This window comes from Roseixanthobacter glucoisosaccharinicivorans (genome assembly GCF_043195095.2).
Taxonomy (GTDB): Bacteria; Pseudomonadota; Alphaproteobacteria; order Rhizobiales; family Xanthobacteraceae; genus NCEH01.
Window position 1 is genome coordinate 1,365,706 of the sequence record NZ_CM195538.1, and the last position, 54,982, is coordinate 1,420,687.

General features: G+C 66.1%; 57 protein-coding genes (2 of these 57 running past the window's edge). 29 read left to right on the forward strand and 28 right to left on the reverse strand.

Annotated elements, in window-relative coordinates; genetic code table 11:
* The 3 genes from trxB to V5F78_RS06010 form a co-directional block, all read left to right on the forward strand.
* Positions 1–856, forward strand: the 3' portion of a protein-coding gene (gene trxB, locus V5F78_RS06000; protein WP_394069114.1) for a thioredoxin-disulfide reductase. The gene continues 119 nt to the left of window position 1, outside the view; only the last 856 of its 975 coding nucleotides appear in the window; its start codon lies beyond the left edge, outside the window; its stop codon occupies positions 854–856.
* A gap of 18 nt (positions 857–874) precedes the next feature.
* Positions 875–1,765: a LysR family transcriptional regulator gene (locus V5F78_RS06005; RefSeq protein WP_394069116.1), complete on the forward strand. Its 891-nt coding sequence runs from the start codon at positions 875–877 to the stop codon at positions 1,763–1,765.
* Between the two features lie 451 nt (positions 1,766–2,216).
* On the forward strand, positions 2,217–2,351 hold the full coding sequence (locus tag V5F78_RS06010) for a hypothetical protein (protein ID WP_394069117.1): 135 nt from the start codon (positions 2,217–2,219) through the stop codon (positions 2,349–2,351).
* A 199-nt stretch (positions 2,352–2,550) separates the two neighbouring features.
* On the opposite strand, the gene V5F78_RS06015 is transcribed toward V5F78_RS06010, so the two are convergent.
* Positions 2,551–3,033 (reverse strand): Ros/MucR family transcriptional regulator, encoded by a 483-nt coding sequence (locus tag V5F78_RS06015; protein WP_394069119.1) that lies wholly within the window; start codon positions 3,031–3,033, stop codon positions 2,551–2,553.
* A 574-nt stretch (positions 3,034–3,607) separates the two neighbouring features.
* On the opposite strand from V5F78_RS06015, the gene V5F78_RS06020 reads away from it, so the two are divergent.
* Complete coding sequence (locus tag V5F78_RS06020) at positions 3,608–4,720, forward strand: linear amide C-N hydrolase (protein ID WP_394069121.1); 1,113 nt, start codon at positions 3,608–3,610, stop codon at positions 4,718–4,720.
* 78 nt (positions 4,721–4,798) lie between these two features.
* Here the strand turns inward: V5F78_RS06020 and V5F78_RS06025 are convergent, their stop codons facing one another.
* The 3 genes from V5F78_RS06025 to V5F78_RS06035 form a co-directional block, all read right to left on the reverse strand.
* On the reverse strand, positions 4,799–5,608 hold the full coding sequence (locus V5F78_RS06025; RefSeq protein WP_394069123.1) for an enoyl-CoA hydratase: 810 nt from the start codon (positions 5,606–5,608) through the stop codon (positions 4,799–4,801).
* The gene (locus V5F78_RS06030; protein WP_394069125.1) at positions 5,605–6,876 is read right to left on the reverse strand and encodes a CaiB/BaiF CoA transferase family protein; all 1,272 of its coding nucleotides are present in this window, start codon (positions 6,874–6,876) and stop codon (positions 5,605–5,607) included. Before V5F78_RS06030 ends, V5F78_RS06025 begins: the two co-directional genes overlap by 4 nt.
* 87 nt (positions 6,877–6,963) lie before the next feature.
* Entirely contained in the window at positions 6,964–7,725 is a 762-nt protein-coding gene (locus V5F78_RS06035) for a GntR family transcriptional regulator (protein ID WP_394069127.1), read from the reverse strand.
* A gap of 301 nt (positions 7,726–8,026) precedes the next feature.
* Here V5F78_RS06035 and V5F78_RS06040 point away from each other — a divergent pair, with 301 nt between their 5' ends.
* The gene (locus tag V5F78_RS06040; RefSeq protein ID WP_394069129.1) at positions 8,027–8,377 is read left to right on the forward strand and encodes an ArsC family reductase; all 351 of its coding nucleotides are present in this window, start codon (positions 8,027–8,029) and stop codon (positions 8,375–8,377) included.
* 33 nt (positions 8,378–8,410) lie between these two features.
* On the opposite strand, the gene rnhA is transcribed toward V5F78_RS06040, so the two are convergent.
* The 3 genes from rnhA to ispH are packed head-to-tail and all read right to left on the reverse strand — an operon-like array spanning position 8,411 to position 10,806.
* A complete protein-coding gene (gene rnhA / locus V5F78_RS06045; RefSeq protein WP_394069131.1) occupies positions 8,411–8,878 on the reverse strand; it encodes a ribonuclease HI in 468 nt (155 codons plus the stop codon).
* A complete protein-coding gene (locus tag V5F78_RS06050; RefSeq protein WP_394069133.1) occupies positions 8,875–9,840 on the reverse strand; it encodes a homoserine kinase in 966 nt (321 codons plus the stop codon). Before V5F78_RS06050 ends, rnhA begins: the two co-directional genes overlap by 4 nt.
* 3 nt (positions 9,841–9,843) lie before the next feature.
* On the reverse strand, positions 9,844–10,806 hold the full coding sequence (gene ispH / locus V5F78_RS06055) for a 4-hydroxy-3-methylbut-2-enyl diphosphate reductase (protein ID WP_394069135.1): 963 nt from the start codon (positions 10,804–10,806) through the stop codon (positions 9,844–9,846).
* Positions 10,807–11,060: 254 nt separating this feature from the next.
* On the opposite strand from ispH, the gene V5F78_RS06060 reads away from it, so the two are divergent.
* Positions 11,061–11,756, forward strand: a complete 696-nt coding sequence (locus V5F78_RS06060) for a DUF1013 domain-containing protein (RefSeq protein WP_394069136.1) — start codon at positions 11,061–11,063, stop codon at positions 11,754–11,756.
* 122 nt (positions 11,757–11,878) lie between these two features.
* Here the strand turns inward: V5F78_RS06060 and V5F78_RS06065 are convergent, their stop codons facing one another.
* A complete protein-coding gene (locus tag V5F78_RS06065) occupies positions 11,879–12,715 on the reverse strand; it encodes a universal stress protein (protein ID WP_394069138.1) in 837 nt (278 codons plus the stop codon).
* 335 nt (positions 12,716–13,050) lie between these two features.
* On the opposite strand from V5F78_RS06065, the gene V5F78_RS06070 reads away from it, so the two are divergent.
* Positions 13,051–14,064 (forward strand): glycosyltransferase family 2 protein, encoded by a 1,014-nt coding sequence (locus V5F78_RS06070; RefSeq protein ID WP_394069559.1) that lies wholly within the window; start codon positions 13,051–13,053, stop codon positions 14,062–14,064.
* Positions 14,061–14,885, forward strand: coding sequence for a ChbG/HpnK family deacetylase (locus V5F78_RS06075; RefSeq protein WP_394069140.1), 825 nt, complete (start codon positions 14,061–14,063; stop codon positions 14,883–14,885). The genes V5F78_RS06070 and V5F78_RS06075 overlap by 4 nt, the downstream gene beginning before the upstream one ends.
* Positions 14,886–14,920: 35 nt before the next feature.
* Here the strand turns inward: V5F78_RS06075 and V5F78_RS06080 are convergent, their stop codons facing one another.
* The 4 genes from V5F78_RS06080 to V5F78_RS06095 form a co-directional block, all read right to left on the reverse strand.
* Positions 14,921–16,246, reverse strand: a complete 1,326-nt coding sequence (locus tag V5F78_RS06080) for a chloride channel protein (protein ID WP_394069142.1) — start codon at positions 16,244–16,246, stop codon at positions 14,921–14,923.
* A 155-nt stretch (positions 16,247–16,401) separates the two neighbouring features.
* A complete protein-coding gene (locus V5F78_RS06085; RefSeq protein ID WP_394069143.1) occupies positions 16,402–16,707 on the reverse strand; it encodes a hypothetical protein in 306 nt (101 codons plus the stop codon).
* A gap of 247 nt (positions 16,708–16,954) precedes the next feature.
* On the reverse strand, positions 16,955–18,697 hold the full coding sequence (locus V5F78_RS06090) for an ABC transporter ATP-binding protein/permease (RefSeq protein WP_394069145.1): 1,743 nt from the start codon (positions 18,695–18,697) through the stop codon (positions 16,955–16,957).
* A gap of 138 nt (positions 18,698–18,835) precedes the next feature.
* Positions 18,836–20,461: an acyl-CoA synthetase gene (locus V5F78_RS06095; protein ID WP_394069147.1), complete on the reverse strand. Its 1,626-nt coding sequence runs from the start codon at positions 20,459–20,461 to the stop codon at positions 18,836–18,838.
* 177 nt (positions 20,462–20,638) lie between these two features.
* Here V5F78_RS06095 and V5F78_RS06100 point away from each other — a divergent pair, with 177 nt between their 5' ends.
* A complete protein-coding gene (locus V5F78_RS06100) occupies positions 20,639–22,558 on the forward strand; it encodes a propionyl-CoA synthetase (RefSeq protein WP_394069149.1) in 1,920 nt (639 codons plus the stop codon).
* A 100-nt stretch (positions 22,559–22,658) separates the two neighbouring features.
* On the opposite strand, the gene V5F78_RS06105 is transcribed toward V5F78_RS06100, so the two are convergent.
* A complete protein-coding gene (locus V5F78_RS06105) occupies positions 22,659–23,048 on the reverse strand; it encodes a hypothetical protein (RefSeq protein WP_394069151.1) in 390 nt (129 codons plus the stop codon).
* A gap of 76 nt (positions 23,049–23,124) precedes the next feature.
* Between V5F78_RS06105 and V5F78_RS06110 the strand changes: the two genes are divergently transcribed.
* Positions 23,125–24,036: an MBL fold metallo-hydrolase gene (locus tag V5F78_RS06110; protein WP_394069153.1), complete on the forward strand. Its 912-nt coding sequence runs from the start codon at positions 23,125–23,127 to the stop codon at positions 24,034–24,036.
* On the opposite strand, the gene V5F78_RS06115 is transcribed toward V5F78_RS06110, so the two are convergent.
* On the reverse strand, positions 24,018–24,383 hold the full coding sequence (locus tag V5F78_RS06115) for a hypothetical protein (RefSeq protein WP_394069155.1): 366 nt from the start codon (positions 24,381–24,383) through the stop codon (positions 24,018–24,020). The genes V5F78_RS06110 and V5F78_RS06115 overlap by 19 nt on opposite strands.
* An 80-nt stretch (positions 24,384–24,463) precedes the next feature.
* Between V5F78_RS06115 and V5F78_RS06120 the strand changes: the two genes are divergently transcribed.
* Positions 24,464–25,141, forward strand: coding sequence for an SOS response-associated peptidase (locus V5F78_RS06120; RefSeq protein ID WP_394069157.1), 678 nt, complete (start codon positions 24,464–24,466; stop codon positions 25,139–25,141).
* A gap of 42 nt (positions 25,142–25,183) precedes the next feature.
* Here the strand turns inward: V5F78_RS06120 and V5F78_RS06125 are convergent, their stop codons facing one another.
* Together V5F78_RS06125 and V5F78_RS06130 are read right to left on the reverse strand one after the other, a co-directional pair.
* On the reverse strand, positions 25,184–25,969 hold the full coding sequence (locus V5F78_RS06125) for a DUF1499 domain-containing protein (protein ID WP_394069159.1): 786 nt from the start codon (positions 25,967–25,969) through the stop codon (positions 25,184–25,186).
* 91 nt (positions 25,970–26,060) lie between these two features.
* On the reverse strand, positions 26,061–26,765 hold the full coding sequence (locus V5F78_RS06130) for an HAD family hydrolase (RefSeq protein WP_394069161.1): 705 nt from the start codon (positions 26,763–26,765) through the stop codon (positions 26,061–26,063).
* A 176-nt stretch (positions 26,766–26,941) separates the two neighbouring features.
* Between V5F78_RS06130 and V5F78_RS06135 the strand changes: the two genes are divergently transcribed.
* On the forward strand, positions 26,942–28,354 hold the full coding sequence (locus V5F78_RS06135; RefSeq protein WP_394069163.1) for an extensin family protein: 1,413 nt from the start codon (positions 26,942–26,944) through the stop codon (positions 28,352–28,354).
* A gap of 294 nt (positions 28,355–28,648) precedes the next feature.
* Here V5F78_RS06135 and V5F78_RS06140 read toward each other — a convergent pair whose 3' ends face one another.
* The gene (locus V5F78_RS06140) at positions 28,649–29,251 is read right to left on the reverse strand and encodes a L,D-transpeptidase (RefSeq protein WP_348844824.1); all 603 of its coding nucleotides are present in this window, start codon (positions 29,249–29,251) and stop codon (positions 28,649–28,651) included.
* A gap of 312 nt (positions 29,252–29,563) precedes the next feature.
* On the opposite strand from V5F78_RS06140, the gene V5F78_RS06145 reads away from it, so the two are divergent.
* Positions 29,564–29,788: a hypothetical protein gene (locus V5F78_RS06145; RefSeq protein ID WP_394069164.1), complete on the forward strand. Its 225-nt coding sequence runs from the start codon at positions 29,564–29,566 to the stop codon at positions 29,786–29,788.
* A gap of 107 nt (positions 29,789–29,895) precedes the next feature.
* On the forward strand, positions 29,896–30,870 hold the full coding sequence (locus V5F78_RS06150; RefSeq protein ID WP_394069166.1) for a magnesium transporter CorA family protein: 975 nt from the start codon (positions 29,896–29,898) through the stop codon (positions 30,868–30,870).
* A 12-nt stretch (positions 30,871–30,882) separates the two neighbouring features.
* On the opposite strand, the gene V5F78_RS06155 is transcribed toward V5F78_RS06150, so the two are convergent.
* Both V5F78_RS06155 and pdxH read right to left on the reverse strand, forming a co-directional pair.
* On the reverse strand, positions 30,883–31,629 hold the full coding sequence (locus tag V5F78_RS06155) for an SDR family NAD(P)-dependent oxidoreductase (RefSeq protein ID WP_394069168.1): 747 nt from the start codon (positions 31,627–31,629) through the stop codon (positions 30,883–30,885).
* Positions 31,630–31,747: 118 nt separating this feature from the next.
* Complete coding sequence (gene pdxH, locus V5F78_RS06160) at positions 31,748–32,386, reverse strand: pyridoxamine 5'-phosphate oxidase (protein WP_394069169.1); 639 nt, start codon at positions 32,384–32,386, stop codon at positions 31,748–31,750.
* 17 nt (positions 32,387–32,403) lie between these two features.
* On the opposite strand from pdxH, the gene V5F78_RS06165 reads away from it, so the two are divergent.
* From V5F78_RS06165 to copM, 3 genes are all read left to right on the forward strand, one after another.
* Entirely contained in the window at positions 32,404–32,910 is a 507-nt protein-coding gene (locus V5F78_RS06165; protein WP_394069171.1) for an RT0821/Lpp0805 family surface protein, read from the forward strand.
* Positions 32,911–32,992: 82 nt separating this feature from the next.
* Entirely contained in the window at positions 32,993–33,943 is a 951-nt protein-coding gene (locus V5F78_RS06170) for a DnaJ C-terminal domain-containing protein (RefSeq protein ID WP_394069173.1), read from the forward strand.
* A 293-nt stretch (positions 33,944–34,236) separates the two neighbouring features.
* Positions 34,237–34,575, forward strand: coding sequence for a CopM family metallochaperone (copM, locus tag V5F78_RS06175; protein ID WP_394069561.1), 339 nt, complete (start codon positions 34,237–34,239; stop codon positions 34,573–34,575).
* Between the two features lie 90 nt (positions 34,576–34,665).
* Here the strand turns inward: copM and ctrA are convergent, their stop codons facing one another.
* A complete protein-coding gene (ctrA, locus tag V5F78_RS06180) occupies positions 34,666–35,367 on the reverse strand; it encodes a response regulator transcription factor CtrA (protein ID WP_394069175.1) in 702 nt (233 codons plus the stop codon).
* A gap of 455 nt (positions 35,368–35,822) precedes the next feature.
* Between ctrA and V5F78_RS06185 the strand changes: the two genes are divergently transcribed.
* The 8 genes from V5F78_RS06185 (at position 35,823) to V5F78_RS06220 (ending at position 43,054) form a co-directional block, all read left to right on the forward strand.
* On the forward strand, positions 35,823–36,218 hold the full coding sequence (locus tag V5F78_RS06185; RefSeq protein ID WP_394069177.1) for a flagellar export protein FliJ: 396 nt from the start codon (positions 35,823–35,825) through the stop codon (positions 36,216–36,218).
* 270 nt (positions 36,219–36,488) lie between these two features.
* The gene (locus tag V5F78_RS06190; RefSeq protein ID WP_394069179.1) at positions 36,489–37,097 is read left to right on the forward strand and encodes a sigma factor-like helix-turn-helix DNA-binding protein; all 609 of its coding nucleotides are present in this window, start codon (positions 36,489–36,491) and stop codon (positions 37,095–37,097) included.
* Entirely contained in the window at positions 37,094–38,164 is a 1,071-nt protein-coding gene (locus V5F78_RS06195) for an anti-sigma factor (RefSeq protein WP_394069181.1), read from the forward strand. Before V5F78_RS06190 ends, V5F78_RS06195 begins: the two co-directional genes overlap by 4 nt.
* Positions 38,165–38,249: 85 nt before the next feature.
* Positions 38,250–39,347 (forward strand): sulfate/molybdate ABC transporter ATP-binding protein, encoded by a 1,098-nt coding sequence (locus V5F78_RS06200; protein WP_394069183.1) that lies wholly within the window; start codon positions 38,250–38,252, stop codon positions 39,345–39,347.
* 161 nt (positions 39,348–39,508) lie between these two features.
* The gene (gene speB, locus V5F78_RS06205; protein ID WP_394069185.1) at positions 39,509–40,492 is read left to right on the forward strand and encodes an agmatinase; all 984 of its coding nucleotides are present in this window, start codon (positions 39,509–39,511) and stop codon (positions 40,490–40,492) included.
* A 12-nt stretch (positions 40,493–40,504) separates the two neighbouring features.
* Positions 40,505–41,572, forward strand: a complete 1,068-nt coding sequence (locus V5F78_RS06210; RefSeq protein WP_394069187.1) for a calcium:cation antiporter — start codon at positions 40,505–40,507, stop codon at positions 41,570–41,572.
* 96 nt (positions 41,573–41,668) lie between these two features.
* On the forward strand, positions 41,669–42,079 hold the full coding sequence (locus V5F78_RS06215) for an NADH:ubiquinone oxidoreductase subunit NDUFA12 (protein ID WP_394069563.1): 411 nt from the start codon (positions 41,669–41,671) through the stop codon (positions 42,077–42,079).
* A 258-nt stretch (positions 42,080–42,337) separates the two neighbouring features.
* A complete protein-coding gene (locus V5F78_RS06220; protein ID WP_394069188.1) occupies positions 42,338–43,054 on the forward strand; it encodes a DUF2155 domain-containing protein in 717 nt (238 codons plus the stop codon).
* On the opposite strand, the gene aat is transcribed toward V5F78_RS06220, so the two are convergent.
* Complete coding sequence (gene aat, locus V5F78_RS06225; RefSeq protein ID WP_394069190.1) at positions 42,985–43,662, reverse strand: leucyl/phenylalanyl-tRNA--protein transferase; 678 nt, start codon at positions 43,660–43,662, stop codon at positions 42,985–42,987. The two genes, V5F78_RS06220 and aat, sit on opposite strands and share 70 nt — an antisense overlap.
* A 255-nt stretch (positions 43,663–43,917) precedes the next feature.
* Between aat and V5F78_RS06230 the strand changes: the two genes are divergently transcribed.
* The 3 genes from V5F78_RS06230 to V5F78_RS06240 are packed head-to-tail and all read left to right on the forward strand — an operon-like array spanning position 43,918 to position 47,536.
* Complete coding sequence (locus V5F78_RS06230; RefSeq protein ID WP_394069192.1) at positions 43,918–45,660, forward strand: ABC transporter permease; 1,743 nt, start codon at positions 43,918–43,920, stop codon at positions 45,658–45,660.
* A 46-nt stretch (positions 45,661–45,706) separates the two neighbouring features.
* Positions 45,707–47,008, forward strand: coding sequence for an ABC transporter ATP-binding protein (locus V5F78_RS06235; RefSeq protein ID WP_394069564.1), 1,302 nt, complete (start codon positions 45,707–45,709; stop codon positions 47,006–47,008).
* 51 nt (positions 47,009–47,059) lie between these two features.
* Positions 47,060–47,536, forward strand: a complete 477-nt coding sequence (locus tag V5F78_RS06240; RefSeq protein ID WP_394069193.1) for a DUF1810 domain-containing protein — start codon at positions 47,060–47,062, stop codon at positions 47,534–47,536.
* Positions 47,537–47,545: 9 nt separating this feature from the next.
* Here the strand turns inward: V5F78_RS06240 and accC are convergent, their stop codons facing one another.
* The 5 genes from accC to V5F78_RS06265 all read right to left on the reverse strand — a co-directional run bounded on the left by accC (position 47,546) and on the right by V5F78_RS06265 (position 52,447).
* Positions 47,546–48,910, reverse strand: a complete 1,365-nt coding sequence (gene accC / locus V5F78_RS06245) for an acetyl-CoA carboxylase biotin carboxylase subunit (protein WP_394069195.1) — start codon at positions 48,908–48,910, stop codon at positions 47,546–47,548.
* A gap of 166 nt (positions 48,911–49,076) precedes the next feature.
* A complete protein-coding gene (gene accB, locus V5F78_RS06250) occupies positions 49,077–49,550 on the reverse strand; it encodes an acetyl-CoA carboxylase biotin carboxyl carrier protein (protein WP_394069566.1) in 474 nt (157 codons plus the stop codon).
* Positions 49,551–49,614: 64 nt separating this feature from the next.
* The gene (aroQ, locus tag V5F78_RS06255) at positions 49,615–50,058 is read right to left on the reverse strand and encodes a type II 3-dehydroquinate dehydratase (protein WP_394014991.1); all 444 of its coding nucleotides are present in this window, start codon (positions 50,056–50,058) and stop codon (positions 49,615–49,617) included.
* Positions 50,059–50,220: 162 nt separating this feature from the next.
* A complete protein-coding gene (locus tag V5F78_RS06260; protein ID WP_394069197.1) occupies positions 50,221–50,985 on the reverse strand; it encodes a DsbA family protein in 765 nt (254 codons plus the stop codon).
* A 25-nt stretch (positions 50,986–51,010) separates the two neighbouring features.
* The gene (locus V5F78_RS06265) at positions 51,011–52,447 is read right to left on the reverse strand and encodes a M48 family metalloprotease (RefSeq protein WP_394069199.1); all 1,437 of its coding nucleotides are present in this window, start codon (positions 52,445–52,447) and stop codon (positions 51,011–51,013) included.
* 280 nt (positions 52,448–52,727) lie between these two features.
* On the opposite strand from V5F78_RS06265, the gene V5F78_RS06270 reads away from it, so the two are divergent.
* Complete coding sequence (locus V5F78_RS06270; RefSeq protein WP_394069201.1) at positions 52,728–53,903, forward strand: pyridoxal phosphate-dependent aminotransferase; 1,176 nt, start codon at positions 52,728–52,730, stop codon at positions 53,901–53,903.
* On the opposite strand, the gene rsmD is transcribed toward V5F78_RS06270, so the two are convergent.
* Both rsmD and V5F78_RS06280 read right to left on the reverse strand, forming a co-directional pair.
* Positions 53,904–54,452, reverse strand: coding sequence for a 16S rRNA (guanine(966)-N(2))-methyltransferase RsmD (gene rsmD / locus V5F78_RS06275; RefSeq protein WP_394069203.1), 549 nt, complete (start codon positions 54,450–54,452; stop codon positions 53,904–53,906).
* Positions 54,453–54,737: 285 nt separating this feature from the next.
* Positions 54,738–54,982, reverse strand: partial view of a pseudouridine synthase gene (locus tag V5F78_RS06280; protein ID WP_394069205.1) — the end only. Its footprint extends 1,993 nt past the window's final position; only the last 245 of its 2,238 coding nucleotides appear in the window; the start codon falls outside the window, past its right edge; its stop codon occupies positions 54,738–54,740.

Consider the following 54,982-nt stretch of genomic DNA (forward strand, 5'->3'; position numbering starts at 1 on the left):
GGGCATCCAGCCCGGCGGCCAGCTCACGATCACCACCGACGTGGAGAATTATCCGGGCTTCGCCGACGTCATCCAGGGTCCCTGGCTGATGGATCAGATGCGCGCCCAGGCCGAACACGTCGGCACGCGAATCGTTTCCGACCACGTTTCCAGCCTCGACCTGTCGCATCGCCCGTTCCGTCTCGTGACCGAGTCGGGCGCGGTCTATGTGGCGGAGACGGTGATCCTCGCCACCGGCGCGCAGGCGCGCTGGCTCGGTATCGCCTCGGAGGAGATCTATCGCGGCCTCGGCGTGTCCGCCTGTGCCACCTGCGACGGCTTCTTCTATCGCGGCAAGGAAGTCGTGGTGGTGGGCGGCGGCAATACCGCGGTGGAAGAGGCGCTCTTCCTCACCAATTTCGCCTCCAAGGTCACCCTCGTGCATCGCCGGGACCGGCTGCGGGCGGAGCGTATCCTCCAGGATCGCCTGTTCGCCCATCCCAAGGTGAACGTGGTGTGGAACGCCGCCCTCGAAGAGATCGTGGGGGAGGAGGATCCCTCCCGTGTCACGGCGGTGAAGCTGCGCGACGTGAACACCGGCAAGGTCGCCGAACTGCGCACCGACGGCGTGTTCATCGCCATCGGCCATGCGCCGGCCACCGGCCTCGTGGACGGGCAGGTGAAGCTGAAGGAGAGCGGCTATGTGTGGACCGCTCCCGATTCCACCGCGACCTCGGTGCCCGGCGTTTATGCCGCCGGCGACGTGGCGGACGATGTTTATCGCCAGGCGGTGACGGCCGCCGGGCGCGGCTGCATGGCGGCCCTGGAAGCAGAGCGCTTCCTTGCGCTCAACGAGGTCTCGGCGGCGGCAGAGTAGCAGCGTAAGGGCGCAAGCATGGACTGGGACAAGCTTAAGGTTTTCCACGTCGCTGCCGAAGCGGGCTCCTTCACCCATGCGGGTGAGACCCTCGGTTTGTCCCAATCCGCCGTGAGCCGGCAGGTCTCGGCTTTGGAGCAGGAGCTGAAAGTGCCCCTGTTCCATCGCCATGCGCGCGGCCTCATCCTGACCGAGCAGGGCGAGCTGCTCTATCGCACCGCGCACGAGGTGTTCCTGAAGCTGGAATCAGCGCGCGCGCAGCTCACCGACAGCCGGGAAAAGCCCAATGGCGACCTGCGGGTGACGACCACGGTCGGCCTCGGCACCCACTGGCTGACCGCCCGGGTGGGCGAGTTCGTCGATCTCTATCCCGACATCCGCATCCAGCTGATCCTCACCGACGAGGAACTGGACCTTGCCATGCGCGAGGCCGATGTCGCCATCCGCATGCGGCAGCCGGTTCAGCCGGATCTGGTGCAGCGCAAACTGTTCACCGTGCATTTCCACGCCTATGCCTCGGCGGATTATCTCAAGCGACACGGCCACCCGCGCACGCTCGATGAGCTGGACAAGCATCGCATCCTGCTGCTTGGCGGGCCGATTCCGAGCTATTTCCAAGGTTTGAACTGGCTGGAGCATGCCGGGCGCGAGGGCGGGGCGCCGCGCGTGCCGGCCTTCGAGGTCAACAGCGTTCTGGGCCTCAAGCGGGCGGTGGAGCGGGGCGTGGGCATCGGCACCTTGCCGGACTATCTCTCCGACGATGCCACCTCACTGGTGCAATTGTTCACCGACCGGGAAACGCCTCAGCTTGAGGCTTATTTCACCTATGCCCAGGAAATGCGCTCGGTGGCCCGCATCCAGGTGTTCCGGGATTTCCTGATCTCCAAGGCGCAGCGCTGGAATTACTGATTTGTGACGTTTCGGGCCGGTGCACGCGGCTTGGGCGCGCATTAGCCCAGCGTCAGGCACATGCCTGACATGCGATCATTTTGCATTGCAATCTGCCCAAGGAAGGGGCAATTTGTCCTTGCACTGCTTGCATCCTGTGCGGTGCAGCAGCTGTTCCCCTCTGGAAGGTTCGCCGCTCTGCGGCGATACTTGCCGGGCCTCTCGCGAGGTCCGGCACTTTTCTTTTCAGGGCCTCTTCCACGCATGTGGTGACGTCGGGAACCGTGGGCGCGCGGCGCGGGTTTCTTCCGGTCAAGACGCGGAAGGACATTCCATGCATCTCCTGGAGCGCGGCCCAACACATGAGTGCGGCTCCGACCCGCAGGCAGGGCCATTTCCCGGCACTCCAGACCCGGTCCGTCCGCCGCGGCCCCCTGGCCCTCCCATAGATCCCATTGGCGATCCCGAGGATGTGCCCGAGCCCGGACCGGATCTGCCGCCCCTGCCGGACGATGATCCGCGCCGCGAGCCTCGACGCGATCCCTTCCCCGAGCCTGAGCCGGTGGACGATCCAGCGCCGCTGCGCGACGATCCGATGCAGACGTGAATATGCAGCTCCGTGCACGGTGCGCGCTCTGGCGTCGAACCGGATGAGCTTTCAGAGAGGCGATCGGCGTTATATGGAGTCAGTATAAATAGCGCTGCGGACGCGAAAATCGCACACCCGGATTGCGCAATGTTCGGCCGGCAAATAAAAAGACGGCGCGGGCTGTGATGCCCGCGCCGTCTTTTTCAAGGATACGACTTCAGCTTTTCTTGGCCGGCGCGCGGCGCTTGGCGGCCGGCTTCGCGGCGACGGGGGCAGCGGCGGCAGTCTTGCGCAGCTGGCCGAGGCCAGAGGCCTTTGCCAATTCCGAACGGGCGGCAGCATAGTTCGGAGCAACCATGGGATAATCGCTCGGCAGGCCCCACTTCGCGCGGTACTCTTCGGGCGTCAGGTCGTAACGCGTGCGCAGATGGCGCTTCAGCGACTTGAACTGCTTTCCGTCTTCCAGGCAGATGATGTAATCGGGAGTCACCGATTTACGGACGCTGACGGCAGGAGTCAGCGGCACCACTTCCGGTTCCTTGGCGGTCTGCGTGAGGTTGGAGATGGAGGTGTGGACGGTCTCGATCAGGCTCGCGATCTCGCTTGCCGCCACCGAATTATTGCTGACGTAGGCCGCCACGATCTCTGCAGCGAGCTCCACATATATTGCATTCAAGGCGGGGTTGGATTCGTCGGTCAATGAAGTCGTCCTTATTCTTGAGTGATGCTTTATTGCCTCATCTCATTGACAACCGCAAGTCTTCGTCGATTTTCGCGTTAAAATGGCAACGCCGGGTTTATGCGTGCCTGCTCGAAGAGGAGCGGTTCCGGAGGTACCGCGAAGACGCAGGTGGAAGGCCCGTTCGCAGAGACTTCGCGTCAGGTAATCTTCGTGTTTCCGCTCCCGGTGGGCTCGCCACAACCCTTTATTCCATCGATATTTCTCTCGCCCGATCACACGCCGCGCGCGCGTGCGCGCAGCAGAACGGGCGACGAAATCCCTGTCGCACAAGCGGGTGCGGTTCTACCAGTTGACGCTTCTCTTCGCACCTTTCGAGCATCGAATTCTGCGGCATCTGTGTATCAATACGATTGACTAAACGTAAATGTGAAGCCGGCACGAGGCCGAAAAGAGAATCACCCGGCCGCCTGTTGCGAACATTTCCAAGCTTGCGGATTTTGGGAAGAAATAGCGCGGCGCGTCCCCTGGGCAGCAACAATGTGGAAGCTTATGCTCTGGCAGCGGCCAGAAGGCCGCACCAGGGAGGCTCAATATGCTTTTACGCCTGACACGGTCGATGGCCGCCGCGTTTGCTCTGACAGCGGCGGCAGTGTTGCCGATACAGCAGGCGAATGCCTGCACATCCTTCCTGCTGCATTCCAATGACGGCGGCTTCGTCTATGGCCGCACCATGGAATTCGGGCTGCCCATGCAATCGCAATTCATGGTGGTGCCGCGCAAGCTCGCCCTCGCCGGCACCGCGCCGGACGGCACCGCCAATGCCGGCCTGCCGTGGACGACGAAATATGGCGCCGTCGGGCTCAATGGCCTTGGCCTGCCGATTCTGGTGGACGGTCTCAACGAGGCGGGGCTTGCCGGCGGCATGCTCTATCTGCCGGGCCTTGCAGAATATCAGGAGGTTGCACCTGCCGATGCGAAGACGTCCATCGCATCTTACGAACTTCTGCTCTATCTTCTGACCAATTTCGCGACTGTTGAGGAAGTCAAGGTTGGGCTGCCGAAGATAAAGGTCAACAAGTCGCTGCAATCTGTCCTGAAAATGCCGGCGCCACTGCATGTCACTCTGCACGATGCCGCCGGAAAAAGCCTTGTGATTGAATATATCGGCGGCGTGCTTCACATGCACGACAACCCGATTGGTGTGCTCACCAATGCGCCGAGCTTCGAGTGGCATATCGCCAATCTCGGCAATTATCTGAACCTTTCGGCCTATGATCCCAAGCCCGTGACGATCGGCGGGCTCACGATCGCGCCGCCGAGCACGGGTTCGGGAGCGACGGGCCTGCCGGGCGATGTGTCGTCGCCCGCGCGCTTCGTTCGGGCGTTCCAATATACCCGCGCTGCGCCTCCGCTCGCGAAGACTTCGGATGCCGTGGATCTTGCGTTCCACCTGCTCAATACGTTCGATATCGCGCCGGGCGTCGTGCGTACGGCGGCGGACAGCCAGGCCGGCGGCGGCGTTGCCGGGGTCGAAACCACGGAATGGAGCGCCGTGTCCGATCTGAAGACGAAGCGCTTCTACCTGCGCACCTATCAGAACAGCCAGACGCAAGTGCTCGACTTGAACAAGGCCGATCTCGACGCCAAGGCGATGAAGACTTTCTCCATCGAAACGCCGCCGACCACGCTCGACGTCCTTCGCTGACCAGCGTCTCCGCAAAAAAAAACATGCCCGGCACACGGCCGGGCATGTTTGCTTTCGTCGAGGCAGGTCGCGCGAGGGCTAGACGCCGCGCCAGGCCGGCGGGCGCTTGGACGTGAACGCGTCCACCCCCTCCTTGAAATCGGCGCTGCCATAGGCGGCGCGCACCAGGTCGCCGTCCTCCGGGGCGAGATCGTCGCCGAGGCGCCGCAGCGCCTCCTTCGTCACCCGCATGGTGACGGGCGCCTGGGCGGCGATGCGCGCGCAAAATTGCTCAAGATGGGCGTCCAGGGCGTCGGGCGCGACCACGCTCACATAGCCGGTGGGAAGGCTTTCGGCGGGCAGCAGTTCGGCCGAAAGCAGCATGCGCTTCAGGGTGGGCAGTCCCAGCGCCTGGGTCAGGCGACGCAGGTTCGCCGCCGATAGACAGTTTCCAAGCGTGCGGGCGATGGGGATTCCGAACCGCGCGCCGGGCGTCGCCACGCGGAAATCGCAGACGTTGGAAATCACCATGCCGCCGCCCACCGCAAGGCCTTCAACCACGGCGATGGTGGGCATGGGCAGGCGCTCCAACGCGCCGATGAACCCCTCCATCTTCGCCTCATAGGCGATGCCGTCTTCACCGTCGACGAAGGCGCGGAACTGGTCGATGGCGGTTCCGGCGACGAAGGCCTTGCCCCCGGCGCCCCGCAGCACGGCGACGCGCACCGTGTCGGCCCGGGTGGCGAGCAGGGCACATGCCTGCGCCATCTCCTCATACATGCGCCAAGTCATGGCATTGTGCGCGTGGGGCCGGTCGAAGGTGAGACGGGCGATCGGCCCGTCGATCTCCAGCCGCACGGTGCCGGTATCGGCGGCGGACGGGGCCGTGGCGGTCAGGGTATTTGTCATGGCGCGAAGGCTCCTCCGGTGCGCAGGGCGTCCACGGCTTCGCCGACCACGCCCAATTCGCCGAGAATAGCCTCAGTGTGCTCGCCAAGCAGCGGGGGATGCAGCCGCACCCGCTGGGGCGTGCCCTGGAGCTTCACCGCAAAGCCGATATTGGGCACGGTTCCCTCGATGGGGTGAGGCACTTCCATCCGCATGTTGCGATGCTGCCCGTGGGCGCTCTCGAAGGCCTGAGGATAGGAATACATGGGGCCGGCGGGAATGCCCACCGCCAGCAGGCGCTCCACCCAGTCCTCCGAGGTACGAGTGACGAACACTTTCTCCAGTTCCTCGATCAGCGCTTCGCGATTGGCGAGGCGGGCGGAAATATCGTGGAAGCGTGGATCCTCGATCAGTTCGGGCCGGCCGAGATGCTCGCACAACGCCCGATAGAGCTTCTGGTTGGTGGCGCCCATGACGAAATAGCCGTCCTTGGAGCGCACCGCCTGATAGGGCGCGCTCATGCGGTTGGCGGTGCCGAGCGGGGTGGGCTCCTTTCCGGTGCCCCAATATTCGCTGGTGTCCCATACCGAGAAGGCGAGCGCCGCTTCAAAGAGCGAGGCGTCGATATATTGCCCTTCGCCGGTGTGGGTGCGGCCAATATAGGCGCCGAGCACCGCATAGACCGCAAACAGGCCGCAGCCGATGTCGGCCACCGGAACGCCCGCCTTCACCGGCGGGCCACCGGGATGGCCGGTGACGCTCATCACCCCCGACATGGCCTGCGCCATCAGGTCGAAGCCCGGACGCATGGCCCACGGGCCGGTCTGGCCGAAGCCGGAGATGGAGGCATAGACCAGGCGCGGGTTGATGGCCTTCAGGCTCTCATAATCGCACTTGAGCTTTTTCATCACGCCAGGGCGATAATTCTCGATGAGAATGTCGGCGGTCTCGACCAGCTTGTAGAACAGTTCGCGCCCGGCACCGCTCTTCAGATTGAGGGCGATGGAGCGCTTGTTCCGGTTCATGTTGAGGAAGCCCATGCTGTCGGGCCCCTTCATCTTGAAGCCCATGGCGCTGCGGGTCTGGTCGCCCGTGCCGGGGGGTTCCACCTTGATGACGTCGGCGCCGAGATCGCCCAGCAGCATGCTCGCATAGGGACCGGCCATGACCTGACTGACGTCCAATACGCGTACGCCTTCCAGCGGCAGGGGGCGGCGGGCCGCTTGCCCCTCCCCTGCGGGGCGGTCGGCGGAGTCCCGCGGGGGTACGGGCCGATGGGTTGCGCTCATGATGGGTCTCCTCCTTTATAATCAATAATTACGAATATCTTTGCGGACGGCCCCGACGACGCGATCCAAGGCCCAGGATCTCTGCTTTCACACCTTGCGCGGCCGGCCAACGGCGCGTCGTGCGGTTAGGGCGCCCGCGGCGTTCTTCGAGGCGCCCGCTGTCGTGCGTGCAGCGTCCGCCGCGTGCGCGCGGGCAATGAATTCGCGGGCGATGCCGACGGTGGTGCCGGTCACATGCTCTTCCAGCAACTTGGACAAAGCGTGCCCGTCGCGCGCTTCCAGCGCCGCGATCATCCGCTCGTGCTCCTCCACCGCCTGCCGCCAGTGCGCCGGGCTCTTGCGCATCACGAACCGGCACGCGTGGATGCGGGTGAGCACCTGGTGATAGAAGGAGGCGAGCGTCGCATTGCCCGCCAGCTCGAACGTGGCATCGTGGATCAGGCGATTTTGCTTGAGATAGGCGGGCTCGTCGCCGGCCTGGTAATAGGCCATCATCTGATCATGCAGCGCCCGCACCTTGGCGATCTGCGCATCGGTGGCATTGCGGCAGGCGAGTGTGCCGGCCAACGCTTCCAGCGATGCCATGATCGGGAACAGCTCCTCCACCTGTTCCTCAGTGATGCGCGCGACGATGGCGCCGCGATGGGGCAGGATTTGCAGCACGCCTTCCGCCGCGAGCACCTTCAGCGCCTCGCGGATCGGTGTGCGGGAGACGCCGAAATGCGCGCACAACTGCTCCTCGGGCACTTTCTCGCCGGGCCTGAGTTCGCCTTGCAGGATCATGTCCCGCAACGGCGCCACGAGCGTTTCGTGCAGCGAGTGGCGGACGATGTGCGCGGGGGTCGTCATGACAGGGGCATCCGGCGGCGGGTGAGCCAAGCATCCATTTGGTAGCATGGATTTCTGATCGACTGCCTTCGCTTCGCAGGGCGCGGACGTGCCGCAAGCATCCAAATCCGCGCGCGCCGCGAGGGAAAACTAATGATTTCCCAAATTCGCATCAATAATTAAAAATGCAATTTAATTAATTTGGCTCAGCGCGCCGGCGGGTGGCTGGAGGAGGAGCGAGTGTCGGCGCGACACCCGAACCCGGTGCAGGTGCGGGGGACGAAATGCTATAGCCCACGCCGACCAGAAGCGGGGCGGGACCATGGCAACGGCGACGATCTATGGCATCAAGAATTGCGACACCATGAAAAAGGCGCGGGCCTGGCTCGATGCCCATGGGATCGCTTATGTTTTTCATGATTATAAGACCCAGGGCATCGACCGCCCCATGCTGGACGCCTGGGTGCGCGTGCTCGGGTGGCAGGTGCTGCTGAACCGCGCGGGCACGACATTCCGCAAGCTGCCGGACGCCGAGAAGACCGACCTGGACGAAGACAAGGCGGTGGCGCTGATGCTGGCCCAGCCCTCCATGATCAAGCGGCCGGTGCTGGATCTCGGCGGCCCGCTGATCGTGGGCTTCAAGGACGGGGAATACGCAGCCGCGCTTGGGTAAGGGCTCTATCCCCCGCGCTCCAAGGGCGAGCCCCTAGACCACCCCGACCCGCGCCATCCCGCCGGGCTTGAACGGCGCCATGCCGTCGCGGGCGAGCTGGTCGGCGCGCTCGTTCAGTTCATTGCCGGCGTGGCCCTTGACCCAATGCCAGGCGATCTCGTGGCGGCCGAGGGCGGCGTCGAGGCGCTCCCAGAGATCCTGGTTCTTCACCGGCTTTTTGTCGGCGGTCCGCCAGCCGTTGCGGCGCCAGCCGGCCACCCATTTGGTGATGCCGTTGCGCAGATATTCGCTGTCGGTGTGAAGATCCACCGCGCTCGGCTTCTTCAGCGCCTCCAGGGCGCTGATGGCGGCCATCAGCTCCATGCGGTTGTTGGTGGTGTGCGCCTCGCCGCCGGAGAGTTCCTTCTCGTGCGGCCCGGAGCGCAGAACCGCCCCCCAACCACCGGGGCCGGGATTGCCGGAGCAGGCGCCGTCGGTCCAGATCTCGATGCGCGCGCTCATGCGGCCAGTCCATAGTCGCGCGCGGTGTGCACCGCGCGATGGAAGCGCAGCTTGCGCAGATATTCCAGCGGGTCCTTGGGGCGCACCAGGGCGCCCTCGGGTACGTTCAGCCAGTCCACGAGACGCGTCAGCAGAAAGCGCAAGGCCGCACCGCGCGCGAGGCGGGGCAGGGCCTCCACCTCCCCAGTGGTCAGCGCGCGCACCGCCTGGTAGCCGGCGAGAAGCGCCCGGCCCTTGGTGGCGTTGAAGGCACCATCCTGCTCGAAGCACCAAGCATTCAGGCACACCGCCACGTCATAGGCATAAAGATCGGTGCAGGCGAAATAGAAGTCGATGATGCCGGAGAGCCGATCGTCGAGAAAGAAAGCGTTGTCCGGGAACAGGTCGGCATGGATGACGCCGGCCGGCAGGCCGTGTGGCCATGCGCTCTCCAGTTCGGCCAGCTCGGCGCCGATGGTGTCCGCGAGGCCCGGCACGACCTCATCGGCGCGCGCGCGGGCGGCCTCGAATAGCGGGCGCCAGCCGGCGACGGAAAGCGCATTCGGCCGCTTCAACGCGAAATCGGCGCCGGCAAGGTGCAGCTTCGCGAGCGCCTCGCCCAATTGCCCGCAATGGGCGGCGGTCGGACGGCGCACCGAGACCCCGCGCAGGAAGGTGACGATCGCTGCCGGCCGGCCAGCAAGCTCGCCCAGCATGGCGCCGTCGCGCCCGGGCACCGGCTCGGGGCAGGACAGGCCGCGCGCGGCGAGATGCTGCATCAGGCCGATGAAGAACGGCAGGTCCGCCGGGTCCACCCGCTTTTCGTACAAGGTGAGAATGAACGTGCCGCGACTGGTCTGCAGTAGGAAGTTCGAGTTCTCCACGCCCTCGGCGATGCCGTGGAAGGATTCCAGCGTGCCGATATCGTAGCGCTCGAGGAATTCGGCAAGGCTCGTGGCCGAAACGTCGGTATAGACAGCCACGCTCTATTCCGCCGCGTCGGGGCGCAGGGCGCGGGGCAGGGGAAAGAAGACGTCTTCCTGGGCGGCGGTCACGGTCTCGACATGCAAGGTGTAGCGCTCCGCGAACGCATCGAGGATTTCTTCCACCAGGACCTCGGGGGCCGAGGCACCGGCGGTCACGCCGAGGCTGGAGATGCCTTCAAAGCGCGGCCAGTCGATGTCGGCGGCGCGCTGCACCAGCACGGCGACGTCGCAGCCCTCGCGCGCGGCGGTCTCGCGCAGGCGCTGGGAATTGGAGGAATTGGGCGCGCCCACCACCACCATGGCATCCACCTTGGGCGCCACCGTCTTCACCGCTTCCTGGCGGTTGGTGGTGGCGTAGCAGATGTCTTCCTTGTGGGGCGCGACCGTCGCCGGGAAACGCGACGTCAGGATCGCGACGATCTCCGCCGTGTCGTCGATGGAAAGGGTGGTCTGCGTCACATAGGCGAGATTGTTCGGATCGCGCGGGGTGAAGGCCCGCGCATCCTCGGCGGTCTCGATCAGCGTGACGACGCCCGGCTCGAACTGACCCATGGTGCCCACCACTTCCGGGTGGCCCCTGTGGCCGATCAGCAGGATGTCGCGGCCCTTCTTGTGGTGCACCTGGGCTTCGCGATGCACCTTGGTGACCAGCGGGCAGGTGGCGTCTATGGAGAAGAAATTGCGCGCTGCGGCATCTTCCGGCACCGATTTGGCGACCCCATGGGCGGAGAAGATCACCGGCGCGCTGGTGGGCGGAATCTCGTCCAACTCGCGCACGAAGATCGCGCCCTTGTTCTTAAGCCCTTCCACCACATACTTATTATGCACGATCTCATGGCGCACATAGACCGGCGCGCCATGGATCTCGAGCGCCCGTTCCACCGCGTCGATGGCGCGCACGACGCCGGCGCAGAAACCGCGCGGGGCGCAGAGCAGGACACGGAGCGGGGGCTTTTCTTCCATGATTCATATGTTCCAGGGTTCAGACGGTGAAAAGCCTCGCCCGCACCCCGCCTGTCAAGCGGCGCGGTCGGCGCGGGACGATTCGCACCGGGCCGCAGGGGACCATTTGCATAAGAACGCACAGGCGCTTATGTTAAAGGCATCCCGGACATCGTGAGACATCCGCGGTTCGCTCCCGACCCGGAGCGACCTCGCGCAGATTTGCGCCCCAGGTGTCGCGAATGTCCACCTAAGAGAAGCTTCAGAGGCAGCCCATGTCACCCAACACCCCCCTGATGCCGAAAGCGACGGCCGTTTGGCTGGTGGAGAATACCGCGCTCACGTTCGAGCAGATCGGCGATTTTTGCAAACTTCACCCGCTGGAAGTGAAGGGCATCGCCGACGGCGAGGTCGCGCAGGGAATCAAGGGGCTCGATCCCATCTCCAACGGCCAGCTCACGCGCGAGGAAATCGACCTTGCGGAGAAGAACGAGAGCCGCCGGCTGAAGTTGCAGGAATCCAAGGTCCGCCTGCCGGAGCAGAAGCGCCGCAAGGGGCCGCGCTACACCCCGGTCTCGCGCCGCCACGACCGCCCGAACGCTATCCTGTGGCTGATCCGCAACCATGCCGAACTGAAGGATGCGCAGATCATCCGCCTCGTCGGCACGACCAAGGCGACGATTCAGCAGATCAAGGAACGCACCCACTGGAATTCGGCGGCGCTCACCCCGATGGACCCGGTGACGCTCGGCCTGTGCAGCCAGATCGACCTGGACATGGAAGTCCAGCGCGCCGCCAAGGATCGGCCCGCCTCCCCCGCCGGCGAGGACAAGGGCGCAACCCTTCTGCCCGCCGACGTCACGACCCGCCAGGACGAGTACGAGAGCGATCACGCGCCGGCCGGCCGCCGGGAATCGCTGGATCTGGAAACCGTGTTCGCCAAGCTCGGCGGTTCCAAGAAGGGTGAGTGAGCCGCGCCGCGCTCTGGCGCGGTGCTCGGCCCCTGAACAGAAACGGCGCCCCCTGAGGCGCCGTTTTCGTTTCAGCGGGGCTGCGTGCCGCGGCCGTTCATTGCCGCGCGTGGCCTTGGGCCTCAATGGGCCATCAGCACCGGCACGGTCATGGTGTCGAGGATCTCGCGGGTGACGCCGCCCATCACCAGCTCCTTCAGCCGGGAATGGCCATAGCCGCCCATGATGACGAAATCCGCGCCCTGGTCGGACACTTCGTTGAGGATCGTGTCGGCGATCTGCTGGCCAGCGCCGATGTGCAGCTTGTGCACGTCTGCCTTCAGCCCGTGGCGGGCGAGGTGGCGCGCAACCTCGGCGCAGCCTTCGGCGCTTTCTTCATCCTCGTTGCCGCGGATCACCGAGAGCACCTCGATGGTCTTGGCCAGATGCAGGAGGGGCATGCCTTCGTTGAGGGCGCGCGCGGCGGCGCGGCTGCCATCCCACGCGATCACCGCGCGGCCGGTGCCGAGCGGCTGGGTCTGCACATAGGGCACCAGCAGCACGGCGCGCCCGCTGTCCATCAGCACGGTCTCGGCGATCACCTCCTCCGGGCCGGGACGGTCGGGATCGGGCTGGGCGACCACTGTGAGGTCGAACAGGCGGGCCATGCTCGCGAATCGATTTGCCGCAATACCGAGCGAGGCGCTGAGCGTGCGGGTTTCATAGACGATCCCTGCCGCTGCGGCTTCCTGTCCGAAACGCACCGCCGCCTTCTGCGCGGCTTCCTCGTTTTCCTTGATCTGCGCATCAATGAAATCGGTCGGAAGCGCCCCCATATAGAAGGGCGGCACTTCCATTTCATAGGTCACCGCGAGGCCGGTCAGGTTCGCGGACAGGCGGGCGGCGAGTTGGATCGCAAATTCGCCGGCCGCGTCACGCGCGCCGCCGTTGGTGAGATTAACGAGAATGTCCCGGATCATCGGAAATGGCCTCTCCTAGCCGTGTCGGCGACACGACCTTAGCTCGTGCCGACGACATTTAATTCAGCTTAAGTATTGGCCACAATTCCTTCATTGACCCGCCGCAAATTTCGACCGCGGGTCGGATATCAACATCTGAAATGGAAAACGCGGCCGCCGGGGGGAGGCGACCGCGTCTATGGACGGCGTCGGGGGAAGCACGCCGTCCACCGCGTAAACGCGATACCGGAACTGCGGTTCCCCTAGGTTCTAAAAAAATGTCGAGTCTCTCGCCTATCCCCACGATCCCGGCTAAACGGGTGAAAATAGCCAGCGGCGCCAAGGGCGGCTTTCCCATGACACCCGACCTCAGCATCGTCGTTCCGGTCTACAACGAGGCGGACGGCCTGCCGACCTTCCATGCCAAGCTCAGCGCCTGCGCCCAGGCGGTGGCCCGCGCGCGCGGCATGCGGATCGAGATCGTCTATGTGGACGACGGCAGCCGGGACGCCTGCGCCACCGTGGCCGGAGAATTGCCGGCGCTGGGCGTCGATGTGCAGGTGGTGGCGCTCTCGCGCAATTTCGGCAAGGAAGCCGCTCTGCTCGCCGGGCTCGACCATGCGCGCGGTGATGCGCTCTTGTTCATGGACGGCGACGGCCAGCATCCCCCCGAAATGATCGAAACCTTCGTCGGCCTCTGGAAGGATCAGGGCTATGACGTGCCCTATGCGGTCAAGGCCGACCGTATGGACGAGGCGGCCTCCCGGCGCTGGTTCGTCAAGGTGTTCTACAAACTGCTGAATTTCGGCGCCTCCACGCGCATTCCAGAGGATGCGGCGGATTTTCGCCTGCTCTCGCCGCGCGCCACGGCGGCCCTGCGCCGCCTGCCGGAGCGCAACCGCTTCTTCAAGGGTCTGTCGAGCTGGATCGGCTTTCGCCAGATCGCCGTGCCCTACCGGCCCGCGGGGCGCACCCACGGGTCCAGCAGCTGGAGTTTCTTCCGCCTGCTGAGTCTGTCCATGGAGGCGCTGACCTCCTTCTCGCCCGCCCCCCTGCGGCTCGCCGGCTTGGTGGGCGCCGGGCTTGCCGGCATCGCCTTCCTGTATGGCGTGTGGATCGTGATCGAGCGCCTGTTCTGGGGCATTCCCGTTCCGGGCTATCCCTCGCTCGTGGTCGGCCTGATGGTGATTGGCGGCGTGCAATTGCTGGTGATCGGGGTGATGGGCGAGTACATCGCGCGCATCCTGTCCGAGATCAAAGCGCGCCCGGTCTATTTCGTTGCCGACCATGCGCTGCGCCATGATGAGGAGCCGGCGGCGCCCGCCGCGGATTATGCCGATGTCGGCGCGCGCCCGATGATCCTGCCGTGAAATCCATCTGGATCTGCGCGGACGATTATGCCCTTGCGCCGGGTGTGTCGGCGGCCATCCGCGCGCTCCTGGCCACGGCCCGGTTGAACGCCACTTCGGTGATGACCGTGTTTCCCGGCCTCGCCGAGGAGGCCGCGCGCCTTGAGGAGAGTGTGCAGGTAAAGCCGGCCCAAGCCTCCGCCAGCATCGGCCTGCATGTCACGTTCACCGGCGGATTTACCCCGCTCGCCGCCGATCCGCTCGGCGGGGCGGCGTTTGCGCCCTTGCAGGCGGTGGTCAGGCGTGCGCTCACCGGCCGATTGGATCGGGCTGCGGTCCGCGCCGAGGTGGAAGCCCAGTTCCAGGCCTTCCATGCCGCCTTCGGCCGGCCGCCAGACCATGTGGACGGCCATCAGCATGTGCACCTTCTTCCCGGCATCCGTGGCGCGGTTTTGGAAGCAGCGGCGCGCCATGCACCCGGCGCCCTGGTGCGCGACTGCACGCCGGCCGCGCGGGCGCGCCTCGGCTTCGATGCCAAGGCGCGGCTGCTCGGCCTGTTTGCCACCGGGCTGAAGGCGCAGGCGCAGGCGCAGGGCTTGCCGACCAACAGCGGTTTTGCCGGCGCCTATGATTTCGGGCCGCAGCACGATTTCGCGGCGCTGCTGGCCCATTTCATCGCGGGGCTTCCCGATGGGGGCCTCGTCATGGTGCACCCCGGCCATCCCGACGCGGTGCTCGCAAGCCGCGATCCCGTTACCGATCAGCGTGCACGCGAATATGCTGCCCTGGCGGACGATGGTTTTCCCGCGCTGCTCGCCAGGGCGGACGCGCGGCTGGCGTGAGCCTCGCCGAAGGTCGCGTCCTTCCCCGCGGCGGGTCAGGAAGCCGGAGGGCGAGCCGCCGGGGGCGTGACCGGCTTGGGATCATAGGCATAAGACAGCGCGTGATAGAGCGGCTCTGGCGCGAGCAGGCGGGAGAGGCCCGCGGCCAGCAGCGCCGTTGCGAGAAGCGGCACCACCAGATGCACCTCGTTGGTCATCTCCATCACGATGACGAAGGCGGTCAGCGGCGCCTGAACCACGCCCGCGAAATAGGCCACCATGCCCAGCATGGCGAGCGCGCGCACGTCGATGTGGGGCAGAATCCCCGAAAGCGCCGCGCCGAAGCCGGCCCCCACGGAGAGCGAGGGTGAAAACAGTCCGCCGGGAATTCCGGCGGCGGAGGACAGCATCGTTGTCACGAGCTTGATCGGCGCATACCACCAGGGATGGGTGATGCCCTGTTCGAGCAGCTCGCGGGTGGGCGCATAGCCCGAGCCGCCGGCAAAGCCGTCCGTCGTCACGGCGAGCACCGCCACGACGAGGCCGATCAGGCCTCCATAGAGCCAGGGCGTGCGCTTCAGGCGGCCGATCATTCCGCTATTGGCGAATGAGAGGGCGACCAGGCCGCGCGAGAAAATGGCGCCTGCGATGCCGCCCATGATCGCGCATGCGGCGACCGCCGTCCATCCGATCTGCTGGGGAAAGGCCTCGCCCGGAATGGCGCCGAAATAAGAATATTGGCCCACCAGCACCAAGCTCACCAGGCCGGATATGACCACGGCGTAGGAGATCATGCCCGAGAGGCGCTTGTCGTAGGATTTGGCCATCTCCTCGATGGCGAACATGATGCCGGCGAGCGGCGTGTTGAAGGCACCCGCGATGCCGGCGGCGGCGCCGGCGAGGATCAGGCCGTTGGCGCGCCCGATGCCGACGAAGCCGGCGAGAATCACCATGATCGCGCAGCCGAGTTGCACGGTCGGCCCCTCGCGGCCGATGGAGGCGCCCACGGCAAGGCCGGCGATGGTAAGGGCGACCTTGCCCAGCGTCACCTTCACGCTCAGCAGCCTCGCGCGATGGGCGGGATCATTCGACCGGCGCGCGGAAATGGCTTGTGGGATTCCGCTGCCCTGGGCGCCGTCGAAATAGCGGGCGGTGAGATGGGCGAACAGGCCGAAGCCGACCGGCGTTATGATCAGCAGTGCGTAGGGCACCTGATGCGAGATGGCGACATACAGCTCCTGCCCGCGATCAGCGGCGGCGGCGAACAGGACCGAGGCAAGCCCAACCCCCACCGCGCCCAGGAGAAACACGCATCGGCGCTTCCAGAAGATCCGCGACGTGAGAGCGACCCGCACCCGCCGCAAATCCCGCTTGAAGATCATGGTTCTCGCCCTCACGCCCAGCCTTCCCAGGCGTTACGGGCTGGCGGCGCCACCGTCAATGCGCATGAAGGGCAAAAGACTCGGAATGCGACCGTTCGGCCCACCGGCCGGTGATGTCGCTTGATGACAGACCGTCGCAGCCGGGCGGACGCTTCCTATTTGGAGGCAGACTTGCGCTGAAGGGAAGGCTTCAGGGAGACCGGCGCTTCGACCATCTCCGCGCTCAGGCGCGCCACCGCGCGGCAGAATATGGACATCACCAGCGCAGCAATGGCGCACATGATGAGCTTGAACAGAAGGTCAAAGCCGGACATGGCCGCCTGAGGAAGATCGAAACCGTAAATCAGATACAAGAAAAGCGAGTAAGCCGTAGACGCAATCATCGAGCACGTCAAAATCGCCGCGCAAGCGACGAAGAAAAACATGGACAATACGTTCATCAACTCCTGAACTTTGCGCATAAGACTTCCCCGTTAGCGGAGCTTCGTGAAACGGGTCAACTTGCGTCCGACTAAAATCATGATCCAAACACCCGATGGTTCCGCATTTATAGCAAACCCTAAGGGCAAGTTAAAGAGTGCCGGCCAAGTTATCGAATGCGTGAATAAGTCGGTTATTCAGGTGAACGTCGTGTCCCGCTACCTTTCCATTTGTTGCGACGCACTGTGAAAAACGATTGAGCGCACCGATCCTGTGCGACGTGTCGCCTCATGCCGCCGCCGGAGTCAATTGCGATGCCGCCAGTGTGCGCGGCGATTGCGCGCCCTCCAGCGCCAGAGCCGTGTCATGCAGCGCCACCAGGGTCGAGCGATGGCCGATGGAGAGCAGCACCACCTTTGGCAGGCGCTGCGCGATCAAGGCATAGAGCCGCGCTTCCAGGGGCTCGTCCAAGGCCGCGGTGGCCTCGTCCAGCAGCAGCACGTCGGGACGCACCAGCAGGACGCGGGCGATCGAGAGGCGCTGCTGTTCGCCGAGCGAGAGCACATGCGGCCAGGCCGCCGCCTCGTCGAGCCGCATCGCGAGCGCGGGAAGCCCCACGGCCGTCAGCACCTCCTCGAGCAGAGCGCGCTCATAAGTGTCGGGCTCGGCGGGATAGGAGAGGGCGGCATCCAGGCGGCCGGCGGGAATATAGGGCCGCTGCGGCAGAATCATCAGCCGCGCCTGTGCGGGCAGGGCGATTTCCCCTTCGCCGAACGGCCAGATCCCGGCGATCGCGCGCAGCAAGGTGGTCTTGCCGGCACCTGACGGCCCGGTCACCAGCACCCGCTCGCCCGGATGGGCGGAGATGCCTTGCGCGTGCAGCAAGGCGCTGCCGTTGGGCAGGCGCACGTCCAGATTGGCGAGCCGCACCTCGCTCCCCCCGCTCTCAACATGGCGGAAAGCCGGAGCATCGGCATCGCGCTTCACCGCCGCCATGGAGGCTTCAAAGCCCGTGAGCCGGTTCACCACCGCGGTCCATTCGGCGAGGGTGGAATAAGAGGAGATGAAGAAGGAAAACGAACTCTGTACCGACGAGAAGGCGGAGGCCGTCTGCATCATCGGCCCGAGCAGGATGGCGCCGGAAAAATAAGCCGGTGACACCACCACATAGGGAAAGATGGTGGAGATCTGGTTGTAGCCGGCGGAGAACCAGGTCAGGCGCTTTTGCGCGCTCATAAGGGCGAAGAAATTCTCGCGGATACGGGAAAAACGGCCGGTCAGGCGCCGCTCTTCCGCCGGCTCGCCGCGCAGAAGCGCGATCTGCTCGGCATTCTCGCGCACCCGCACCAGGTCCACGCGGAAGTCGGCTTCGTAGCGCTGCTGGTCGAAATTGAGTCGCACCAGCGGCTTGCCGATGAGATGCGCGAGCCAGGTGCCGACGCCGGCATAAATCAACGCGGCCCAGAACAAATAGCCGGGAATGAAGAGGTCGGTGCCGAAAAGCTTGAGGTCATAGGAACCGGACAGGCCCCACAGGATGACGCTGAACGAGGCCAGCGACACGATGGTGCCCAGCAGCCCGATGCCGACGCCGATGGTCTGGCTGACGAACATGTTCACGTCTTCGGCGATGCGCTGGTCGGGATTATCCGCCGAATCGCCGGATAGCCGCAGCCGGTAATGGGTTTCGTCCGCCAGCCAATGGTCGAGATAGCGCTTGGTCAGCCAGCGCCGCCAGCGAATCTGGAGCCATTGCTTGAGATAGATCTGATACACGGCGACGATGATCGCGCCGGCCGCAATGGCGCAGAACACCAGCAATTGCTTCTGAAACGCCGGAAAATTCTTTTCCTGGATCGCGTTGTAGAAGGCGCTGTTCCATTCGTTCAGCAGCACCGTGGCATAGACCCAGCCGAGTTCCAGGGCGATCACCGCCGCCAGCAGGCCGAGGGCGCTCCAGCGCTCCTCGCTGCGGAAATAGGGCAGGGCAAGACGGCGAATATCGCCGAGCAGACGGAAAAGGGAGCGCATCGCGGTCCTGGCGTTGGTGACTTTCGCGCACCATACGCCCAGGGGACGTGAAAAAACGATGGCCGCCATATTACCGCTTGGTCAGGTTTGGAACGGAACGTCATCGCGTTCCAAACCCGTCCGTACCCGCCGGCCCGCTCAAACCTCCTTGGCCATCTCCCGCAGCTTGAACTTCTGGATCTTGCCGGTGGAGGTCTTGGGGATCTCGTCGAAAATGATGTGGCGCGGGCATTTGTAGCTGGCAAGATGGGTCCGGCAATGGGCGATCAGCTCCTCCGCCGTGACGCTCGCGCCCTCCCGCAATTCCACGAAGGCGACCGGGGTTTCGCCCCATTTGTCATCCGCGCGGGCCACCACGGCGGCGGCGCTGACGGCCGGATGCTTGTAGAGCGCGTCTTCAACTTCAATTGATGAGATGTTCTCGCCACCGGAAATGATGATGTCCTTGGAGCGGTCCTTGAGCTGCACATAGCCATCGGGATGCTTCACCCCAAGGTCGCCGGAATGGAACCAGCCGCCGGAGAATGCCTTGTCAGTGGCGGAAGGGTTTTTCAGATACCCCTTCATCACCACGTTGCCGCGGAACATGACTTCGCCCAGCGTCTCGCCATCGGCCGGCACCGGAACCATGGTATCGGGGTCCATCACGTCCAGCGCCTCCAGCGCGCCGTAGCGCACACCCTGGCGCGATTTCTTCGCCGCCCGCTCGGGGGCCGGCAGATCGTTCCATTCCTCGTGCCACTCGTTGACCACGGCCGGGCCGTACACTTCGGTGAGGCCATAGACGTGGGTCACGTTGAAGCCGGCCTCCTGCATGGCCGCGAGCACGGCGGCCGGCGGCGGGGCGGCGGCGGTGATGAATTCCACCACGTGCGGCAGGGGCCGCTTGTCGCTGTCCGGGGCATTGAGCAGCGTCGACATGACGATGGGCGCGCCGCACATATGGGTAACGCCATAGTCCGCGAATGCATCGAAAATCGGCTTCGCCCGCACCTGCCGCAGGCAGACGTGCGTGCCGGCGGCGAGCGAAACTGACCAGGGAAAGCACCAGCCGTTGCAGTGGAACATGGGCAGCGTCCACAAATAGACCGGATGCCGCCCCATGGCGCAGGTCACCACATTGCCCACCGCCAGCAGATGCGCGCCGCGATGGTGATAGACCACGCCCTTCGGGTCGCCCGTGGTGCCCGAGGTATAGTTCAGCGCGATGGCATTCCATTCATCGCTGGGCATGGCCCAATTGTATTCGGGATCGCCGGTGGCAAGGAAATCCTCATATTCCATCTCGCCGATGCGGGCGCCGGCGCCGGTGAATTCGGGATCGTCATAGTCGATGACGATCGGCTTGTTGGTGGAGAGCGCCAGCGCCGCCTTGATGACGGGCGAGAATTCGCGGTCGGTGATCAGCACCTTCGCTTCGCCATGCTCCAGCGTGAAGGCGAGGATCGCCGCGTCGAGCCGGGTATTGAGCGAATTGAGCACAGCGCCGCACATGGGCACGCCATAATGGGCTTCCAGCATGGCGGGCACGTTGGGAAGCATCACAGCGACCGTATCATTGGGGCCGACCCCGCGCTTCTCCAGCGCCGAGGCGAGCCGCCGTGCGCGGGCATAGAAATCGCGATAATTGCGCCGCAGGCTGCCATGGATGATCGCCGTGTGTTCGGGGAACACGCGCGCCGCCCGTTCCAGGAAGCCAAGTGGGGTCAGCGGCTGGAAATTGGCTGGCGTCCGGTCGAGATCGCGATCATAAATGCTCACCATGGCGCTTCCCCATTTTTTGGGCCGTAACGGCGGGCCGAACCTAGCTGAGCCGTTCGGGCCGGCGCAATCACCCCGTGTGGTCGACAAAGGTCTTACGCAGTAGAGCGGACTTGCGTTGTGAAATCCCCCGCGCATCATGCGCGGCAATCAGAACACGTCTATCGGGAGGAACGTGCCATGCTCGACCTGGGCTCAAGCCGCTATGGCGAGGTTTATGCCCGCTGGCAGCACGATCCACAGGCCTTCTGGGCGGAAGCGGCGCGCGACATTGCCTGGATCGCCCCCCCGCGCACCGTGTTCGATCCCGACCTTGGCCCCTATGGGCGCTGGTTCGTGGGCGGGGTGTGCAACACCTGCTTCAATGCGGTGGATCGCCATGTGGATGCCGGCCGCGGCCCCCAGGTGGCCCTGATCCACGATAGTCCGGTCACCGGCATCAAGCGCGAAATCACCTATTCCGCCTTGCTGGCGGAAGTGCGCACCCTCGGTGCGGTGCTGCGCGACATGGGCGTCGGCAAGGGCGACCGGGTTGTCATCTACATGCCCATGGTGCCCGAGGCGGTGATCGCCATGCTGGCGTGCGCGCGCATCGGCGCCGTTCATTCGGTGGTGTTCGGCGGCTTCGCGGCCAAGGAGCTGGCGGTACGCATCGACGATGCGGCCCCCAAAGTGATCCTTGCCGCCTCGTGCGGCATCGAGCCCAATCGCGTGGTGCCCTACAAGCCGCTTCTGGATGCGGCCATCGCAATGGCGAACGTGAAGCCCTCGGGCTGCCTGATCCTGCAGCGGCCGCAGCTCGCGGCGGACATGGTGGAAGGCCGCGATCTCGACTGGGCCGAGCAGCGGGCAGCGACCGCAGCCGCCGGGCGGGGCGTGGATTGCACCCCCATGGGCGCCACCGATCCGCTGTATATCCTCTACACCTCGGGCACCACCGGCGTTCCCAAGGGCGTGGTGCGCGACACCGGCGGCCATATGGTGGCGCTGCGCTGGACCATGGATAATCTCTATGGCCTCAAGCCCGGCGATGTGTTCTGGACCGCCTCCGACATCGGCTGGGTGGTCGGCCATTCCTACATCGTCTATGGCCCGCTGCTGATGGGCTGCACTTCCGTGATCTACGAGGGCAAGCCCGTGGGCACGCCGGACCCCGGCGCCTTCTGGCGCGTGGTGGCGGAGCACAAGGTCGCTGCGCTGTTCACCGCGCCTACCGCACTGCGCGCCATTAAGAAGGAAGATCCGGACGCGACATTCCTGGAGCGCTACGACACCTCCACGCTGCGCACCCTGTTCCTCGCCGGCGAGCGGGCCGATCCCGATACGGTGGCCTGGGCCGGGGACAAGCTGAAGGTGCCGGTGGTCGACCATTGGTGGCAGACCGAGACCGGATGGGGCATCGCCGGCAATCCGGTCGGTCTTGGCCTTCTGCCCATCAAGCCCGGCTCGCCCACGGTGCCGCTGCCCGGCTACGACATTCATATCGTGGACGAAGCGGCAAAGCCGGTGCCGAACGGCACCATGGGCTCGATCGTCCTCAAGCTGCCGCTGCCTCCGGGCTGCCTGCCCACCTTGTGGCAGCAGGACGAGCGGTTCCGCGAAAGCTATCTGGCGGAGTTTCCGGGCTATTACAAAACCTCGGATGCCGGCTACCTCGACGACGACGGCTATGTGTTCGTGATGGGCCGCACCGACGACATCATCAATGTCGCCGGCCACCGCCTCTCCACCGGCGGGATGGAGGAGGTGCTTTCCTCCCATCCCGATGTGGCGGAATGTGCTGTGATCGGCGTCAAGGATGCCCTGAAGGGCGAGATCCCGTGCGGCTTCGTAGTGCTGAAGGCCGGCGAGCGGCGGGCGCCGGAGATCATCGAGAAGGAATTGGTCGGGCTGGTGCGCGATCGCATCGGCCCCGTGGCCGCCTTCAAGCTGGCGGTGACCGTGGCGCGGCTGCCCAAGACACGGTCCGGCAAGATCCTGCGCGGGACCATGAAGAAGATCGCCGACGCTGACGTATGGACCGCACCCGCCACCATCGACGATCCGGTGGTGCTGGAGGAGATCGGCGCCGTGCTGAAACAGCGCGGCTACGGGGTGTAACGGAGTACCTGCAGAGCGTTCCGGCGCGGCCTCGCCGCCGCGCCTTTCGTTCATATGTGCTGGTCATTCCGTGCGCTGGCGTGTTGCCTTGCTCAGGTAGTCAGCGGCGCCCACCGTTGTCGATCGAGGGATCAATGCAGGTGTAGCCGACGAAACACTGCTTCACGTCTCGCGTCGGCACAAAGGCGGGCTTGGTCACCTCGGAATAACTGCAGAACGAACGGTCGCGCACATAGCGATCATAGGTGAGGCCGCCGGTTGCGAGCACCGTGCCGCCCGCCTTGGTGACGAAGCTGAGCGCCTGCGCACAGGTCATGGCCACGCTGGAAGGTCCGCCGGGATAGGCGCTCTGCGCCATCGCGCCGCTGGACTCCATGGAAACACCAGCCATCCCCAAGCCCACCACGGCCAAGCCGACCGCCAGCACCCTGCGGGCGCCGCGATGGGCCCGCGCATTTGCGTTGCCGGTCAAGCTGCGGAAGATTGTCATGCGACTCGTCCTTGCAATCCCCAACTCCGGCGCGACATTACTCCGCCACGCGCCCGCCAGCCTGCGAAAAATATCCATGAGCGATGACATTGCGTTTAACCGGCGCTTCGACGTGCCGCCCGGCCAGGTGGAAGAGGTGGCGCCCAATGTGCGTCGCATCGTGGCGCCCAATCCCTCGCCCTTCACTTTCACCGGCACCTGCACCTACATCGTCGGGCACGGCAATGTGGCGATCCTCGACCCCGGTCCTGACGATGCCGCCCATATCGCGGCCGTGCTGGACGCGGTGCGCGGCGAAAACGTGAGCCATATCGTCATCACGCACACCCACCGCGACCATTCCCCCGCCACTCCCGCGGTGCAGGCGGCGACCGGAGCGCGTACCGTTGGGGAGGGGCCGCACCGCCCCGCGCGTCCGCTGTTCATCGGCGAGATCAATCCCATGGATGCGAGCGCGGATACCGATTTCGTTCCCGAAATCGTGCTCGCCGACGGGGACGTGCTCACCGGCAGCGGCTGGACGTTGGAAGCCATCACGACACCCGGCCATTGCGCCAACCATCTCGCCTTCGCCTTGCATGAGGACGAATTGCTGTTTTCCGGCGATCACGTGATGGGCTGGGCGACCTCCATCGTCGCGCCGCCCGATGGCTCCATGGGCGATTATGTGCACTCGCTGGAAAAGCTCGCCTTGCGCAGCGAGCGGCTCTATCTGCCGGGCCACGGCCCGGCGGTGAACGATGCGCCTGCCTTCGTGCGCGATTATCTCAACCATCGCCATGCCCGCGAGGCGGCGATTCTGCGCGGGTTGGAGCGCACCTCCACCATTCCAGAGCTGGTGCGCGGCATCTATATTGGGCTCGATCCCCGTCTGTTCGGTGCCGCCTCGCTCACCGTGCTCGCCCATCTGGAGCATCTGGTAGAGAAGCGACAGGTCGAGACCGAGGGCGCGCCCTCCATCACCGGGGATTATCGGATCGCGCGCTGAGAGGTGGCCGGCGTTTCGGCATCGGCATGGCGGTGCGCCATGCCTTCCGGGCTCGATGCGGACGGGCGCACATGCAGATTGTAGCTGCCGGTGCGCTCGGGAGGAGCAGCTGCCTGTGGATCGAGGACACCGCTCGCCGCCTCGTCATATCCCCGGCGGCTGGAGAAGAAGAGCAACGCCATCAGTCCGCAGCCGAGGATCAAGGTGAAGACCACGCCGAGCACCATGGGAATATAATCGGTCGCCTCCATGGGCGCGTCCGCGCCGGCCTCCCAGCCCACCACCATCCACCACAGGGCGAGCCCGAGTATCCCGAACACGGGCAACATGAGCAGCATGCGCTTCATGGGCATTTCTCCTGTGGGCTGGTCCGCGAAGGCCGCGTGCCGGCCTTCTCCCGCGCGGCGCGGTGCGGCACGGTGCATCCATGTGCGGACGCTTCATCCAAAGCTACGGGCCAGTCTATTACATGGAGCGCTTTGGCCTTGAGTCAAAGGACATCCCCCTGCCCAATGCTCCGGCACGCTTCAACGCCGCGCCGACGCAGGATCTGCTGGTCATCCGGCGCAATCCCGAAACAGCGCGCGCGGAGATCGGCCTGCTGCGCTGGGGGCTGGTGCCCTCCTTTGCCAAGGACATGAAAGGCGCGAGCGCGCTCATCAATGCCCGCAGCGAGACCGTGGCGGAGAAGCAGAGCTTTCGCGCCGCGTGGAGAAAGCCGCGCCGCTGCGTCATCCCCATCGACGGCTTCTATGAATGGCAGCGCACGGCCGCCGGCCGACAGCCCTTTCTCATCACCCTGCGCAGCCGCGAGCCCATGGCGCTCGCCGGACTCTGGGAAGGGTGGAAGGATCCGGCCTCGGGCGAATGGGTGCGCACCTTCACCATCCTCACCTGCGCCGCGAATGGGCTGCTGGCGCCGCTGCACGACCGCATGCCGGTGATCCTCGAGCCGGGAGAGATCACCCGCTGGCTGCAGGATCCTGCCCCGTTCGATCTTCTGAAGCCGTATCCCGCCGAAGCGATGCAGATGTGGGCGGTGTCCAGCCGTGTCAATTCGGTGCGCAACGAGGGGGAGGATCTGGCGCTTCCGGTCGCGGTCTGATCCCGCGTGCGCGCGGATCCTGCGCCGCCCGGGTCGAGCGGCCTATTGGCGTTTCTTGCGGCGCTCAGCGGAAATATCGGCCAGCAGGCTGGAGATGCGCCAGGAATTCTCGCCCAGGTCATGCACGCCGAAACGGGACATGGAGCGGATGTCGATGCGGGCGCCCCGCGCCGTCGGCCGCACGCGGATCACCACGTCGTTGCGCAGGCCGAGCAGAGGGGTCATGGCCACCGCCTCGATCTGGCCATCGCGCAGGCCGCCGCGCGGCGGCACGGCGTCCAGCACCCGCCAGCGCCGCTTCTGCACCAAGGCGAGCATGGTGTTGAAGGCTTCCTCCGGCGTTGCGTCGAGATCGATGGGCTTGATGCCCGGATAGGCGGAACGCTGCATCGCCGCCGCATCCTCGCCCGGATACACCGCCGGATTGGCCGCGCGCGGCCGCGCGAAGCCCATGGCGCGGAAATAGGGCGGATCTTCCATGTCGGTGGACAGATCGGTGAGCGGCGGCAGCATCACGCCGCGGGCCAGCACGGCGGCCGGCACCGCCAGCACGAACAGCGCGATCGCCAGTGCACCGATGGCCTTGCCGAGGCCGCGCCAGCCGCTCTCCCAGATGGAGATGCAGGCGGCAACCGCCACCAGCGCACCCACCCCCGCAAGTGCGAGGCCGGCGCCCACGGTGGCCATGGCGGGTTCGAAATCGAGCAGGTTGGCGCGATAGAGCCCGGAGGCCAGCGCGACGACCGGAATCGCGAACAGCGCGAGCCGAAGGCTCCAGGATGCGAGGGCGGAAGATCGCTCCTCCACATAGAGCTGGCGCTTGATCATGGCTGTCGCGTCGGTGTTCCGCGAGGTGCCGTGCGGCGCCCCTTCAAGTCGATCTATGCCCGCTTTTCACGTGCGTTTCCAGCGGTGGCTGTCATTCGGCGAGAAGGTGCGCCGGCAAATCGGCGATGGAATCCACCACCAGATCGGCCTCGCCATAGAGATGCTCCACCGGCGCCGGCCCGGTGCGAACCAGAATGAAGCGGGCCCCGGCACTGCGCGCGGCGGTCAGATCGTGCGCGCTGTCCCCCACCACGGCCATGGCATGGGGATCCAGCGCGAGGCTTTTCGCCAAGGCACTCACCATGCCGGGACCGGGCTTGGAGCCGAAACCGGAATCATAGCCGTGAACCGCCTCCAGATAGGGCATGAGGCCGAGCGCTTCAGCCTGGGTACGGGCGTTGGATTCCGCGTCATTGGTGACGATGGCGAGCTTCAGCCCGCCCTGGTGCAGGCGCTGAAGCACATGGTCCGGCGCTCCGATCGCGGTGAGATGGATGAGGCCGGCCTCACGGAACAGGCGATCAATAAGATGCAGGAATTCGTCATCCGCCGGCCGCGCCAGGGTCTGTGCCCAGAGCGGCCCATAATGGGCCGAGGAGCCGGCGACCAATGGCGAGGAGGGCAGGAAGCGTTCCTCGTCCGGAAGATATTCGCTGACCGCCTCCAAGCGTGCCAGGGCGGTGGCATTGCCAGCCGCAAGGGTGCGCATCACGAAGCCGGCCGACGGACCCCAGGTCCGGTCGAAATCCACCAATGTGCCGTCCTTATCGAATAAAACCGCCTTCAGGTCTCGCATGGACCCTCCGCACAAGGAGAAAAGATGGAAAGCGCGCGATGCGGCGCGAACAGTTTGTTGTGTTGTGGAAGCCGCAGCGCAGAAACACAAGGCGCACAGCCAGCTTCACCTTGGCTGCGCACGGATCGTGTGGATAGGCGTTCACTTCATGCGGCCATCTGCCTATGATCGCACCGATGAGACTGCGATCCCCGCCTATCTGGTCGCCACCCGCGCGGTGGACCGCCACGCTCCATCGCCCTGCGCGGAAACGCCCGCCCGAGGCGCACGCGGGCCTGTGGCCCGCGCTTCTGCTCGCGGCCGCCATCTCTGCGCTGATGCCCGGCGCTACGCAGGCCGCAACCGCGCCGCGCCCGCCCGCTTCGCTGCCGATCGCAAAGCCGCGCATTCCCATCGCCAAGGTGCCGTTACCGGTGCCCCGTCCAAACTCGCTCGATGCGGAGATCGAGGCGGACGATGCGGCTGAAGCGAAATCGCAAGCCGCCGAAGCCCCGCCAGCCCCTGCGACCTTTGCCTTTCCCCTCTTTGCCGCGCTTGCGCCCGCGCCCGCATTCGCCCCGCCTCCGCCTGCCGAGGCCGCCGAGACCGCGCCGTCCACTCCGCCTGAGACGGCGACCTTGCCGCGCCTCGCCAATGTGCCCACGCCCCGGCCGCGTGAACCCCTGCCTGGCGAGGAGCAAGCCGAGCCGGAGGCCGAGGACACGCCGGCCCCGGCGCTGGTGGCTCCGCCACCGCCGAGCGGATCGGCCGCACCCGGCGCGCCGCCGGCCGCCGGGGCGCCCGCAGAGGTGGTCGCGCCCGGCACCTTGCCCGCCTTATGCGCGGCCCTGGTAGAGCAGAAGGCCCTGGTCGCGACCCCCGCGCCGCCGGTCGCGGTCAAGGCCGGGTGCGCGCTACCGGCACCGGTTCACGTCACGGCGGTGCGGCTGGCGGACGGCAATCTCGTGACCCTGTCGCCTGCAGCGATCCTCCAGTGCGAGATGGCGGCGGCGGTGACGCAATGGGTCCGCGAAGATCTCGGCCCGGCGGTGGCGACGCTCGGCACGCGGATGGAGACCTTCAAGGTCGCCGCCTCCTATGACTGCCGTCCGCGCAACCGGATCAAGGGCGCGAAGATGAGCGAGCACGGGCAGGGCGCGGCGATCGACTTCGGCGGCTTCGAGACCGCCGACAAGCGGGTGATCGAGGTGAAGAACGGCGGGTTCCCGATCGCCCTCCAGGAGCGCATCAAGGCAGATGCGTGCGCACGCTTCTCGACCGTGCTCGGCCCGGGGTCGGATGGCTATCACGAGGATCATATCCACGTGGACATCGCCAAGCGCCGTCTCGACATCAAGCTGTGTCGCTGGATCATCAAGACCCCGGCCCCGGCGCTGATCGCCGCGCATCATGCCGGCCAGGAAGGCACAGGCAAGGACGCCATCGCCAAGGAGGCGGCTGGCAAGGACTCCGCGGCTGCGCCGGAGGAGGCGGAGGCGCAGGAGGCATCGCGGACGCTGCCGGACAAGGTCCCGCTTCCCCTGAAGCGGCCGAAGATCAAGCCCGGCCCCAAGGCTGCCGGTGACAGCGAAAAATTGCCCGGCGGTTGAGCCTGGCAGGCACTGGCTTCCCGCTCCGCGATGGCGATGGCTGAACCTCTCGCCGCCATGTCGGTCGTTGCCGAGTCAGGATGTATGCGTATGCGATGTTCGCGCAACGTCTTGATGTCGGAGCGCCGCCGATCCTGCGGCGTCAGGGCGTGCGGCGAGGCATCGAACGCGAAGGGCACGGTATCCCCGAAGCGCAGGATATCGGAATAGGACATCGGAAGGCATCGGAAACGAAAAAGCCGCCACGCAAGGGCGTGGCGGCTTTTTCAAAAGGGTCCTGGCGAAAGCGGGTCTTCAGAGCACCACGACTTCCGCGCCGACGGGGACGCGATTGTAGAGGTCGATCACGTCCTCGTTGAGCATGCGAATGCAGCCCGAGGAGATGGCCTGGCCCAGCAATTCCGGCTGATTGGTGCCGTGGATGCGGAACAGCGTGTCCTTCTGGCCCTGGTAGAGATACAGCGCGCGGGCGCCCATCGGATTATGCGGGCCGGGACCCACATAGGCCGGAAGGCCGGCGATGCGCTGATGAATCTCGGGGGTCGGGGTCCAGCTCGGCCATTCGGCCTTGCGGCCGACCTTGGCGTCGCCGCGGAAAGCCAGGCTTTCCTCGCCCACCGTCACGCCATAGCGAATGGCCTGGCCATTGCCCTCGACGAAATAGAGCAGCTTCTTGTCAGTATCGATGACAATCGTCCCCGGCTTCTCCTTGCCGGTGTACTCGACAATTTGCCGTGCAAACATCCCCTCGGGCTTCACCTTCGGATAGGGCGCCTGCGCGAGCAATTGCTTGTCTCGCGGCTTGAGCGACGATTCCGGAGCGGGCTGAGGCGTGGACGCCATGCAGCCACCTAATAGAAGTCCAAGCAGAACAGCCGCGACCGCCCGCTTCGCCATGACCGCCTCATACCAAAATAGGGTGAACAGATTCGTTTCGTAGAAATGGATTACCCGAACCCTGCCACGCCTTGAAGAGGCCACGAACTCGCCACGCCGCAGCGCGGAAAAACGTGGCAAAAATGTCTCAGTGGCTCACCTTTCGTCACGCGTTAAGACCATATTGAAAGGCCTGCGCAATGCTCACCCACTAAGACCTCTGCAATGTCGCAGCTCCTGCACAGTTTCGACGCAGTTGCCCACCATCTGTCAGTGGTCTTCACACCCAAGGGCATCTGTTTTAGGCAGATGCCGTCGTTAGGAGAGAGTACGATGTCTAGCAATCAGCCAGGGCCGGGCGAAGCCCCCCGCGCGGAGACCGAAACAAACCGTTACGGCGCCCATTCGGGCCAGTGGCGCGAGATCGGGATCACGGCCGTTGCTGCCGCCGCCGCTGCCGCCCGTCTCGCCAGCGAGACCAAGGCCGCGACGCCGAAGAGCGCCGGAGAGCCCAACAAGGTCGTCACCCTGCGCGATATCGACCACCTCGCGGCCTGAGCCGTGTGTTGCGGCCTGGGCCGCGCTTGCCAGCCCGTGCAGGGCCGCGCATGTATCGTCTGAAGCGGACGCCCACGAGCCGCGTTCGCGAGCCGAGACGGTGAGACATGCTGCTGGCCTACAGCCTGGTTGACGGTGCGCTCAAGGCGCAGACTGTGCCACATGATCGCGACGTGCCGGCGGACGCGCTGTGGTTGGATCTGGTGTCTCCCGCGCACCTGGAGGACAAGCAGATCGAGCGCGCGGTGGGAGTCGAAATTCCCACCCGGGAAGAGATGCGGCAGATCGAGCCCTCCAGCCGGCTCTATGTCGAAGCCGGCGCCGCTTACATGACGCTGTCGATCCTGTGCGGAGCCGATACGGAGGCGCCGTCGGTGAATCCCGTCACCTTCATCCTGGTCAAGGGAAAGCTGGTGACGGTGCGCTACGCCGATCCCAAGCCCTTCTCGGTGCTCGCCGGCCGGCTCGGCAAGCTGTGCACGCAGACCACCGGCGGACAGATCCTGATGGAGCTGCTCGACACCATCGTGGACCGCGTGTCCGAGGTGCTGGAGCGCGCGGGAACGGATATCGAGCGCTTGTCCAAGCGCGTGTTCGAGCGCGACACCGAGGGCGGCAACCGCACGCAGCGCTATCGCGCGATCCTGACCCATATCGGCCGAAAGGAAGGCCTGCTCTCCTATGCCCGGGAAAGCCTTGCCTCGCTCTCGCGGCTCCTGGCCTTCATCGGCACGGAGGGCGATTCAAAGCCCCTCGGGCCAGATACCAAGAGCCAGATCAAGAGCATGACGCGCGATGTCGCCGGCCTCTCGGATTACGCCAACTTCCTCGGCAACAAGCTGCAATTCCTGCTGGACGGCACCATCGGCATGGTCGGGCTGGAGCAGAACAACATCATCAAGATTTTCGCGGTGCTCTCAGTGGTGCTGATGCCGCCCACGCTGATCGCCTCGATCTACGGCATGAACTTCCAGCATATGCCGGAGCTTGCCGAGACCTATGGCTATCCGATCGCGCTGACCGCGATGGTGGTTTCGGCGATCCTGCCCTATCTCTTCTTCAAATGGCGCCGCTGGCTGTAGAAGCCGCGCCGCTCACACGTTCTGCCCGCCGTCGATGTGGATCTCGGCGCCGTTGAGGTAGGACGAAGTCTCAGTACACAGCACATAGATGATCTTCGCCACCTCGTCCGGCGTGCCGAGCCGCTGCAAGGGAATCTGCTCGACGATCTTGTCGGTGCCGGGTGAGAGGATCGCGGTGTCGATCTCGCCCGGCGCGATGGCATTGACGCGGATGCCGCGGCGGCCGAAATCCACCGCCATCTCGCGCGTGAGCGCCGCCAGCGCCGCCTTGGAGGTGGAATAGGCCGCGCCCGCGAACGGGTGCACGCGCACGCCGGCGATGGACGTGACATTCACTACCGAGCCGCGCGCCGCCTCCAGCTGCTCCACCAGTCCGCGCGCCAGCATGATGGGCGCGAAAAAATTCACCTGAAACACATGGGCCCAGGTCTCGCGCGTGGTGTCGAGCGAGCCGAGGCGCGCCCCGCCTGCACCCTTCGGCGAGATTCCGGCGTTATTCACCAGCGCGTGCAATTCCCCCGCCGGCAAGCGGTTCTTGATCTCGGCAATGGCGGCTTCGGTGTTTTCCGGGTCGGAAAGGTCCACCTGGATGTGGTCCTCCGGCCCAGCCGCCCAGGGGCATTGCTCGGGAAACGCGTGGCGCGAGCAGGTGATGACCCGCCAGCCGGCGCTGGAAAAGCGCTTCACCGTCGCGTGGCCGATGCCGCGCGAGGCGCCGGTCAACAGCATGATGCGTGGCGAATGGTTGCTGGCGGACATGGGTTCCTCGAAACGTAAAGCCGTGCGGCGCGCCGGGCGCCATTCCCAGGCAGGCAGCACGGGCAGGAGGCGCGGTCAAGCGCGCTGGCCCGCTTCCGCGCAGCGCCTCCCGTCCAGCTCAGGGATAGAGGCGCGTGCGGGTCCAGTCGCCCTCCGGTTCCGGGCGGCGGAACACGATGCGATCGTGCAGGCGGAACGGGCGATCGTGCCAGAACTCGATGGCGGTGGGCACGATGCGGAAGCCGGTCCAATGGGGCGGGCGCGGCACGGAGCCGAGGGCATATTTCGTCGTGGTCGCGGCCACCGCCGCCTCGAAGGCGAAGCGGCCCTCCAGCGGCTGGGATTGTTGGCTCGCCCAGGCGCCGATCTGCGACAGGCGCGGACGCGTGGCGAAATAGACGTCCGCCTCGGTGTCCGTGACCTGTTCCACCGGTCCGCGCACGCGTACCTGGCGCCGCAGCGATTTCCAGTGAAACACGAGCGCGGCCTTGGGCGTGGCGGCCAGTTCCCGGCCCTTCGCGCTCATCGTGTTGGTGAAGAAGACGAAACCGCGTGCGTCGAGGCCCTTCAGCAGCACCATGCGGGCATCCGGCAGGCCGTCCTGATCCACGGTTGCGAGGGTCATGGCGTTGGGATCGTTGGGTTCGGTGCGCCCGGCCTCGTCGAGCCATTCGGAAAAGAGACGAAAAGGCTCGGTACTCTGCGTGAAATCACTGCCTGTTAAGGGGTTTGCGGCTTCCATAGGCGAATCGGACATGGCTGGGAGCCCTTCCCGTGTGGCGTCAATATGAAACGGCGGACCGAGGCGACGCGAAGACCGCCTTATATAGGGCGATCGGCCGGCGCCGCACAGTCGTCAGGCCATTGGTCGCAGGGGCGCTTCTGAGCGCCGCGCTGGCCTTGTCCGGCTGCGGATCGCTGCTGGGCATGTCGGATGACGATCAATTGGTCACAGGCTCACTGAAGCCCCAGCCGGTGGCCTTGTCCATTCCGGTGGGCGAGGCCCCGCAGGGGATTGCCACCACCGATTGGGCGCAGGCGAAGGTGGCCCTCGACCAGGCATTGAAATCGCGCGACGCCGGCGCAAGCATGCCGTGGCAAAACACCATCACCGGCGCACGGGGAACGGCGACGCCGCTGGGCGTGGTAAAGGACAACGGCTGCCGGGAGTTCCGGATCGGCGTCGTCGACAGCACCGGGGAACATTGGGTGCAGGGCGACGCCTGCCGCGATGGCAAGGGAACCACCCTGTCGCAGGTGCGAGTCCTTGGACGGGCTTGAGCCCCGCTGTTGAAATAGGGCACCTTCTTCCCACATGAAGGGCGAGGTCGGCCGGAAAGCGCCGACCCTGAGGTGAATTTGCATGCGTGATCCATACGACGTCCTCGGCGTTGCCAAGAACGCCGACGAAGCGGAGATCAAGCGCGCCTATCGGCGGCTGGCGAAGAAGCTGCATCCCGACGCCAACCAGGGCGATCCGAAGGCGCAGGACCGCTTTGCCGAGCTGAATACGGCCCACGAGATTCTGGCCGACGCCGAAAAGCGCGGCCAGTTCGACCGCGGCGAGATAGATGCGGAGGGCAAGCCACGCGCCCCGGATTTCTCCGGTTTCGGCGGCGGGCGCGGCCGGCCCGGTCCGGGCGGCTTTTCCGGCTTCGACGGCGATACGATTTTCGAGAGTTTTTCCTTCGGTCCCGAAGGGGTGCGACGCAATGCCCGACGCGGCCCTGACCTGGGCGAGGACCTGGGCGATATTTTCGGGTTCGGCCGGCAACGGCGCGGCGCGCGCGGCGGCATGCCGGAGCCGGGCGCCGACATCGAGCTGACCTTGCCGGTCAGCTTCGAGGAGGCCACCCACGGTGCGGGAAAGCGCGTGCAATTGCCCAGCGGCAAGCAGGTGGAAGTGAAGATCGCCGCCGGCACGCTGGAAGGCCATCGCATGCGCCTGAAGGGGCAGGGGGAGATGAGCCCGCTCGGTGGACCGCCGGGAGATGCCTTCGTCACCATCAGCTATGCCCCGCACGAGAAATTCAAGCGCGAGGACTTTGACCTGCGCTATGAGGCGGACGTGCCGCTCCCCGATGCGGTGCTGGGTGCCAAGGTGCGCGTGCCGACGCTGACCGGGGCCGTGGACTTGAACATTCCGGCCTGGACGTCGGGCGGGCGCACCTTCCGCCTGCGCGGCAAGGGGCTTCCCAAGGCCTCCGGCGGCCATGGCGATCTGCTGGTGAGCGCCAATCTGGTGCTGCCGCCCGAGCATGACGCAGAGCTTGAAGCGCTGATGCGCAAGATGCGCGCGGTCACCGAAAAATAAGGACGTCCGCCGCGGTGCGCCCGTGACGGGCGCTGCAGCTTATGGCGTCTGTGGCGGATCGCATCGGCGCGCCATTGCGTCGCGGCTTCGGCTTGCGCCAACTCATGTCCGTGGTCGCGTGCAGCCCTATTTTTGCCGTCGGCGACGGGCTCCGCTGGGGGCGGCATCGTCGCGCCGGAAGGAACAGGTTCATGAATGATCGTATGGCAGGGTTAGTCGCTGCGGGCTTGATGATCGGTGCCTTGGCCGTACCGACGGGGGCAGCGATTGCGCAATCGGCACCGGCCTCAGCGATGCCCGGTCATGACCAGATGCCCATGTCGATGCCGGCCGCAGGCGGGCAGACCATGTCCATGCCCGCGCCGTCGGCGAACGCGACGCCCGCCACCACGGCACTCCAGGCCGCCAACGCGCGGATGCACGCCGACATGGCCATTGCCTATACCGGCGATGCCGACGTCGATTTCGTGCGCGGCATGATCGCCCATCACCAGGGCGCCATCGACATGGCGAAGGTGGAGCTGAGCTACGGCACCGATCCGCAGATCCGCAAGCTGGCGGAGGGCATCATCGCGGCGCAGGAGCAGGAGATTGCCGAAATGCGCAAATGGCTCGCCGCCAAGGGGCGGTGAGCGCCGCGCGGCAGCCATCCATCATGCGCGCATGAAAAAGGCCTCGCCGTCGGCGAGGCCTTTTGGTCGGATGCTTGGATCCGGTGTGCGTCAGACAGCGATGCGGTCGGCGCCCGAGACGGGTTCGCGCAGAACATAGCCGCGACCCCAGACGGTCTCGATGTAATTCTTCCCCGACGAGGCATTCGCAAGCTTCTTGCGCAGCTTGCAGATAAACACGTCGATGATCTTCAGCTCGGGCTCGTCCATGCCGCCGTAGAGATGGTTGAGGAACATCTCCTTGGTGAGCGTGGTGCCCTTGCGGAGCGAGAGCAGCTCCAGCATCTGGTATTCCTTGCCGGTCAGATGGACCCGGGCGCCTTCCACTTCCACCGTCTTGGTGTCGAGGTTGACGATCAGGTCCCCGGTCTGGATCACCGATTGGGCATGGCCCTTGGAGCGCCGCACGATGGCGTGGATGCGCGCCACCATCTCGTCCTTGTGGAACGGCTTGGTCAGATAATCATCGGCGCCGAAGCCGAAGCCCTTCACCTTGTCCTCGGTGCCGGCGAGGCCGGAGAGGATGAGGATGGGGGTTTTCACTTTAGCGACGCGCAGATTGCGCAGCACCTCGAAGCCCGACATATCCGGCAGGTTTATATCCAGCAGAATGATGTCGTATTCATAGACCTTACCCAGATCGATGCCTTCTTCACCGAGATCCGTCGTGTAGACATTAAAGCTCTCGGACTTCAGCATCAGCTCGATGCTTTGGGCCGTCGCACTGTCGTCCTCGATGAGCAAGACGCGCATGGCAATCCCCTTCCTCGCAACAACCCGAAAAGCGGCGTGCCGCCCTTGGTGTGCTCAGCCGACAGTGTGATTCGCGATACGTGTGATGAATCGATACCCGATACCGATTCATCTGGACAAGAGTCCTTCGAAAAAACTTTGTGCATGAATGCGAAGACTGACTCTCCGCACGTCGCTAAAGTTGTTTCGGCCGACCCGGCCTGTATCTCCACACCATCTCCCGAGCCTCGGGAGCGTCGGCCAAGGGGCTTTTTCGAAGCACCCTCATCCGAACCGTGGAGGCATCATTAACGAAGTCGGTAAACGATTGGTTTCCGACCGGTGAGGTTAAGCGATTTTCCTGGCCAAAGCGGCCGGGCGGTAAGGAAAGGGCAACAGGTCGGCGTCATTGTGGCCCTGGAAGCGTCCGAAAACCGGCCGCCGCGTTCATTTGTGCCTTCGGAGTATCGCGTTCCATGAAGTCGCGTGAACCCCTTATCCGCGCCAAGCGGTTCAAGATCGAGGATGCGCGCCGGCGCATCGTGCGGATCGACACCATGATCGCGGAGTTCGACCGCATGGCGGCGGATCTCGATCGCGATATCGCGGGCGAGGAGGAGCGGTCGGGAATTTCCGATCCGCGCCATTTCGCCTATTCCCCGCTCGCCGCCGCGGCCCGCCAGCGGCGCGACAATCTTTCCCGCTCCGCCCAGGATTTGCGCACCCAGCGCGACGAGGCGGAGAGTGCCCTTGCCGATGCCGAGGCCCAGCTCCAGATGGAAGAGGCCGCCAGCGAGCGTGAACGCGTGAGCGAGGCGGAAGCGATGGAGCGCCGCATCGGCTGGCGCATGGGCGAGACAGCCCGGGCGTGAGCGCGTCGCGGATGCCGGCCGGCGTCCGCGTGTCGGCGAAGGTCCTTATAAAAAGGACGTATTTTCAACTTCTTGCCTGTGAAAGGGCCAGAAGGGCTTCACCTTTTGAGGGTCTTGATTTAGCCTCATTTTCTTGGGGTGCGGCGCTTTCGTCGCGCGCGGGCTAAGCGGCGAAAACACGTTTTTTCGCAAAGCCTTGCGACCGTTTATTAGAGTGAGAGTTTAAGTCTCGCTTTTTCAGCGGTTCCCCGGTGCGGGATCAGGACGGTCGTGGCGAACTCGGATGTGCTGAGTGATCTTGTGATCGCGGTTTCCCTTGGGGATCGCGACGCCTTCCAGATTCTTTATGCCCGCACCAGCCCCCGCTTCTTTGGCGTCGCCTTGCGCTTGCTGCGCCACCGCGATCGCGCCACGGCCGCGCTGAAGCTCGCCTATCTCTCGATCTGGACCGAGGCGCGCGCGTTGCGCCCCTCGCTGGACGCGGCTGCGCGGACGCAGGATGGGCCCGCCGATCGTCCGGCGGCCGAGACCTTGCGGGATCTCATCGGTGATCCCTTGTGCTGGATGGTCGCCCATGTGCGGCGCGTCGCGCTCGACCTCGCCCGGGAGCAGGCGAGCGACGATGGCGCCGTGTTCGAGCCGTTCGCGGCCGAGGAGCCGGTGGATGATCCCCTGGCCAGCGCCGTGCGCAGCCGCGAATTGCTCGAACTTCTCGGCTGCCTCGGCCAGCTTTCGGAAGAGCGCCGCCGCATGGTGCTGCTGGCCTATTATGACGGCTGGACCCGCGATGCGCTCTCCGTCTATTTCGACGCGCCGGTCCACAGCATCAACAGCTGGTTGCGGCGAAGCGTCGGCGAAATCGACGCGGTTCTGCAATGACCGGTGCGCGCGAAGACGACCGGCAGGAAGCCGCCGAATATGTCCTCGGCACCCTCGATGCCGCCGAGCGCAGCGCGGCCCGGTCGCGGATCGCGAGGGACAACGCGTTCGCCGCCCTCGTCACGCTCTGGGAACGCCGGCTCGGGCCGCTGCACGAGCTCGCGGTCAGCGTGGCTCCGCCGGAAGGGCTGCTGCAAGAGATCATGGCGGGCCTGCCGGCGGCGGAGACCATGCCCTCCGTTGCCGAGGAGGCGCCCGAGCGCGGAGCCGACGACGCAGCCTCTTCCACGGCCCCGTCGTCCCCGTCGTCCCCGCCCACCGCCCCGGCTCCCGCCTCGGAGGCCGTCGCGCAGTCCCCCCGCGCGCCGGATGCTCCGCCGGCCGCCGAGGGGGCATCGGCCGAGGAGCCATCGCCAATTCCCCCGGTGGTGGCGGAAGCGGAAATCCGGGAACTGGAGAAAGATTCCGGCCCGCAGGAGGCCGCATCGGCCCGTCTGCCGTCGCCCTTGCCGCAGAAGAGCGGCCCATCCACGCCACCGGCGCCACCCGCACCCGTGCCGGCCGCGCGCAATCCCTGGCGCGTGGCGAGCGGGCTGATGGCCATCCTCGTGCTTGGCCTCGGCGGCTTGCTGCTGCGCGACGCGGGGCGCAGCGACGGGGGAAGCCTCCAGCCGCCGACCGCGCAAACCTCCGCTCCACAAACGCCCGTCGCGCAGAACCCTGCCGCGCAGCCTGGCGGCGCGCAGACGCAGCACGAGGCGGTGCTGACGCCACGCAGCGGACTGCGCGTCACCATAAAGCTTGATCCGGCAACCCGCCGGCTGGACGTGGTCGGGCTCCCGGGCCCACCGCCGGAAGGGCAGACCTATCGCCTGTGGCTGGTCGGGCCGGATGGCGCCCGCCATCTCCTGTGCGCCTTTCGTGATCCCTCTGCGCTCGCGCCCGATTTTACGGCCTGGACCGGACAATCCACGGCCATGCTCGAGATCACGCTTGAGGCCGCCGATGGCACGCCCGGGCAGGGGACCGGCGAGGTGATCCTCGCCGGACCGCTCAGACGGCTGTGATTTCATCTCGCGGGGCGTGCGTTTCCTGCGCCGCGCGATCATGCCATAAGCGGGACATCCGCTTCACCGGGGCCTTGCACTGCTTATGACCGTTGCCGTCGCCGTAGAAAATGCCGTCAAGATGTTCGGCACGCAGCAGGCGCTCGCGGGCATCTCCCTGGATGTTCAGCCGGGCGAACTGGTGGCGCTGCTCGGGCCCTCCGGCTCCGGCAAGACCACCCTGTTGCGCGTGGTCGCGGGGCTGGAGCAATTGGATTCGGGCCGGGTGATCCTGGATGGGGCGGATGCCTCCACCGTGCCGGTGCGGTATCGCGGCATTGGCTTCGTGTTCCAGCATTATGCCCTGTTCCGCCATATGAACGTGGCCGACAACATCGCCTATGGGCTGCGCTCGCGCCCGCGTGCGACGCGCCCGTCGGAAGGCGACATTGCCAAGCGTGTGGAAAGCCTGCTCGCTTTGGTGCAACTGGCGGGCTATGGCGCGCGCTATCCGGCGCAATTGTCCGGCGGCCAGCGCCAGCGGGTCGCGCTTGCGCGCGCGCTCGCCATCGAGCCCAAGGTGTTGCTGCTCGATGAGCCGTTCGGCGCGCTGGATGCGCTGGTTCGCAAGGAATTGCGCGCCTGGCTGCGGCATCTGCACGAACAGACCGGACACACCACCTTGTTCGTGACCCACGACCAAGAGGAGGCCCTCGAACTCGCCGACCGCGTGGTGGTGATGAGCAAGGGCCGCATCGAGCAAGTGGGCACGCCGGACGATGTCTATGACCGACCCTCCACGCCCGACGTGTTCGGCTTCATGGGCGAGTCCAGCCGCATTCCGGTGCAGGTCGCGCAAGGCGTGGTACGGGCCCAAGGGCAGATCATCGCCACCGCCATGGAGCGGGTGGCCGATGGCCCGGCGGTGCTGTTCGCGCGGCCGCACGACATCACGGTCGCGCTCGCCGGCACGCCGGGGGCGGAAGGCATGGTGAAGGCCTATCGGCGCCACGGCGCGATCCGCCGGCTGGAGCTGGAGGTGGGCGGCGCGCATGTGGAAGCCGATGTCGCCCCCACGGCCAAGGTGCCGGAGGCCGGCAAGGTCGCGGTGCGGTTCGACCGCGCGCGCCTGTTTCCCGCGAGCGGGCCGGGTGTGGATTGCCGCCCGCCGGCGTCCCACCAAGTGGGCGAATACGCGATCTGACGACCCGGGCCGCGGTGCCGGGGCATATTCCGGCCTACGCCCGCGAAAGACTTGCCTGCGGCCGCGTGCGGGCGCTATCGACAAGGGGTGCGTCCCGCCCGCACGATCGCACCGCCCTGCTCGGCGGCGCGGCAGCCATTCCCGCGCCCGAGAGGTCTTCCATGAGCGATGATCCCCTTCACCCGCGCCCCGTGGATCGGGCCCTCGATCGCAGCTTCCGCCATGGACAGTCCACGGAGCCGAATTATTCGGGCGTCACCTCATTCTTGCGTCGGCGCTATGCCAAGGACGGCGGCGGGGCGGAGGCGGTGGTGTGGGGCATTCCGCTCGACGTCACGGTGTCGAACCGGCCGGGCACGCGATTCGGACCGCGCGCCATCCGCGCCGCGTCCGCGATCCTGGACGGCGACGATTTCTATCCCTTCGGCTTCGATCCCTTCGCGGCGCTCGACGTGGCGGACGCCGGCGACTGCGTGTTCGATTACGGCCTGCCTTATTCCATCCCGGCGGCGATCGAGGCGCAGGCGGCGCAGCATTTCGCGCGCGGCTCGCATCTGGTGACGCTGGGCGGGGACCATTTCCTCACCTATCCCGTGCTCAAGGCCCTGGTGGCCCATCTCGGCGAGCCGATCGCCCTGGTGCAGTTCGATGCCCACCAAGACACCTGGGACGACGACGGGACCCGCGTCGACCACGGCACCATGATCACCCGCGCAGTGAAGGACGGGCTGATCCGGGTGGAGCGCTCGGTTCAGGTCGGCATCCGCACCCATGCGCCGGAAACCTACGGCATCGACGTGCTGCACGGCTTTGATGCCGCCGACCTTGGTCCGCGCGGCATCATCCGCCATATCCGCGAGCGGGTGGGCGATGCGCCGGTCTATCTCAGCTTCGACATCGACGCGCTGGACCCGGCCTTCGCGCCAGGCACCGGCACGCCGGTGTGCGGCGGGCTCTCCAGCCGCGAGGCGCTGATGACCGTGGGCGGGCTCGGCGATCTCAACCTGAAGGGCTTCGACGTGGTGGAGGTTTCCCCGCCCTACGACCATGCGGAGATCACCGCGCTTGCAGGCGCGAGCCTTGCCGCCACCTATCTGTGCCTGCTTGCCCAGCGCAAGGCGCAGGGGCAGAGCATCGCCCTCTAGCGGGCGGGTCCGATGCTTCGCAGGTTGTTGCCTTTCCTCTTCCCCATTGCCGGGCTCGCCCTGGCCTTTGCCTGGCCCGTGCTCTACCCGCTGTCCGGGCGGGCCGTGGAATGGGCGGCCTCTCTGCTGATGATGGGGACCATTTTTTCAGCGGTGAGCCACGCGGACACCGTCTCGGCCCGGTTGCCGCAGCCGTTCGGAACCCTTGTGCTCACCTTCAGCGTGACCCTCATCGAGGTGTCGGTGCTGGTGTCCATGATGCTGAACGGAGAGAACAATCCGACTCTGCCGCGCGAGGCGGTGCTCTCCACGGTCATGTTCGTCCTCACCGGCGTGGTCGGGCTGTGCCTGCTGCTGGGCGGGTTGCGCCATCGCGAGCAAGAGGTGCGTCAGCAAGGGCTCAGCGGCTTTCTTTCGGTGATCATGGCGATCTCGGTTCTGGCGCTGATCCTGCCGAGCGTCACCAAGTCCGGCCAGGCCGGCACGCCGAGCACGATCGACATTGTGGTGATCATGTTCGGCGTCGTGCTGCTCTATGGGTCGTTCCTGTTCATGCAGACGGTGCGGCATCGCGATCATTTCCTTGGCTGGGACGAAAGCGAGGAGCGGGAGGCGACCGCCGGCGAATTCTGGCGTGCGGTGCTGTTCCTGCTGCTCAGCCTCGGGGGCGTGGTGCTGCTGTCCAACCACGTCGCGGAAGGCGTCGAGCGCTTCATGGATCGCCAGGGCCTCGCCGATCCGGATGCGGTGGTAAGCGCAATCGTGGTGGCGATCCTGCTGCTGCCGGAGACTATCACCGCGGTGCGCGCCGCCCGGCGCAACCGGTTGCAGAGAGCGCTGAACGCCGCCCTCGGTTCGGCGCTCGCCACCATCGGCCTGACCATGCCGGTGATGGTGGCCGTGGGATTCCTGGTGCATCGGGAAGTGACGCTCTCGCTCGATTTCGAGGACCGCACACAATTGCTTCTGGCGCTGATCCTCAGCGTCGTGTCGTTCGGCACCGGCAAGACCAATGCCCTCACGGGGCTGGTGCATCTGGTGCTGTTCTTCGTTTATGTCATGACGCTTTTTTCGCCCTGACCGGCGGCGCGTGCTTCCGCGTGGTGGACACCGCGGGGGCGCGGTGGCATGGTCCGCGCGATCAAGGGCGAGGCGTCAAGCAGCGAGGCGTGGGCCGTGAAAGAGTTCCTGCTCTATGTGTTCACCTGGTGGAATAAGCAGACGGTCGGCACCATGCTGTGGACCCGTCGCTTCGGCGAGTTCGTGGGGCAGGATGAGGCGGGAAACCGTTATTTCCGCACCAAGGGCGGCGCGATAGATCCGCAATTGGGGTTCGAACGCCGCTGGGTGGTCTATCCCGGCTATGCCGACAGCACCACCATCCCGACCGGTTGGTACGGCTGGATTCACCATCGCACCGACACCCCGCCCACGGAAGTCTCCTACACCCCGCGCGACTGGCAGAAGCCGCATCTGCGGAACATGACCGGCTCGCCCGCCGCCTATCGGCCCAAGGGCGCGTTTCCCGGTGGCCGCAATCGTCCGGAAGTCACCGGCGACTATAAGGCCTGGACGCCCGGCGAATAAGCAGATGCGTGCCGCCGGCCCATGAGTCCGGCGGTAGCGCTGGGCTGCGGGCGTGAGCTTTGATCCCGCGCTTTCCTTGGGGCAGGCTCGATTCGCCCTCGCGGCGCCGCATTGCAGGTGATAACCAGCAGGGAATTGGGTGCGCTTCACCGTGCCGCGTGCATCGGGGAATGGCTTGGACGGCGCGCCGTCCGCCGTTCGCCGGCGCCACGCGGGGAACGGGCTCCGCTCCCTCGGCATGTTCGGATCTGCGTTTTCATGGTCAAAGTCCAATTCGATGCGCGTCGGCTGTTCTCTCCGTCATCGCGGCTGAAGGCCGGTGTCGCCCTCGTGATGGGGCTTTGCGCCGCCGGTCCGGCGCTGGCGCAGAGCCGCTCCGGCATCGAATCGGCGCCGCTGGCGCCGCCGAGCGGCTTCGGCAGTTCAACCGCCCCCGCGCCAAACGGCGCGCTACCGCCCGGATACCCTGCGTCGCCTCAGCGCCCGTCCGCGCCGCAATTGCCGCCGCCGGGTTCCCCCCGGCCGCCGGGGCAAGGGCAATTGCCCGCGCCCTCCGTGGCGCAGCCGCCCGCAGCCGGCACGCCCTCCGCGCCGGGGGATTCGGGGGATGTGGTGGTGGTGCAGCCGCCGCCGGAGCGCATTTCCAATCGCACCGCGGTCTATGCCGGGCTCGACAAGATCACCGGCCGCATCACCTCGTTCGAGGTGGGCATCGGCGAAACGGTGCAGTTCGGGGCGCTCCAGGTGACGCCGCGCGTGTGCTACACGCGCCCGCCCACGGAGACGCAGAACACCACCAGCTTCACCGAGGTCAACGAAATCACCCTCAAGGGCGAGGCCAAGCGCATCTTCACCGGCTGGATGTTCGCCTCCAGTCCCGGCCTGCATGGCGTGGAGCATCCGGTCTATGACGTCTGGCTGACCGACTGCAAGGCCACCCCGCCCGCCACCGGCAAGGCTGCCGGCCAGAAATAGAAATCGCCTTCCACCTCCAGCGCCTGTTCCAGCTGCCGGTGATATTGGCGGCGGCTGATCTCAATGGCGCCGAGGCTTTCCAGGTGGCTGGTGACGAACTGAGTGTCCAGCAGGCGGAAGCCGCCGGCCCTCAGGCGCGCCACCAGATGCACCAGCGCCACCTTCGAGGCATCCCGCTCGATGTGGAACATGCTCTCCCCGAAAAACGCGCCGCCGAGCCGCACGCCATAGAGCCCTCCCACCAGCCGGCCGTCGCGCCAGGCTTCCACCGTGTGGCAGCGGCCGCGCATGAACAATTCGCCATAGAGCCGGCGGATGCGGGCATTGATCCAGGTCTTGGCGCGGCCTTCCTGGGGCGCGGCGCAGCCGTCGATGACGGCTTCGAAATCGTGGTCGACCCGGATCTCGAATTTGTCCGACCGGATGGTGCGGGCGAGGCGCGAGGAGATCTTGAGGCCGTCCAGCGGGAATACCCCGCGCCGCTCCGGCTCGATCCAGTAGAGGCCGGGATCGTCCGCGCTTTCGGCCATGGGAAAGATGCCGCAGGCATAGGCCTTCAGCAGCACGTCCGGGGTGATTTCGACGATCGGGTCGTTAGGTCGGCTCATGGCTCCATTGATGGCGCATATAAGTTGAGCGAGGATGTGGCGCTTTGCCGCCCTCGACGGCGTGCTGCTGCGGCGTGGTGTGGCAGCGTGCGGCGCAGCGCCTTGGCGTGCGGGGTCGAAAGCGCGCGGCCGGGCTGGAGGCACGCGCCGTTCAAAAATGCGTAGTGCATTTGTCATGCGGGCGCGCTACTGCCGCCGCAGGTTCACTTTGGTGTGAGCCGCTTGCGTCCTCTTCTGCGCGGTGGACCACCTGCCATGCTCTTTCAGCCCGCCGGTACCCGAAACGAGCCCAATTCCGAACGGCAGCGCCGATTCTCCGTCTTCGACATTTTCGCCTTCGCGGTGATTTTCGCGCTGTTCGCGCTGTTCACTCACGGCACGCAGGAAACGCTGGTTCCGATCGCGCAATTGCAGCAGACGCCGATCTCGCTGGATCCGGCGATGCTGCCGGAATACGCCCTGCGCACCACCCTGCGCATGCTCGCGGCGATCGTCGCCTCGCTGGTGTTCACCTTCATTTATGGCGCCATCGCCGCGAAGAGCCGGCGCGCCGAAATGGTGCTGATCCCCATCCTCGATATCCTCCAGTCGGTGCCGGTGCTGGGCTTCCTGTCCTTCACCGTGGTGTTTTTCATGGGCCTGTTTCCGGGCCAGGTGCTGGGGGTGGAACTGGCGGCGGTGTTCGCCATCTTCACCAGCCAGGCCTGGAACATGACCTTCAGCTTCTACCAGTCCATGAAGACCCTGCCGCGCGACCTGGAAGAGGTGTGCGACGGCTTCGGCCTCACCGGCTGGCAGCGGTTCTGGCGGCTGGAAGTGCCGTTTTCCATGCCCGGGCTGGTGTGGAACACCATGATGTCCATGTCCGGCGGCTGGTTCTTCGTGGTGGCCTCGGAGGCGATCTCCGTGGGCAACACCACCATCACGCTGCCGGGCATCGGCGCCTATGTGGCGACCGCCATCGCCGATCGGAACATCGCCGCCGTCGCCTATGCGGTGCTGGCCATGCTGGTGATCATCCTGCTGTATGATCAGGTGCTGTTCCGCCCGCTGGTGGCGTGGGCGGAGAAATTCCGCTTCGAGCAATCGGCCGGCGGGCCGCCGCCGCGATCCTGGGTGCTCGATCTGGTCAAGCGGGCGCATTATTTCCGCATCGTGCTGTCTCCGCTGGGCAGCCTTGCGCGGGCGCTCGGCCGCATGCCGCTGCGCGCGCCGGTGCGCGTTCCGCACGAGGTCCACAAGGCTTGGGGCAGCCGCACCATGGACCGCATCTGGGCCGGCCTCGTGATCGCCGCCGCGCTCTACAGCCTGTGGGTGATCATCGCCTTCGTCGCGACGGAGGTCGCAGGCGGCGAGGTGGTGCACGTGCTCTATCTCGGCTTCCTCACTTTGCTGCGGGTGGCGGTGCTGATCTTCCTCGCCTCGCTGGTCTGGGTGCCGGTGGGCGTGTGGATCGGCCTCAATCCGAAGGTGGCGACGGCGGTGCAGCCGCTGGCGCAGTTCCTCGCCGCCTTCCCGGCCAATATCGTGTTTCCGTTCGCCGTGGTGGGCATCGTGGCGCTGGGGCTCGATCCGAACATCTGGCTTTCGCCGCTGATGATCCTCGGCACCCAATGGTACATTCTGTTCAACGTCATCGCCGGCGCGAGCGCGTTTCCGGGCGACATGCGCGAGGCGGCGTCCGCCTTCCATATCCGCGGCTGGCACTGGTGGACCAAGGTGATCCTGCCCGGCGTCTTTCCCTATTATGTCACCGGCGCGCTGACCGCGAGCGGGGGATCGTGGAACGCCAGCATCGTTGCCGAGGTGGCGAGCTGGGGTAACACCACCCTGCGCGCCGAGGGCCTCGGGGCCTATATCGCGGATGCCACGACGGCGGCGGATTTCCCGCGCATCACGCTCGGCATCGCGATCATGTCGCTCTATGTCATCGCCTTCAACCGGGTCTTGTGGCGACCCCTGTTCACCTTTGCGGCCCGCCGCCTGCGGCTCGACTGAGGAACCTCCCATGCTCGAAACCACGTCTCCGGCCGCGACCACGCCGATGCTGTCGGTGTCCCATGTGGTCCAGTCGTATCGCAAGAGCGACAACAACCGCTTCCTGGTTCTGGACGATGTCTCGCTTTCGATCCGGGAAGGCGAGATCGTCGGGCTGCTTGGCCGCTCGGGCTCGGGCAAGTCTTCCCTGCTGCGCATCATTTCCGGACTCACCACGCCGGTCTCGGGCGAGGTGACCTGGTGCGGCCGCAAGCTCGACGGGCCGGCGCGGGGCATCTCCATGGTGTTCCAGACCTTCGCCCTGTTCCCCTGGCTCACCGTGCTCCAGAACGTGGAGATCGGCCTGGAGGCCATCGGCATCGAGATGGCCGAGCGCCGCCGCCGTGCCGAGCAGGCCATCGACCTGATCGGCCTCGGCGGGTTCGAGAGCGCTTATCCCAAGGAATTGTCCGGGGGCATGCGTCAGCGCGTGGGCTTTGCCCGGGCGCTCGTCGTGCATCCGCGCCTGATGCTCATGGACGAGCCCTTCTCGGCGCTCGACGTGCTCACCGCCGAGACCCTGCGCACGGACATCATCGACCTGTGGACCGAGGGCGCGCTGCCCATCAAGTCGATCCTGATCGTCACCCACAATATCGAGGAAGCGGTACTGATGTGCGACCGCGTCCTGATCTTCTCCTCCAATCCGGGCCGGGTGGCGCATGAGATGCCGATCCCGCTCGCCCATCCGCGCGATCGCCTCGCGCCGGACTTCCGCGCGCTGGTGGAAGAAATCTATTCGCGCATGACCAATCGCGACGGCCCCGGCGCCGAGCTGAACAAGCCGGGCGCGGAGCAGAGCCAGGGGCAGGATATCACCATCACCACGCCGCTCACGGCAGTGTCCACCAACGTGCTGGCGGGCCTGCTCGAAGAGCTGACCGACGCACCTTATAACGGGCGGGCGGATCTGCCGGCGCTGGCGGACAGCCTCAACATGCCGGCGGACGCGCTGTTCCCGATCGCGGAGACGCTCCAGATCCTGCGCTTCGCCGACGTGCAGAGCGGCGATATCATGCTCACCGATGCCGGGCGCCAGTTTGTCGAAGCCGATGTGGACGACCGCAAGGAATTGTTCTCCAAGCACCTGCTCGCCCATGTGCCGTTGGCTGCCCACATCCGGCACGTGCTGGAAGAGCGGCCGAGCCACAAGGCGCCCTGGTCGCGCTTCGAGGATGAGCTGGAAGACCATATGTCGGAGGAGTTCGCGGACGAATCCCTGCGCGCGGTCATCACCTGGGCCCGCTATGGCGAAAGCTTCGCCTATGACGAGCAATTGCAGCAGTTCAGCCTTGGTGAGGAGGACTGAGCGGGCGCATCGGCCGCGACGCCCGCCCCCCTCTTCAAATCAGGAGGGCGCATGGCAGAGGACAGATTTTCGCTCGACCGCTTCGTGGAGGCGCAGGCCGGCGTGATCGAGCAGGCGCTGGCCGAGCTTCGGGCGGGCCGCAAGCGCAGCCATTGGATGTGGTTCGTGTTCCCGCAGATGCGCGGGCTCGGACATTCGCCCACAGCCGAGTTTTATGGCATCGCCTCGCTAGCGGAAGCGCAGGCCTATCTCGCGCACCCCGTGCTCGGTGCTCGCCTCATCGCCTGTACGCAGGCGGTGGCGGCCCATCAGGGGCGCAGCATTTCAGCCATTTTCGGCACGCCCGACGATCTGAAATTCCGCTCTTGCATGACCCTGTTCGCCAAGGCGGCGGGGGCAGGCGAGGCCGAGGCGGGCGACAGCGTGTTCAGCGCCGCGCTGGAACGGCATTTCGGCGGGCAGCCGGACGCGGGGACGCTCGCCCTGCTCGGGTCCGATGGAATGGCCGGGCGGTCGGCCCGGCCATGAGCCTGGCGCTCAGGCCGCCGGCTTGTCCGCGCCCTCGCCCTCGGCCAGGAAATGCTCCAGCCAATGGATGTCGTACTGGCCTTCCGCGATGTCGTGGGTGCGCACCAGCACGCGAAACAGGGGCAAGGTGGTGTCGATGCCGTCCACCACGAACTCGTCCAGCGCCCGGCGCAGGCGGTTGAGGCACTCCGCCCGCGTCTTGCCGTGGACGATCAGCTTGCCCACCAGCGAATCATAATGGGGCGGAATGACATAGCCCTGGTAGGCGTTGCTATCGACCCGGATGCCGAGGCCGCCCGGCACGTGATAATGGGTGATGCGGCCGGGCGAGGGGCGGAAGGTGCTCGGATGCTCGGCATTCACCCGGCATTCGATGGCATGGCCCTCGATCACCACATCCGATTGCTGGATGGTGAGCGGCTCGCCGGCGGCGACGCGGATCTGCTCGTTGATGAGGTCGATGCCGGTGACCATTTCGGTCACGGGATGCTCCACCTGGATGCGGGTGTTCATCTCGATGAAATAGAACTTCCCGTTCTCGTACAGGAACTCGACCGTCCCGACGCCGAGATATTGCAGCTCGCGCATGGCCTTGGCGACGGTTTCGCCGATTTCCTCACGCTGCGCGGGGGTGAGCGCCGGGGAGGGGGCTTCCTCCCACACCTTCTGGTGCCGGCGCTGGAGCGAGCAATCGCGCTCGCCGAGATGCACCGCATGGCCCTTGCCGTCGCCGAGAACCTGGATCTCGATATGGCGCGGGGTGGAAAGGTATTTTTCCAGATAGACCGCGTCATCGCCAAACGCGGCCTTGGCCTCGGTGCGGGCGGTGGAGAGCGCCGTGGAAAGATCCTCCTCGGTCATCGCCACTTTCATGCCGCGCCCGCCGCCGCCGGCCGCCGCCTTCACCAGGACCGGGAAGCCGATCTCCTTGGCGACGCGGTGCGCCTCCTCGTCCGAATGGATGCCGCCTTCCGAACCGGGCACCACGGGAATGCCGAGCCGCTGCGCGGTGCGCTTGGCCTCGATCTTGTCGCCCATGATGCGGATATGCTCGGCCTTGGGGCCGATGAAATGGATCTTGTGGTCCGCGAGGATCTCCGCGAACCGGGCGTTCTCCGCCAGGAAGCCGTAGCCGGGATGCACCGCGTCCGCGCCCGTGATCTCGCAGGCGGCGAGCAGCGAGGGGATGTTGAGATAGCTCTCGCGCGCGGCGGGCGGGCCGATGCACACGCTCTCGTCGGCAAGGCGCACATGCATGGCGTCGGCATCGGCGGTGGAATGCACGGCGACGGTGGCGATCCCCAATTCCTTGCAGGCCCGCAGGATGCGCAAGGCGATCTCGCCACGATTGGCGATCAGGATTTTCTGGAACATCTGAGGATGCCTGCTTTCACCTGAAACTGGTCTTCAAACTGATCTAGGGCCGCCCGGTGCGGGCGGTCCCCTTCGGCTCTCCCGCGTGGCGCGGCCTCGCGCCGCACACGGTGGAACCGAGGCTCGACGAACGCCGGCCGGGCGAAATGCGCGCCGCAGCGCGCGCTCACTCGATGACGATCAGCGGCTCGCCATATTCCACCGGCTGGCCATTCTCCACCAGGATGCGCGTCACAGTGCCCGCGTGCGGGGCCGGGATGGCATTCATGGTCTTCATGGCCTCGATGATCAGGACCGTCTGGCCTTCCTTCACCACCGTGCCCAGCTCGACGAACGCGGGCGCGCCCGGCTCGGAGGCGCGGTAGGCGGTGCCGACCATGGGGGAGGACAGCACGCCCGGATGCTTGGAGAAATCGGTCGGCGCTGCCAGCGGCGCGGTTTCCGCGGGTGCCGGGGCGGCGGCATGAACCGGCGCATAGCCCTGGGCGGGCGCGGCGATCGTGACGGCGGCGGGGGTGCGCACCACGCGAATGCGCAGCGCGTCCTGCTCCACCTCGATCTCGGTCAGGTCGGAGTCCGACAGAAGCTTGGCGATTTCGCGCACAAGCGCGGTGTCGATTGGGGGGTTGCTGGGTTTCATCATGGTCCTGCGATCGTGTGGCCTGGGCGGCCGCACAAGGGCTCCTTGCGGATGTTCGTGCGGGTCATGCGGGTTTGGTCCGGCCCGCGGCGAGGGCCGCGATGCCGAGCACGTAGCTCTGCGGGCCGAAGCCGCAGATCACCCCGCGCGCAACCGGGGAAATATAGGAATGGTGGCGGAAGTCTTCGCGAGCGAACACGTTGGAGAGGTGCACTTCCACCGTCGGCACGCCGCAGCCGCCGATGGCGTCGCGTACTGCAACCGAGGTGTGGGTGTAGGCCGCCGCGTTCAGCACGATGCCGCAGGCGCCGCGCGCCTCCTGGATATGCTCCACCAGCGTGCCCTCGTGGTTCGTCTGGCGAAACACGAGGTCCAGGCCATGGCTTTCGCAAGCGGCACGGCACAGCGCCTCGACGTCCGCGAGCGTCGCGGCGCCATATATCGCGGGTTCCCGCGTGCCGAGCAGATTGAGATTGGGTCCGTTGAGGACGTGGATGGTATCGGGCATCCGTGACCGTTCAGCCGTGAACCCGGCCAAGCCGGGCCACGGGGTTATAGGGGTCCCGGTGCGACATGAAAAGCGCCGTTGCGCGCAATACACCGCCGAAGCGCGCCGCGCGGGGGCGCGGCGCGCGGTTCAGGGGCGATCCGGCGCGAAAAAGCTGGTGCCTCAATTGGCGACCGGCTTGCGCACTGCGTCCACCGCGCTCTTCAGCTTGTCGAAGCCGACCGCGCCCACGATCACGTCGTCGCCGATGATGAAGCTCGGCGTTCCGTTGAGGCCGAGCGCCTGGGCGATCTTCATGCTTTCATCGAGCGTCGCGTTCAGCTCTGGCGAGCTGGCCTGCTTCTGGATCAGTGCCAGGTCGATGCCGACCTCCTTTGCCGCCGCGAGCGCGCGGGCGCGGTCGGCCTGGCCCTTGCCGCCGAGCAGGGCTTCGTGGAAGGCCAGATACTTCTCCGGCGCCACCATGCGCACCGCCACGGCCACCTGCGCGGCTTCGACCGAGCCCGGGCCGAGCACCGGGAATTCGCGCAGCACGATCCTCAGGTTCGGATCCGCCTTCATGAGAGCGTTCATGTCGCTCAGCGCGTGTTTGCAATAGCCGCAATTGTAATCGAAGAACTCGACCAGGGTGACGTCGCCCTTGGGATTGCCGACCACGACGCCGCGCGGGCTGTTGAAGACCAGGTCCTTCATCTTCGCCAGCGCATCCTTGCGGCCGGCGCTTTCCGCCTGCTGCTGGCGGCTTTCCAGCACCGTGATGGCCTCTTGGAGCACTTCCGGATTCTTCAGCAGATAGTCGCGGATGATGGGGCCCATCTCCGCCTTCTCGGCGTCGGTGAAGGCGGCAGCGGGCGTGACGAAGCCCAGAGCCGGCGCGAGCGCGGCGAAGGCGGCAAGGGCGGCGCGCGGGCCAAGGCGGGACAGCATCGAAGTCTCCAGTCAGTATCGGCGTCTATTGACGCTGGGCGGTGGCGGGCGGCTTGAAATTGACGATGTCGTCGGATTTCAGCCAGCCTGGGGTACCATGGGGAAAGCGTGTGCGGGCGCGGGCGGCGAGTTCCCGCGCGGTCCTGAAATCGCCGGATGCGAAGGCGGCCTGCGCCGAAGCCAGGTCGGCATTGGCGAGATCGCCCTTGCGCCCGTAGGCCTGCGCCAAGGAGCGCCATCCCGTGGCGGAATTGGGGTCGCGTTGGGTCGCGAACGACAATTCGCGGATCGCCTCGTCCGTATAGGCCGGATTGCCCGACTCGACGAGCGCCTGACCGAGCATGGCGCGGATCAGCGGATTGCCGTTGGTCATGCTCACCGCCTGCTTCAGCGGCGGCACCGCCTGGCCGGCGCGGCCGGCTTCCAGCAGCGCCTGTCCCTTCAATTCCAGGAAATAGGGATTGGACGGCTGCTTGGCGACCAGCGCGTCGATCTTGGCCACCGCATCGTTCACATTGCCGAAGCGATAGGCGGAAATGGCGCGGGCATATTGTGCGGGCAGCGATGTGTCATTCAGCGGATAGCGCCGGTAGACCACGTCGGGCCGCTCGATGAAGCCAGTGAGTTTCGCCCGCATCATGTCGTGACGGGCCTGAAGGGCAGGGGGATCCTTGGTGTTGTAATAGGGGCTGGCCTTGGCCAGTTCCTCCAGCGCCGCGATGCGCTCGCGCGCCATGGGGTGGCTCAGCAGGTAGGGGTCGACACGCTGGCTGATGAACAATTGCTCGTTCTGGAACCGCTGGAAGGTCTCGATCATACCCTTGGCGGACTGATGGGTGGCGTTGAGATATTTCACCGCCGAACGGTCGGCCGCCTGCTCCTCGCCGCGCTGGTAGGAGAGGAGCGAGCGGCGGATCATCTCCTGCGGCGCGGTGATGGCGCCGGCGGCGGCGCTGCCGAGGCCGCTTGAGCCGGTGGCCGCCCCCGCCGCTACACCGGCGCCTGCCAGCAGCATCGCGACAATCGCCATGGTCTGGGCGCCGGCGATCTGCTCGCGCATGCGCGCCAGATGCCCGCCGGCGATATGGCCGGTTTCATGGGCGAGGACGCCGATGATCTGGTTCGGCGTCTCCGAATCCATCAAGGCACCGACATTGACGAAGATGCGCTTGCCGTCGGCCACGAAGGCATTGAAGGCGCGATCGCCGATCAGCACGACTTCCACATTCTGCTGCGCCAGCCCCGCCGCCTTCAGCACCGGGCGCGTGTAGTCGCGCAGCAGGTCCTCGATCTCGGCGTCGCGGATGATCTGGGAGCGCGGCTTGGCGCTGCTTTCCTGTGCGTGCACAAGAGGCGTGCAGAACAAGGCGGCGGCCAGGAGAGCAAGGCCATGGCCGCACGCCCCGGCAAGGCGCTGTGCGGTGCCGGACACAGGACGGGAAGGACTGGCCGTCAAGCTCATCGAACGCGCGTGCTCTCTTTCGCTTTGATCCGAAGGCGCCCTGCCCATTACCCTGCCGGCGAGCCACGCACCGGGCGCCGTATGGCAACCTGCACCATGGCCACCTGCACCCTTGGCGGACGCCGGCCGACACGGTACGAAACGAAGGAACACGGGCCGGCGGCTGCGGTCAATGCACCCCCGTTCACGTTGGGGCGACGAGCCCCTTACCCAACGCGCGATTGCGGCGAGAGCACGGCGGCGCGCCACGGCAAAAACGCCCGCAGGGCAGGATTGGATCATGGGTCTCGCCTCCGATTTCGAGTTTGCCTCCCGCCGCAGCGCAGTGGCCCCCTTCATCGTCATGGACGTGATGGAGCATGCCGCGCGGCTGGAACGGGCGGGCGCGCGGGTGATCCATCTGGAAGTCGGCCAGCCGGCCGCCCCCGCCCCGCTCACGGCGCGCACTGCCGCAGCGGCATTTCTTCAGGCGGGGCAGGTGGGGTACACCGCCGCGCTCGGCATTCCTACGCTGCGGGCCCGCATCGCGCGGCATTATGGCGAGGTGCATGGCCTTGCGCTCGATCCCGAGCGGGTGGTTGTCACCAACGGCTCGTCCGGCGGCTTCATCCTCGCGTTTCTCGCTTTGTTCGAGGCCGGTGACCGCGTCGCCATCGCCGCGCCGGGCTATCCGCCCTATCGGCACGTTCTGTCCGCGCTCGGCTGCGAGCCGGTGCTGATCGAGACTCGGGCCGAGGACCGATTCGCCCTGACGCCCGAAAGCCTGATCGCCGCGCATCGGGAAAAGCCGCTCAAGGGCGTGCTGGTGGCGAGCCCCGCCAATCCCACCGGCACCATGATGGACCGGGAAGCCCTCACGGCGCTGATGGCCTGCGCCCGCGATCTTGGCCTGCGCTTCGTCTCGGACGAGATCTATCACGGCCTCGACTATGCGTTTCCCGCCGTGAGCGCGGCCGAGATCGCCGAGGATGCGGTGGTCATCAATTCCTTCTCCAAATATTTCTGCATGACCGGCTGGCGCGTGGGCTGGATGGTGGTGCCGCCCGGCCTGTCGCGCACCATGGAGCGGTTGCAGCAGAATTTTTCCATCTCGGTGCCGACGCTCTCGCAGGTCGCCGCCGAGGCCGCCTTCGACGGGCGCGCGGAGATGGAGACGGTCAAGCACGGCTATGAGGAGAACCGCCGCATCCTGGTGGAGGGGCTGCCGCGCGTGGGGCTGCACCATTTCCTGCCCGCCGACGGCGCGTTCTACCTCTATGCGGACGTCTCCGCCTTCACCGGCGATTCGCACGCCTTCGCCTCGCGCATGCTGGATGCGGTGCATGTGGCGGTGACGCCGGGTGTGGATTTCGACCCGTTCCGAGGCCGTCAGTTCCTGCGCTTCTCCTATGCCGGCTCCGCGAGCGACATGCGCGAGGCAGTGGAGCGCGTGGGCGCGTTCCTCAAGGCCGAATAATCAGGCGGAGAGGAAGGTCAGCTCGGTCTCGTCATACCGGCGGCGCTCCAGCTCGCTGAAGCCCTGGGGCGCCACGAAGGCGCCGGCCTTCTCTTCCACCACCAGCAGGGCGTCCGGCGCGAGCCAGCCGCCGGTTCGCGCCGAGGCCAGGGCCAGCTCGGCCAGGCCCTTGCCATAGGGCGGATCGCAGAACACCAGCGAATAGGGCTCGCCCGGCCCCAGGGCGCCGAGCTTGGTGGCGTCGCGGCGGAAGATGCGCGTCACCCCGGTGAGGCCCAAGGTTTCCACATTCGTGCGGATGATTGCGCGCGGCTCCACCGCATCCTCCACGAACAAGGCGAAGGCGGCGCCGCGCGAGAGCGCTTCCAGGCCAAGCGCGCCGGTGCCGGCGAACAGGTCCAGCACGCGCGCGCCGTCGGCCGCGTCGTCATAGGCGTGGGCGAGCACGTTGAAGAGCGCCTCGCGCAGCCGGTCCGTGGTGGGCCGGGTGGCGCTGCCGGACGGGCTTTTCAGAGCCCGTCCGCGATGAAGGCCGCCGACGATGCGCATGCTGCATCACCCTTGAATCTGCGCCTGGAGCGGTCCGGGCGAAGTGGACATCGGATCGCGTAATGAGAACGCGTGTGTACAATGAGGCGAAGTGTTTCCCTAGAATGCGACAGGGGGAAACCTCTAGGACGGATCGACAGTCAGCGGCGTCGGGGTCGTCGATGCGCCTGGTGGCAGGTGCACGCGATTCGACCGGGTGTCATCTTTTGCGCGTCATGGCCGGGACAAGCCCGTGCACGACGATGCTCTGCTTCGACGGCGCCAACCCCTGACTATAGATGAGTCCTAGTCCCGTTTGCGCGGGCCGGAAGGCTTTCCGCGCGGCGCGCCGCCGGGACGGGCACCGCCCTTCGGGCCGCCGAAGCCGGGACGCTTGGGGCCGCCAGGGCCCGCCTTGCCGCCGGGGCGGAAACCGGTGCGCTCACCACCTTCCGCGGCACCGGCGCGCGGCCGGCCACCGGCGAATCCGGGCTTGCCGGCCGGACGCTCACGCGCCGCGCCTGCACCGAATCCGCCGCGCGGCTTGTCCG

Excerpts from the sequence above, each read along its gene's own strand:
- V5F78_RS06005 (WP_394069116.1), top strand. The coding sequence starts at position 875 with ATGGACTGGGACAAGCTTAAGGTTTTCCACGTCGCTGCCGAAGCGGGC.
- V5F78_RS06020 (WP_394069121.1), top strand. The coding sequence starts at position 3,608 with ATGCTTTTACGCCTGACACGGTCGATGGCCGCCGCGTTTGCTCTGACA.
- V5F78_RS06025 (WP_394069123.1), bottom strand. The coding sequence starts at position 5,608 with ATGACAAATACCCTGACCGCCACGGCCCCGTCCGCCGCCGATACCGGC.
- V5F78_RS06030 (WP_394069125.1), bottom strand. The coding sequence starts at position 6,876 with ATGAGCGCAACCCATCGGCCCGTACCCCCGCGGGACTCCGCCGACCGC.
- V5F78_RS06035 (WP_394069127.1), bottom strand. The coding sequence starts at position 7,725 with ATGACGACCCCCGCGCACATCGTCCGCCACTCGCTGCACGAAACGCTC.
- V5F78_RS06040 (WP_394069129.1), top strand. The coding sequence starts at position 8,027 with ATGGCAACGGCGACGATCTATGGCATCAAGAATTGCGACACCATGAAA.
- rnhA (WP_394069131.1), bottom strand. The coding sequence starts at position 8,878 with ATGAGCGCGCGCATCGAGATCTGGACCGACGGCGCCTGCTCCGGCAAT.
- ispH (WP_394069135.1), bottom strand. The coding sequence starts at position 10,806 with ATGGAAGAAAAGCCCCCGCTCCGTGTCCTGCTCTGCGCCCCGCGCGGT.
- V5F78_RS06060 (WP_394069136.1), top strand. The coding sequence starts at position 11,061 with ATGTCACCCAACACCCCCCTGATGCCGAAAGCGACGGCCGTTTGGCTG.
- V5F78_RS06065 (WP_394069138.1), bottom strand. The coding sequence starts at position 12,715 with ATGATCCGGGACATTCTCGTTAATCTCACCAACGGCGGCGCGCGTGAC.
- V5F78_RS06070 (WP_394069559.1), top strand. The coding sequence starts at position 13,051 with ATGACACCCGACCTCAGCATCGTCGTTCCGGTCTACAACGAGGCGGAC.
- V5F78_RS06080 (WP_394069142.1), bottom strand. The coding sequence starts at position 16,246 with ATGATCTTCAAGCGGGATTTGCGGCGGGTGCGGGTCGCTCTCACGTCG.
- V5F78_RS06085 (WP_394069143.1), bottom strand. The coding sequence starts at position 16,707 with ATGCGCAAAGTTCAGGAGTTGATGAACGTATTGTCCATGTTTTTCTTC.
- V5F78_RS06090 (WP_394069145.1), bottom strand. The coding sequence starts at position 18,697 with ATGCGCTCCCTTTTCCGTCTGCTCGGCGATATTCGCCGTCTTGCCCTG.
- V5F78_RS06095 (WP_394069147.1), bottom strand. The coding sequence starts at position 20,461 with ATGGTGAGCATTTATGATCGCGATCTCGACCGGACGCCAGCCAATTTC.
- V5F78_RS06100 (WP_394069149.1), top strand. The coding sequence starts at position 20,639 with ATGCTCGACCTGGGCTCAAGCCGCTATGGCGAGGTTTATGCCCGCTGG.
- V5F78_RS06105 (WP_394069151.1), bottom strand. The coding sequence starts at position 23,048 with ATGACAATCTTCCGCAGCTTGACCGGCAACGCAAATGCGCGGGCCCAT.
- V5F78_RS06110 (WP_394069153.1), top strand. The coding sequence starts at position 23,125 with ATGAGCGATGACATTGCGTTTAACCGGCGCTTCGACGTGCCGCCCGGC.
- V5F78_RS06115 (WP_394069155.1), bottom strand. The coding sequence starts at position 24,383 with ATGAAGCGCATGCTGCTCATGTTGCCCGTGTTCGGGATACTCGGGCTC.
- V5F78_RS06120 (WP_394069157.1), top strand. The coding sequence starts at position 24,464 with ATGTGCGGACGCTTCATCCAAAGCTACGGGCCAGTCTATTACATGGAG.
- V5F78_RS06125 (WP_394069159.1), bottom strand. The coding sequence starts at position 25,969 with ATGATCAAGCGCCAGCTCTATGTGGAGGAGCGATCTTCCGCCCTCGCA.
- V5F78_RS06130 (WP_394069161.1), bottom strand. The coding sequence starts at position 26,765 with ATGCGAGACCTGAAGGCGGTTTTATTCGATAAGGACGGCACATTGGTG.
- V5F78_RS06135 (WP_394069163.1), top strand. The coding sequence starts at position 26,942 with ATGAGACTGCGATCCCCGCCTATCTGGTCGCCACCCGCGCGGTGGACC.
- V5F78_RS06140 (WP_348844824.1), bottom strand. The coding sequence starts at position 29,251 with ATGGCGAAGCGGGCGGTCGCGGCTGTTCTGCTTGGACTTCTATTAGGT.
- V5F78_RS06145 (WP_394069164.1), top strand. The coding sequence starts at position 29,564 with ATGTCTAGCAATCAGCCAGGGCCGGGCGAAGCCCCCCGCGCGGAGACC.
- V5F78_RS06150 (WP_394069166.1), top strand. The coding sequence starts at position 29,896 with ATGCTGCTGGCCTACAGCCTGGTTGACGGTGCGCTCAAGGCGCAGACT.
- V5F78_RS06155 (WP_394069168.1), bottom strand. The coding sequence starts at position 31,629 with ATGTCCGCCAGCAACCATTCGCCACGCATCATGCTGTTGACCGGCGCC.
- pdxH (WP_394069169.1), bottom strand. The coding sequence starts at position 32,386 with ATGTCCGATTCGCCTATGGAAGCCGCAAACCCCTTAACAGGCAGTGAT.
- V5F78_RS06170 (WP_394069173.1), top strand. The coding sequence starts at position 32,993 with ATGCGTGATCCATACGACGTCCTCGGCGTTGCCAAGAACGCCGACGAA.
- copM (WP_394069561.1), top strand. The coding sequence starts at position 34,237 with ATGCCCGGTCATGACCAGATGCCCATGTCGATGCCGGCCGCAGGCGGG.
- ctrA (WP_394069175.1), bottom strand. The coding sequence starts at position 35,367 with ATGCGCGTCTTGCTCATCGAGGACGACAGTGCGACGGCCCAAAGCATC.
- V5F78_RS06185 (WP_394069177.1), top strand. The coding sequence starts at position 35,823 with ATGAAGTCGCGTGAACCCCTTATCCGCGCCAAGCGGTTCAAGATCGAG.
- V5F78_RS06195 (WP_394069181.1), top strand. The coding sequence starts at position 37,094 with ATGACCGGTGCGCGCGAAGACGACCGGCAGGAAGCCGCCGAATATGTC.
- V5F78_RS06200 (WP_394069183.1), top strand. The coding sequence starts at position 38,250 with ATGACCGTTGCCGTCGCCGTAGAAAATGCCGTCAAGATGTTCGGCACG.
- speB (WP_394069185.1), top strand. The coding sequence starts at position 39,509 with ATGAGCGATGATCCCCTTCACCCGCGCCCCGTGGATCGGGCCCTCGAT.
- V5F78_RS06210 (WP_394069187.1), top strand. The coding sequence starts at position 40,505 with ATGCTTCGCAGGTTGTTGCCTTTCCTCTTCCCCATTGCCGGGCTCGCC.
- V5F78_RS06220 (WP_394069188.1), top strand. The coding sequence starts at position 42,338 with ATGGTCAAAGTCCAATTCGATGCGCGTCGGCTGTTCTCTCCGTCATCG.
- aat (WP_394069190.1), bottom strand. The coding sequence starts at position 43,662 with ATGAGCCGACCTAACGACCCGATCGTCGAAATCACCCCGGACGTGCTG.
- V5F78_RS06230 (WP_394069192.1), top strand. The coding sequence starts at position 43,918 with ATGCTCTTTCAGCCCGCCGGTACCCGAAACGAGCCCAATTCCGAACGG.
- V5F78_RS06235 (WP_394069564.1), top strand. The coding sequence starts at position 45,707 with ATGCTGTCGGTGTCCCATGTGGTCCAGTCGTATCGCAAGAGCGACAAC.
- V5F78_RS06240 (WP_394069193.1), top strand. The coding sequence starts at position 47,060 with ATGGCAGAGGACAGATTTTCGCTCGACCGCTTCGTGGAGGCGCAGGCC.
- accC (WP_394069195.1), bottom strand. The coding sequence starts at position 48,910 with ATGTTCCAGAAAATCCTGATCGCCAATCGTGGCGAGATCGCCTTGCGC.
- accB (WP_394069566.1), bottom strand. The coding sequence starts at position 49,550 with ATGAAACCCAGCAACCCCCCAATCGACACCGCGCTTGTGCGCGAAATC.
- aroQ (WP_394014991.1), bottom strand. The coding sequence starts at position 50,058 with ATGCCCGATACCATCCACGTCCTCAACGGACCCAATCTCAATCTGCTC.
- V5F78_RS06260 (WP_394069197.1), bottom strand. The coding sequence starts at position 50,985 with ATGCTGTCCCGCCTTGGCCCGCGCGCCGCCCTTGCCGCCTTCGCCGCG.
- V5F78_RS06265 (WP_394069199.1), bottom strand. The coding sequence starts at position 52,447 with ATGAGCTTGACGGCCAGTCCTTCCCGTCCTGTGTCCGGCACCGCACAG.
- V5F78_RS06270 (WP_394069201.1), top strand. The coding sequence starts at position 52,728 with ATGGGTCTCGCCTCCGATTTCGAGTTTGCCTCCCGCCGCAGCGCAGTG.
- rsmD (WP_394069203.1), bottom strand. The coding sequence starts at position 54,452 with ATGCGCATCGTCGGCGGCCTTCATCGCGGACGGGCTCTGAAAAGCCCG.